The organism is Shewanella waksmanii ATCC BAA-643 (assembly GCF_000518805.1).
GTDB classification, from domain to species: domain Bacteria; phylum Pseudomonadota; class Gammaproteobacteria; order Enterobacterales; family Shewanellaceae; genus Shewanella; species Shewanella waksmanii.
The window spans coordinates 101323-158993 of sequence record NZ_JAEH01000005.1; the positions used below are offsets into that span (position 1 = coordinate 101323).

Below are 57671 nucleotides of genomic sequence, written 5' to 3' on the forward strand. Positions count from 1 at the left end.
GCAAGTGATTGGCGAGCAAAACTATTCAATGCGGGTATGGCTTGACCCTGAGAAAATGGCAGCCAAGTCAATTACGGCTAATGATATAGCCACCGCCATTAGCGTGCAAAACACCACTGTCGCAGCGGGAAAACTAGGTGAGCGACCAACGGCAGGTAACCAGGTCTTTCAGTACACAATCCAGACTCAAGGCCGGCTAGTTGAAGCGGCAGAATTTGAGTCTATTATTTTACGGGCTGAAAAAGAGGGACGTTTTGTCAAACTGAAAGATGTTGCGCGGGTTGAACTGGCTGCCGAGCAGTATGCAGCTATTGCCAGCTATGGCGACCATGAAAGCCCAATTTTGGCTGTCTATCAAGCGCCCGGCGCCAATGCACTTGAAGTCGCACAAGGCGTACGCGAAGCAATGCAGCAGCTATCACAACGCTTTCCCGACGACATGGATTATGTGGTCTCTTATGACTCGACCACCTTTATTGAAGTGTCGATGGACGAAGTGTTTGAAACCTTGTATATCGCCCTCGGTCTAGTGGTGTTAGTCACCTATTTATTCTTGCAAAGCTGGCGCGCGACTTTAATTCCAGCCCTAGCCATTCCGGTGTCACTGATCGGCACGTTCGTGGTCATGGCCGCGATGGGAATTGATATCAACACCATTTCAATGTTTGGCTTAATATTGGCAATTGGTGTGGTGGTCGATGCCGCAATTGTGGTGATAGAAAACGTAGAACGCTTGATGGAAGAGCGCCACCTTGATGCCCCAGAAGCAACCTCACTAGCAATGAAAGAGGTAACGGCGCCGCTGATTGCTTCCGCCTTAGTGCTGCTGGCGGTATTTGGCCCCGTGTCTATGGCCCCCGGTATGGTGGGTCAAATGTACCAACAGTTCGGCGTGACAATCTCAGTTTCTACGGTAATTTCAACCTTAGTCGCACTCACGCTGACACCGGCATTATGTGCGCTACTGATGCGTCATGAAGCCAAAAAGAGCCACGGCTTTTTAGCGCAGTTTAACCGTTTCATTGCCTGGGTAACCCGCGGCTATGTTAATTCGGTGAGTTTTCTAGGCCAACGTTTATTACTTAGTGGCGGACTGTTTGCCATCTTACTGCTGTGTATTTATGGCTTTAACCTCTCGTTAGCCAAAGACTTTATACCAGCAGAAGATCAAGGTTCGTTTATGGTTGATGTTAATTTACCCGAAGCCTCAGCCCTCGACCGTACTGATGACATGGTCAGTGACATGGTGAGCCAAATTACCGCAATTGATGGCGTAAAGCATGTTGTGGCAGCCAAAGGTTATAGCTTGCTAAAAGGGGCGGCATCGCCTAATTCTGGCATGATGATTGTCGTACTGGATGACTGGCAACACCGCAATAGCCAACAAAGTGAGTTTGCCATCGTTGCACAAGCGCAAGCAGCCATTGATGCAAATCCAGATGTTAGCGGCATGGCGTTTTCAATGCCCGCCATTCCAGGTTTAGGTACTGCTGGCGGCTTAACTTTGCAACTCGAAGATCTCAATGGTCGACCCGTTGAAACCATGGCTCCGGTTATTGAGCAATTTGTAGCACAGTTAAACCAATCTGATGAAGTGATGATGGCATTTACCACGTACAGTGCTAATGTTCCTCAGCTCTATTTAAATGTGGACCGAGCCAAAGCCATGGCGCTAGGTATTGATTTGGCCGAGGTCAATACCACACTTGCAGCCATGATGGGCAACATGTACGTCAATGACTTCACCAAGTTTGGTAAGAACTATCAGGTTAACCTGCAAGCCGAGCAAGACTACCGCAATAGCGAACAAGATTTGGGGCATATCTACCTTAAATCTGCGACAGGTGACATGATCAAGCTATCGAGCATCGCCGACTATCAGCCATTGGTCGGTGCAGATAGTACCGCTCGCTACAACCTGTACAACACAGCACAAATCATTGCCATACCCGCTGAAGGTTATAGCTCAGGCGATGCGATTGCCGCCATTGAAGCGCAAGCAAATCAATTACCTCAAGGCTACGCCTATGAGTGGACAGGCATGACCTATCAGGAGCTACAAGCCGGTGATGCTGCGCCGCTATTGTTTGCGCTCGCCTTGCTATTTACCTATCTATTTTTAGTCGCTCAATATGAGAGCTGGTTGATTCCATTTGCCATCATACTGTGTGTGCCCACCGCACTGCTTGGTGCCCTGGGCTACACCTTGATTGCAGGCGGTACGATGAACCTCTACACCCAGATAGGTTTAGTCCTGTTAATTGGCATGGCCAGCCGCAACGCAATCCTAATAGTCGAGTTTGCCAAAGTGCTCCGAGAAGAGCAGCAATTGACGATTATAGATGCCGCTAAACAAGCCATCGCACTGCGTTTGCGTGCCGTTTTGATGACAGCCTTCTCCTTTATCTTAGGGGTACTGCCTTTGGTTATTGCCAGTGGTGCGGGCAGTGCCAGCCGTAACGCCCTTGGTCAGGCAAGTTTTGGTGGCATGTTTGCCGCCACATTAATCGGTTGTGTATTAGTGCCAGTATTCTTCATCGCTTTGCAGCAATTAAGAGAATATCGCCCTGGAACTAACGCAATACCATCGACCGCAACTGGGCACTAAATATCAGTTTCGTTCCTCACCAGCTATCAATGTTTTGGCTGACGGCGCAGCTGGCTGGGGAACACCTTTTCAACCACGATAGTCAGCCTGCGCCCAACCTAAGTTGGGCGCACTCCTTCATACCGCGCTAACTCGTTCACTGTCAAAAACCGCCAGCTATTACAAAAACGAATAGATACTAATTTAAATCATTCGTTTTTGTTACGTATCATCAACTCGAATTTAATCCACTCCTAACCAATCGAGGTTGATATGAAAGCAAAACATCTAGCGTGTTGTATGGCATTGAGCTTGGCAACACTAACCAATTTCGCTCACGCAGACTATTGCGATGACACCTTAGGCAGTGTTGTCGGCGGCGCGCTTGAAGGTGGCCTAATGGGCACAGCTGTAGGCGCTATCGCCGATGGCAGAGAAGGCGCCAAACGCGGCGCTGCAATCGGCGGCATGGTCGGTGCCATTGACGGTTTAGTCGAAGGTGAAGTGAGACGTGAGCGCTGTAAACGTGACTTTGAAGACCTTGAAGACGCAGTTGTTGAAGGTGAGCTTGAAGATATGTACATCGAAGACGCCATTATTGACGACGCCATTCTATTTGGTGATTAGCCACCTATTTAATGTTGAGTTAGGTGGTCATCTTCCCGGGGCCACCCACAAACGAGAGCCCAAATTATGTTTAAGTCAGCCAAAAAATTTAATACCACAGCGATGAGCACACTGCTTATCGCCACATCTTTACTGTCAGCAGGTGCCAACGCTAGCTTTATGGATCAATTTAAAGATCCCGTTGATGGTCGCCTAGATGCCAGCCAATGGATCCTTAACAATGCGCACGGCTTCTTGCCGGTACCCATAGTGATCACTGAACCTGCCGTAGGTGTAGGTGGCGGTGCGGCACTGTTGTTTTTCCATGAGAATGACGAACAAAAAGCCATTCGCGAGCAAAATCCTAATGCTGTCTCAGGCATCCCCCCTAGTGTTACGGGCGTTGTCGGTGCCGCAACCAATAACGGCAGTAAAATTGCCGGCGTGTTTCATTCTGGTAATTGGTTTAACGACAATGTCAGGTATTTAGGTGGCCTATTTGGTGCCGATTTAAACTTAAAATATTATGCCGATGCCGATAGCTCCACCGCACAACAATTTGGTATTAAAGGGCTGTATTTCTTCCAAGACATTGACTTTAGACTCGCGGGAAGCAACTTCTTCCTGGGTGCTGAATACGTCAACATGAGTTCAGAAGCCAATTTTAATCTTGATTCCGGTATCCCAGAAATAGACAACTTGGCGCTCAATAGTAGCGATGCGTCGGTCGCCGTAAAACTCACCTATGACAGCACTGATAACCAGTTTGCCCCGCGTTCAGGGATTAAAGCTCGCGTTAAAGCAAACATGCACCACGAAAAAATTGGCGGCGATTTTAACTACCAAGACTACTCAGCGTTCATCAATAGCTACCATAGACTCAATAAAAAATGGGGCCTCAATTGGCGTGTAAATGCTAAATCAACAGTTGGTGAAGCACCATTTTACGCTAAACCCTACCTCGACATGCGCGGTATGGCTGCCATGCGTTATCAAGCCGACAACACCGCTTTGGGTGAAGTTGAAATCACATACGATATTGATGATCGCTGGACCATTCTGGGCTTCGCTGGCACGGGTAAAGCGGTGAACAACAATCAAAGCTTTAGTGATGCCAAATGGCAAAACGCCCAAGGTGCGGGTTTCAGATACTTAATGGCACGCCAACTCGGTTTGCGCACCGGTGTCGATATTGCTAAAGGCCCTGAAGAATGGACTGTTTACCTACAAGTCGGCGGCGCTTGGTAACGCTGCCCTTTAATCCAGTTCATAACGGAGCTCACTCAATGAAGCTATTTACTCTACTTGGCACCATTATCAATAACAGGTATCGCCAGTTATTGATACCAGTGTTGATAGCCACTTTTGTGTCAATGTGCAGCATTCCAAGCAGTGCCAAGCTGCTTGAAGCTACGCCTGACAATATAAATAACACCCAAGCCAGTGAGCTCATCAAGGATGCAGAGCAGCATTTAGATACCTTTCTTACAGATGAGCACTGGGCTGCGGTACGTAACCTCACCGGCATCGCCCGTGCCATATTCATCATTCCGCGCGGTGGACAAGTTGGTTTTGTGTTGGGGGCGCAATGGGGAAAGGGCATTTTAATGGTGCGCCATCACCATCAATGGAGTCAGCCGATCTTTGTCGAAGTAAATAGTCTGCAGCTTGGCCTTCTTGCTGGCGCCCAATCAGTCAATGGGGTTGGAGTGTTACTGAGCGATAACGCACTGCAACAAGTGATCGATGGCAATTACAAAGCCGGTGGCTCAGCCGATCTAACTCTGGGCCCTGGGATTAGCGGCAAAGCCGCTGGCGGTAGCAAAGGGGTGGAAATGTTCATGGTCTCTTCCAACAGCGGCCTCTATTTTGGCGGCAGCTTTGAAGGTATCCAGTTAAAGCTAGATGACCACTTAAATCGCTTAACCTACGGCGACAGTTTCGATGCCAGCGCATTAGCCCAATTTCACTTGCACTGCCCACAGGCACTCGCCCAATCGATGCGCGAGAAGCTCTCAAAGGTCGGTTATCAAGCGGTGTATTCATCACCTCAAGTGATTCGCAGTGAGTCATCCACTTTAGCCCATTGAGCCTACTGACTATCAAATATCAGCTATCGACAATGGGCCCGGTGCAAATGGCTCAACCTATCAAAAAGTCGAATACATACTAACTAATAGCAATCGAGTTGTTTATATATAATCGCTAACCAACAAACTCACACATCTCGCACAGATTAAAAGGTACAAACAATGAAATCTAATCAACTTAACTCAATATCATCACTGCTATTGCCTAAGCTCCCGACACAGGGGAAACGACGCTCTAAAGTAGCGAACTTTATGGTAGTAGCCTTACCAGCGCTCATGCTCAGCATTATCATGATTGGTAAAGCCAACGCTGAATTTTACTGTGCAGCAGATGATCTAGCCTGTCAGGCGCAACGCAGTGCCAATATAGAACAGGAGCTGGATAAGCGACTCGCCGCTTTCGAGGAACAACAAGCCATACTGGCAGCTAAAGCTAAAACGGAAGCTAAGTATTTAAAGCAAGCGCACAACATCTGCATCAAAAGTGCCCATGGTGAACAAACTGACAAATGCGATTAACTCCATGGTGGCGCTGCCAATGCTCCATCATTCACCCATAAAAACGGACCTTAGGTCCGTTTTTTATTGCCCAATTCGCTAGCTATTCTTTGCGTCAACAAACCGCTTTTCTTACTAGTACCTACGCCCAACATCACACTCAAGGTCAAACCTAGCGAAAAAGTCCAATCTCTAGCATTTACTCACACTTTCGCCATAACAGCCATTAGTTGAACTTTAACTGAACCGAGTCACTTGTTACCCATTAATCTATTCGAAAATCAAATAATACCTAACTCAAACAACCCGAAAAACACTGAGAAAATAGCCTCACTTAGTCAGCAGCATCATTGTTGACGAGTTAAACAACAACATAATTATTTGATGAGGACAAACACATGAAAAAGTCAGCCATTGCTATCGCAGCATTACTAGCCCTATCTACAGGAGCAGCCAATGCACAATCTAACACTGAATTGCTAAACGGTTTCACCGGCAAAATTGAAGCCGATTACACCACTCAAGAAAAGAACACTAAAGTTGAAGCGCAACTCGGTTATGACTTTAATTTTGGTGCCGTTTCTGTCATTCCATTTTTGGCAGCAGAAACTAACTACTCAGGTGAAAAAGATATCCTGACAAACAAGTATGAAGGTTTTGACCGCGGCGCATTAGGCGGTGGTTTTACAGTGCGTACTAACTTTGACAACTTCTACGCTTATGCTGAAGGTCGCGTTATGGTCAAAGACCGCATTAACTTAACTGTACCTAATGGCGAACTACCTGAACTGCCTATTCCAGAGCTACCTGAATTACCAGGCGCGGAGCTATATGGTGGCGATACTTTAGTAAAAGGCACCGTTAACCAATACCGTGTAAAGCTCGGTACCGGTTACCAATTCGATAATGGCTTTAGCGCAGGTGTTGAAGCCGCCATGGTGCGAGAGAGCTTTAAAGATCTCAAAGAAGACCAGCGCGAAATTTTCGCTGTGGCTGGCTACAATTTCACCGACAATTTAAAGCTATTTGCTAAAGTAGGTGCAGCAGATACCGGCGACCAAGCAGAGCTGTATAAAAAGAGCAAAGATGACGGTAAATGGGAAACAAAAACGGTTATCGGCGTAAGCTACGCATTCTAATGACCTAGTACACTAAAAAGCGAGCTCATTTTGAGCTCGCTTTTTTTGCAGTAACACCACTGACTCCCATTCATTCCCTCCTGCTATCTAACCCCGTTGCCAGCTCTCGATTCTCAGCTCTCGACTCACAGTTCTCGACTCACAGTTCTCGACTCACAGTTCTCGACTCACAGTTCTCGATTCACAGTTCTCTACTCTCAAACGTCTACTACCCATCTCTTCTACCACAAAGAAAATCCCAATAAAAACACGACTAAATCAACAACTTCCACCTTAACCCGTGCCAATGCACCGGTAACAATCCATTCGATTAACGAATAGTTACTAATTAAATGAATTCAATATTTACTGAGATAATAGCCTCACTTAATAAGCACTAACGCTTATTAACTTACAACCCAATTAAACTCTATGAGGAATACAGTAATGAAAAAGTCAGCCATTGCCATTGCAGCCCTATTAGCACTTTCAACTGGTGCAGCCAATGCAGATGTTATGAACGGTTTTACCGGTAAGATTGAAGCGGAATACACCACTCAAGACAAGCATGCCAATGTTGAAGCGCAGCTTGGATACGATTTTAACTTAGGCGCCGTATCGGTTGTGCCCTTTCTATCAGCAGAAACCGGCTATTCTGGCGAGAAAGATGTCATCACAGATAAAGCAGAAGGCTTTGACCGCGGCGCGATTGGCGGCGGATTAAGAGTAGAAACCAATTTCGACAACTTCTACGCCTATGCCGAAGGCCGCGCAATGGTGAAAGACCACATTAAAGTACAAGGTCCGGTTGCTGTACCAATGAAAAGCAACAGCAACACCTTACTTGAAGGGACTTTGAACGAATATCGCGTTGAGATTGGCAGCGGTTATCAATTTGACAGCGGCTTTAGCGCTGGCGTAGAAGCGGCGTTCACACGCGAAGATACCAAGTTGAAAGGCATTAACAGCATCAAAGATGATAAGCGTGAAGTCTTTGCGGTTGCTGGCTACAACTTCAACGACAACTTCTCACTTTATGCCAAAGTAGGCGCTGCAGATACAGCAGAACTAAATTCGCTTGCTAAGAGCAAGAAAGATGACGGAAAATGGGAGACCAAAACTGTCGTTGGTGTTACTTACAAGTTCTAAGCCCCCCCCCCAAGCCCAATGCGCGCAGCGCATTGGGCTTTTATCACAAAGCATTACGATTCATTGCCTAATAATTCAATTAGTATCAATTTAGTTACAATTTCTCGCCCCATACTTCGGAATATTAAAATTTCCATTTAATAATAGAGGCTTAGCAACCAAAAATACCAATGCGCACTTGAGTTCGCATCTGCAAAGCTAAAATCATCCTAGTCTTTTACGCGGCAAACCAGCTATATTAACAACATTATGAAGATCAGCCAGTTGAGCTGTCATCAGCCGCTGCCGCAAACTGTTTAAAGGACTACAAGCATGGGACAAGAAACCTCGAAAATCCTCGTTGTCGATGATGATATGAGACTGCGTTCTTTACTAGAGCGGTATCTTGTAGAACAAGGCTACCAAGTACGCAGTGCTGCCAATGCAGAGCAAATGGATAGATTGCTAGAACGCGAAAACTTTCATTTGCTGGTACTTGATTTGATGTTGCCAGGTGAAGATGGCTTATCCATATGTCGTCGATTGCGCCAAAACGATAATGCCATCCCCATTGTGATGCTGACCGCAAAAGGCGATGAAGTCGACCGGATTATCGGTTTGGAACTGGGCGCAGATGATTATCTGCCTAAACCTTTTAATCCGCGCGAGTTACTTGCGCGTATTAAAGCAGTGATGCGTCGCCAAGCACCAGAAGTGCCCGGTGCCCCCACCCAGCAAGAAGAACAAATCGAATTTGGCGAGTTTTCACTTAACCTTGCTACTCGAGAGATGTATCACGGGGATGAGTCTATCGCACTGACTAGTGGCGAATTTGCTGTGCTTAAAGTACTCGTTAGCCATCCTCGCGAGCCACTATCACGTGATAAGTTAATGAACTTGGCCCGAGGTCGAGATTATTCCGCCCTTGAACGCTCAATCGATGTACAGGTATCACGTTTACGCCGCCTAATCGAAAAAGATGCCGCCAATCCTAGGTATATTCAAACCGTATGGGGATTGGGCTATGTATTTGTGCCCGATGGTGCGGCGCGCCGATAAATATTCGGCATGAAATGGTTTAAAAAATTCTTACCCGCGAGTGCATTTAGCCAAACAGTTTTACTGATTGGCTCTTTGCTGTTGGTCAATCAGCTGGTGTCTTATCTATCAGTTGCGGTCTACTTTATTCAGCCTACCTATCAACAGATCAATCAGCTCATCGCTCGACAAGTCAACTTGCTGTTTGTTGATGGCGTGGATGTGGGACGTGAACATTTAACCATGGTCGATGCGCTCAATGCCAAAGTGCGCGACGATGCCATGGAGATCTATAACCAAAAGCAGGCCCGCGAAGCGGGAATTGAGCGAGCAACCTATTACAGCTTATTGTCTTCACAGATGTCAGAGCATTTAGGGGGGAAAGCTGAGGTACGTATTGCCCAAGGTGAGAACTTTGAAATTTGGATTAAGCCACCGCAAGCCCCCTCAATTTGGATCAAAGTACCGCTAACGGGTTTTAAAGATTTTGGCTTATCACCACTCACACTCTATTTAATGGTGATTGGTGCACTGAGTGTGGCCGGTGGATGGTGGTTTGCTCGCAAGCAAAATCGACCGTTAAAACGCTTACAAAAAGCCGCATTGTCGGTGTCACATGGTGATTACCCTGCGCCACTACCAACCGATAGTGGCTCAACAGAAATTATCGAAGTAACCCATGCGTTTAATCAGATGTCCCACAGCATGAAGCAACTCGAGCAAGACCGCGCGTTGCTAATGGCCGGGATATCCCACGACCTTCGTACTCCGCTTACTCGCATTCGTTTAGCATCTGAAATGATGGTTGAAGAGGATGAATACCTCAAAGACGGCATCGCCCATGATATTGAGGATATGGATGCGATTATTAATCAGTTTATTGCCTATATTCGCCAAGATCAGGAAAGCAATCGCGAGCCTGCACAACTTAACGATTTGATTAACGATGTTGCCGAAGCGGAAGCCAATCGCGCTGGTACGATTGAGCTTAACCTCAGCACTCTGCCCGACATCCCAATGCAGGCCATAGCAATAAAACGAGTCATTAGTAACTTGGTGGAAAATGCAGCGCGTTATGGTAATGGCTGGACGCTTATCAGCTCCACCTTAAGCGACAATAAAGTAAGCTTTAGTGTCGAAGATAATGGCCCCGGCATTAATGCCAGCGAGATTGACGAGCTGTTCCAACCTTTTACTCAGGGCGATACCGCTCGTGGCAGTGTTGGTTCTGGATTAGGCCTCGCGATTATCAAGCGTATTGTCGATCGTCATCACGGTAGTGTCACCCTGACCAACCGCCCCCAAGGTGGCTTAAAAGCCCAAGTCTGGTTACCTTTAGACTAAAATCATATAACTAGCGGCAACGAAAAACCGCAGTATTCGCGGTTTTCGCCTATACTTCGAGCTAGCCATTTCCCCCTGTAATACCTGTTTACATAAACGACCAACATGACATATTTATCTAGTACACAATGCTAATTAACAGGGCCGTGTCAGGAGCATATTGTTTATGGACGAAGTGAGATCGAAAATATTGCTGGTAGATCAAGATATAAACAGTAGAAACACCATAGGTAAATACCTATCAGAGCAAGGGGTAGAGGTGTGTTTTGCTGAAAATGCCAGCCAAATGGACCAAATGCTAGAAAGGGAAGAGTATCATCTACTGTTACTCGACATTAAATTAAACGGCGAAGATGGACTGTCAGTCTGCAAGAGGTTGCGGCAAAAAGACAACCACATCCCGATCATTATGAAATCTAAATACGGCGACGAGATTGACCGTATACTGGGACTGGAAATCGGCGCTGATGATTTCCTTCCAGACCGATGCAATGAACGAGAGATGCTAGCTCGCTTACATGCTGTGATTCGACGTAGACCTATAGACAATGGGTCTGCACACGCACCCCATGAAATTAAATTTGGCCATTTCACGCTCAATTTAGACAGCCGAAAAATGTACAAAGACGATCAAAATGTGTCGATTACCAGCAGCGAATTTGCCATTTTGCAGGTATTTGCCAACCACCCTAATACACCGCTAACCCGGGAGAAAATTGCCGCTTTCTCTAAAGGCAGTGACCATATGCCTTCAAATCGCGCCATCGATGTACAGATTTCTCGGCTTAGACGCATCATAGAGGCTGATACCTCCCATCCAGATTACATTCAAACAGTGTGGGGGCTAGGCTATGTTTTCATTCCCGATGCGACAGAGGTAATGACAGCAGAAAAAGCATGATTCGAGCGCAAGGCTAATTCAATTCACCTTCAAATCTGCTGAATATTAGTAAAACATACAGTTCTATAAAGTGGTCGAGCGAGCGTCATCATTTTGCAACATAAGTGCAATAATCTGGCGGCAAATTAATCGCTTGGCCCGCTTCAATGAGAATATCAACCCTATCATTAACAGCTTCAGCTAGCCTGCTGTTGCTTGCTGCCACCTTAGCTGCGGTGGTTATATGGAGCAGCCAGCAACGTCAGCAAATTGAGCAAGAAACTGAGCAACTGGCGCAAATTCAACAAACCTTTCTTGTCGAAATTCGTCGTGAACTGGAAAGCTATCTCAACACAGGTGATAGCACTCGCTTAGCCGCTGCAAAACAGCAACTGCAATCGATATCGGCAGAGGTTAATGACATCAATCATGCCACGGCTCAACAAGTACAAAGCCAGCTATCAACATTCATTCAAGCGTTAGATAATGAATACCTTGCCGCAGGAAAGCTCGCGGGTAACCCTCGGCAACTGTTGTCACATGCAGAATCGGAGATGCTCGATAACAATCGACGATTAGCCCAATATGCCTTTGAAGGGTTAGCAGAAAACCCAGCACTTGCCGCAAAATATTTAGTGCTCACCAACGAGCTGGGGCCGTTAGTTTATCGCCTCTCCCAGTTGACCCAAGATTACTTGATTGGCAAAGAACAAAAACTTAAACCGTTTCTAGAGCGTAACATCAACAACTTAGCCGACTGGCATGATCAATTGCGGGTACTGGGGTTAATCGGTATCTATCAAGTTGAAGAAGTTGATGAGTTTGCCTTAGGTGACGATGAAGGTGAACGTTATGAAGTAGGTGAAGCCTACCGAAGTGAATTACTCAGCCTGACTTTACGGTACGGCAAAGAAGTAGAAAATACCCATAATCTGCTGATAGAGAATCAGAACGTCCAATCAGCCATGCGCACGGCAATCGCCAACATTGAGCAATCATTACTTGCCCTTGGCCAGGTACAGAAAACCCAAAACTTGCAGCTCAAGCAAGAGTTACAAATGGCACTATATGCCATGGTTTCAATCTTAGCCGTTTTTGCTTTGGGCTATCTGTTTTTACAGCAACGCCGCGTTGTCAAACCGCTTAAGAATCTTAACCGTGCCTTTATGCAATTGAGTGAAACCAATAGCCGTGAGCGTCTGATCATTCAGCGTCGCTGCGAAACCGGTCAGATTGCTGGCCACTTCAACCAGCTGCTAGACCGTTTTGAAAGCGAAGATGAGCAACAGCGCCAACAAATCACCACGGTATCCCAATCGCTAAGCCAGCTGGTGCAACGAATTAGTATGATCAGCTCTAGCACAGAACAAACTCAACAAATTGTGGCCGTGGCCCTCGAACAAACTGAGCAAGTACGCGAATTGGCCCGCGAAGTGAACTTAAGCTCAGAGCAAGTGGAGCGCAGTGCTGAATCTACCCGTGCTGATATGCAGCGTTCACAAACCGAAGCCGAAGCGGTCTTGTCAGCCACCGAGCAAACCCAACAGGCGGTCAATAACTGCCATCAATCGCTATCGAGCCTCACGACCTCAGTCAGTGATGTCTCAAAAATCATTGATGTGATTGGCAACATTGCCGAGCAAACGAACCTATTAGCACTAAACGCCGCAATTGAAGCTGCGCGAGCCGGTGAGCAAGGCCGAGGCTTTGCGGTTGTTGCTGATGAAGTACGTAATTTGTCGCTACGTACCCAACATTCACTCAAAGAGATCATGACCATTCTCACTCAGCTGACTGAAGCCAATGGTGAGTTAGAGCTAAGTGTCCAAGGCATTGGTGCTGCATCTGAAACGCAAAAACAGCGCGCCCAAGCACTGTGGCAAGTGGCGCAAGATGTCCAAACCCAAGCCCACGAGATGACCCTAACGGCTAAGCAGGGCTCTGCCCACTCGCTGGCACAAGTGAGTCACTTAGACGATTTTGTCAGAGCCATGGCAGAGTTGAAACTGCACGCACAAGGGGCATCTAACCAAAGTGATGAGATCGCCGAAGAAGTACAGCAAAGTGTCAAGCGCATTGAAAGCAGTTTAGGTATCGAAACCGAGGCCGCGCCGGTCACCTTAGAACACGCAGCCTAAGCTCTTTATCTCGGCTGTCACCAGTTACCATAGCCACAAAAAAGGCGCCTGTAATGGCGCCTTTTTCTCTCTGCCCAGCTTACAGAGTAGCGAGCAAGGTTTCAGCTTTACTGGCCTCAAAGGTTTTCGGCGCTTCAATATTCAAAGTTGTCACCACACCATTATCGATAATCATCGCATAGCGCTGCGAACGTAAACCACCGAATCCGCCAGTATCCATTTCAAGCCCAAGTAACTGAGTAAAACTACCATCACCATCTGCGAGCATCATCAGCGCCTCAGCATTGTGTTGCTGACCCCACACTTTCATAACAAAGGCGTCGTTGACCGATACGCATGCGATAATGTCCACACCTTGCTGTTTAAATACATCGGCGCTGACCACATAACCGGGCAAATGGGCTTCTGAGCAAGTTGGCGTAAATGCGCCAGGTACAGCAAAAAGTACCACTTTTTTATTGGCAAATAGCTCATCGGTTTTGTGATTAAGCATACCTTCATCGGTAAGTTCACTGAGTACGCCGCTGGGTAATGTTTGACCTTGTTCTATCATGTTACTGAGAGCCCCCATTGATTATTCATGGTTATTATTTTGTTAAACAACCACTATCCTTGCACACAATAACTGGCTTTCGCAAATCAGCGCTAAGCGAAGCGTTATGCCATTACTCACTACCTTCACCCGCTTGTTGCAGTACAAATGGAGTTAATGGCTCGGTCTTATCAATTAACTTGGCCACTTGGGTAATGGCTGAAAGTGCCACTGCATCTTTACGATAGGATAAATACACTGGGCGATACCAAGGCTGCTGGCCATCGACTTCATATAACTGGCCAGACTCAATAAACGGCGCCGCGACTACCCTAGGCAAGTAGGCTGCGCCACCCTTTTCTAAAATGAAGTTCAAGGCAATTTGACCATTGGATGTGCGTAAGTAGGGCGGTGGCATCTTAGCGTGCCGCTCTGCATGCTCCGATGCGAATCGCGTGCCCCAATCAACATAAACATAGCCTTCACTTAAAGCACTAGATTGATCTTTCTTCGCAGAGCACACCATGACCAGCTCTAACATCGCCACCTGCTGGCTGGCAATTTCATCGGACTTCATCGGGTCAAAGCTGACACCAATATCCAAGGTACGTTCAATCTGCGCCCGCGTCATCTGATCTAAACTCAATACATCGGCGCGAAACGAATAACCCTGCAACTCTTCTGTGACCACACTCAGCCAATGCTGCAAGAAGGCATCCCAAATATTCGGCGTACCGGCAATGGTTAATTGAATGGCGTAATCTTTGGTCAACAGTAATTCAGTTTTGGCTTGCTCAAGGGTGCGTACCATATTTTGCGCATAGGGCACTAAGCGCTCGCCGGCACTGGTTAACTTAATCGCATTACGATCGCGCACAAACAAGGTGGTATCAAAAAACGATTCAAGCTGCTTTATGCGCGCACTCACCGCCGCTTGCGTGATATAGAGGTTATCTGCAGCTCGGCCAAAGTGTTTTTCTCGCACCACTTCTAGAAAGGTTCTAAAGACTTTTATATCCATAATTATTCCTTGCTAAACCTTGAACCCATCACCGTTAAAATTGACATATTGACCAAGACTATTCGGGGTCGACACGTCGCCCAAATAGCCCCTTATTTACTTCCCATAGCCACTCGGCAAACGATCGCCTTTGCAGCGGTTGCCGCCTAGCAGACTAACAAACAAGTTTTGTTGTGACGATAGAAATTTTTCGTTTTCTTTTTAAGCAGTTTAACACTAACTTTCGCCCCACGAACTACCCCATAAACGGTTTAGGATTTATCACAAAAATTTGTGACTAATATCTTTTTAATCAAAAGGATGAATAACGTGAGCAACCTTAAGTTTAGACTCAGTGCCAGCCATTTTTATGACGATGCGAATTTTCCAAGAGGATTCAATCGTTGCGGGGAGTTCACTCGAGTGCAAGCAGAGCTACTGACACTGTACGGTTTAAATATGCGCGCACTGGCTGCCGGCATGTTACTGGCAGAGAACGAAGAAGAGCAACACTTTATCAATGTAGTTAACGGCATTGAAGCCGCCAATACCTTGATTGAATTTACTTGGTTGAAATACATGAGTTTAGTCACCACACCAAAGCGATTCTTCTCTTTGTCCGGTGAGCGGAACTTAAGCAAGCAGCCCGCACTCATGCCAAGCAGTGAATATTAGCAACATTAAATTAATTGAAATTTTTGACAACACAAGGCCAACTACAATGCGTATAGCAATCCTATCAAGAGACGCAAACCTCTACTCTACTCGCCGCCTACAAGAAGCGGGCGAAGCCCGTGGGCACCAAGTAGATATTATTGATACCTTGCATTGTTATATGGACATCACTAGCAGCAACCCAACAGTGCGTTACATGGGTGAAGTATTGCCACAATATGATGCGGTGATTCCACGTATTGGATCATCTATCACCTTTTACGGCACCGCTGTCGTGCGCCAGTTTGAGATGATGGGGACCTTTTGTGTCAACGAATCTGTCGCAATCAGCCGCTCACGCGACAAGCTGCGCTCTTTGCAGCTACTGTCTCGTAAAGGTATTGGCTTGCCTAGAACAGGGTTTGCCAGCCGGCCAGATAAGATTCAAGATTTGATTAAAAACGTCGGCGGCGCGCCGTTAGTCATCAAGTTACTTGAAGGTACCCAAGGTATTGGCGTGGTACTGGCTGAAACCAATAAAGCGGCAGAAAGCGTGATTGAAGCGTTTATGGGACTAAAAGCCAATATTTTGGTGCAAGAGTTTATTGAAGAAGCCGGCGGCGCTGATATTCGCTGCTTGGTGGTAGGCGATAAAGTCGTCGCGGCGATGAAACGCCAAGCCGCTGAAGGCGAGTTCCGTTCTAACCTTCACCGTGGTGGCAGTGCTCAGTTAGTGCGCTTAACCAAAGAGGAGCGCGCAACGGCAGTCAATGCTGCAAAAGCGATGGGGCTAAATTTATGTGGCGTGGACATTTTGCAGTCTAACAATGGTCCTGTGGTGATGGAGGTGAACTCCTCACCGGGTCTTGAAGGCATTGAAATGGCCACCAATAAAGATGTGGCTGACTTGGTGTTTCAGTTCATTGAAAAACATGCCAAGCCCAATGCCAATAAAACGCGAGGCAAAGGCTAATGCCAAACATTTTGACCATCGGCGGGGTGAATATTGCCCCCGGGCAACAGTTGCAACTGCAATTGCCGGTTTCAAGACTGTATACCGACACCCAAATGTCGCTGCCGGTGCATGTGATCCGGGCTAAAAAGCCCGGTCCAACGGTGTTTGTTAGCGCGGCTGTACACGGAGATGAGCTCAATGGTATTGAGATCACTCGCCGCTTAATTGCGCAAAATCTCAAGCTCAGCCGTGGCAGCTTGATTATTGTGCCTATGGTGAATGTGTATGGTGTGCTCAACCAAAGCCGATATATGCCCGATAGACGCGATTTGAACCGCTGCTTTCCAGGCAGCGCCAAAGGCACACCGGCTGGACGTTTAGCGCATATTTTCTTAAATGAAATCGTTAAACACTGTGACTATGGCATTGATTTACATACCGGTGCGATTCATCGCTCAAACTTGCCGCAAATTCGCGCTAATTTGAAAGATGAGCAAACCTTAGCACTTGCCGAAGCTTTTGGCGTGCCGGTGCTGTTGAACGCTAACTTGCGCGATGGCTCACTGCGCGAATCTGCGGTCAATAATGGCGCACGAATCTTGCTTTATGAAGCCGGAGAAGCGCTACGCTTTGATGAACTGTCGATTCAAACCGGCATTAAAGGCGTATTGAATGTGTTATCGACTTTGACCATGATTCGAAAGCGCAGCAGTAAACGGAAAATTGCGCCGTTTGTGGCTTATCGCAGTGACTGGACCCGCGCCGGTGCCAGCGGTTTTGTGCACGACTTTGTCGAGCTGGGCCAACAAGTGGAAAAAGGGGCGGTATTATCCCAGATAAACAGTCCGTTAGGCCGAGTGATTGCCGAGGTGGTTTCCCATCGCGCTGGCATTATTATTGGCAAACAGAACATACCATTAGTGCAAGAAGGCGATGCCATGTTCCATATCGCCTACTTTGGTGATGCCGACGATGAAGTCGCCGAGCATATTGAAACTATGCAAGAGCAAGTACAACCCGTGAGTGCAGCCATGCCGATGCTTTAAGTGGCATATGGCATGATTTACCGCATACACAGTGAGATAGAGAAATGACCAGCAACAGAATGATCATTGGTAACTTAGAAACCTGTCACCTACCTGACTTAGGGATTCACGACCTTCATGTCAGAGTAGATACCGGCGCAAAAACTTCGGCACTGCATGTCGACAACTTACGCCAGCTAAAGGTCAATGGTAAGCCGTATGTCGAGTTTGATTTGCACCCAGATGTGTACAACCTTGAACAAACGGTGCGTTGCCAAGCGCAGTTGCATGACTCTAGACGTATTAAGTCATCTAACGGTGAGGTTGAGCAACGCTGCGTGATTCAAACCACGATTCAGCTGGGCGAACAAAAATGGCTAATTGAAGTGACGCTGAGCAATCGCAAAGATATGAGCTATTTAATGCTACTTGGCAGACAAGCCATGGGTGAACGAGTATATGTTGACCCAGCAGCAACATATTTAGTCAGTGGCGATAGCGAATAACCCCACGCGCGCTATCTAGATATTACCCCCGATAGCGCATTGCTTACCAACAGCTAGCTTTTCATTGCCGCTTTGACATAAACATCAAAGCGGTTTTTCTTGGTTGCGATAATGGTGCTCGGCTTTACACCGTCGAGATCGTCTGCATAATCTGGGCGTTTCACGACCACTCGTTTACTGGCTAGTGCCATTGCCGGGGTCAATAGCCCATCGGCATCAAGATCGGCGCCAACCAGTGACTGAAATACCCGCATCTCTTTTTTCACTTGCGCTGATTTTTCTCTATGCGGATACATAGGATCGAGGTAAACCACATCCACATCGCCACCGGTTTGCGCACCTGCATCGGTTAAGGCTTCTAAACTTGAACCATGAAAAAGCTGCATACGCTCACGCATCCAATCACCAATTTCGGCATCTTCGTAAGCACGGCGTAATCCATCTTCAAGCAATGCTGCCACCACAGGATTGCGCTCAACCATAGTGACATAACAGCCCAGTGAAGCTAGTACAAATGCGTCTCGGCCTAGCCCTGCGGTGCCGTCAACGACCGTTGGCGTCACACCTTGTTTTAGCCCAACCGCTTTTGCAATAGCTTGGCCACGACCGCCACCAAACTTACGGCGATGGGCCACCGCACCACTGACAAAATCGACGCTAATGCCTTTTAGTTTTGGCTCGTCTCGTTTGTTTAAAATCAATTGGTCCTGTTCAAAAACCAGCTCAAAGGCCGCATCGGCATCAAAGACCAAGTTCCAGCGGGCACAAATCGCCTCCAATGAAGGATAGTGACGATTGAAGAAAATCCCAGTAGTAACAGCAGAAATAGCTTGGCTCACGATTAGTTATCTTTGGTTGGCAAGTGAGGCCCTATTATGCCAAAAGCCTCAGCCCTTGAATATAAAATGGCTACCACCAGCATGTTTAATTTACCTCAGTGCTGATTGGCCCTATAATTTGCCTGATTAAGCACCCCAGCCCCCTACTACTTTGGAAATCCCATGTTAAGTTATCGCCATGGCTACCACGCAGGCAATTACGCCGACGTACTCAAGCACACTATGTTGTTGCAAGTTCTACAGTTATTGCACAAGAAAAATAAGCCGTTGGTTTATGTCGATACCCATGCGGGCGCGGGGGGTTATTCGCTCAACGACGAATTTGCCCAAAAAACCGGTGAGTATATTGAAGGTGTTGGCAAAATCTGGACTAACAATAATTTACCCCCAGCACTGCAGCAGTATGTTGATGATATAAAGCACTTCAATGACGGCAAGGCTGAGCTTGATTTATACCCAGGTTCACCCGCTTTTGTGGATATGAACCTGCGTGAAAAAGATCGCATGGTACTGCACGAGTTACACAGCAGTGATCATCTTACTTTAGCTGAACAGTTCGCGGGTGATAGGCAAATTAAAGTCATTAAAGGGGATGGTCTAAAAGGACTCATGGCTGCCGTACCGCCTATCGAGCGCCGAGGGGTGGTATTGATCGATCCAAGCTACGAGATTAAGACCGATTACATCGATGTGGCCAAAGCGGTAATGAAAGCCCACAAGCGCTTTGCGACTGGGGTCTATATGATTTGGTATCCCGTGGTCGATCGTGCACAAACCGAAGCCATGTTCGAGCTATTAAAAAACAGTGGTATAAAAAAACAATTGCGTATTGAGCAAGCGATTCGCGCCGACAGTAATGAGTTTGGCATGACTGCCGCGGGCTTATGGGTGATTAACCCACCTTGGCAGCTTGATGATATTGCCACACAAACCTTGAATTACCTCGACCCTATCTTAAATAAAGGTGACGGCCATATTCGCGTTGATTGGGAAGTGGGCGAGTAACCTTTTTGACTTTGATTAAGGTGCCCATTGCAGAGGCATCTTAATCAAATGCTTCACACACCGTACCTTGGTGGAAAGCCATTTGCCATTGGCCGGCATTGAGTTTCCAGATTGAGCTACGCAGTGAATAGCGCGGTGCAAATTCATTGGGCTTGTGCATCTTTGCCCGGTACAGCAGTTGCGCTACCCCTTCAGCAAGCATGCGCACTTCAAAATCACTGGTATGAAATTTGGGGCAGCTTTCTTGAGGCAGGCGACTTAATACCACTTGTTTACCGAAGCGCTGCCCTGATGCGCCAAACTCAATAAACTCATCATGAATCAATTGTCCCAGCTCAGCCACCGACGCTCTTACTTCGGCTTTAAGTAAATAGAGTTCTAATTCAATTAATTGCCGCTTTAATCCCGCTTCCACTGTGATGTCCCCCTACGCTACTTGCTTCAGTTAACTTAGCACGCTTTTACACTTATGCCTGCAATTGTTGTCGCTTAGCGATTTGTTCGATCTCAGCGTAGAGCCACTCCATGACTGGCCCAAATGCTTGGTCACGTCGATTTACCACCCCAATTTCCACTAACAAAGGATCCGGAATGAATTCTGTGGCGAGTGATACCACCCCGGCATACCAGTGCGAAGTCGCCACATGGTCGGGCACCAAAGCCCAGCCAACGCCGTGGCTGACTAAAGCGGTAATGTAATAGTAGCTGTCGACATACCAATGGTTTGCCGCCAGGGCTTTGGGTTGTGTATCACCAACGCGATCACGAATAACCAACTGCCGATACTGGCTTAAATCCTTGATGGTCGGTACCGCAATCGCAGCTAATGGATGGTCCTTGGCCACAATCAAGTGATGGCGGAATTGACCGATTGACATAAATTCCAGACTATCTTGCAGCGGCTTAACATGAAACAAAATGCCTAAATCAGCCCGCCCTTCATCGACCCACTGGGCAATGTCATCTTGAGTACCATTAAAAATCGATAAACGCAGCAACGGAAATCGGCTGGCTAAACGGGCAAATACCTGCTCAAACGCATTTAGCGGCACAGCTTCATCAATCACCACATTCAAGGCAACCTCTTCTCCGCTAGTGACCGTCAGTGCCCGCGATTGCAAACGCTGACACTGAGCTAAAACCGCTTGCGCTTCGGCAAACATTTCTCGGCCATTGGCAGTCAACTCAGGACTTTGCCACTGCGATCAAACAGCGTCACCCCAAGGTCAATCTCCAGATTGGCAACAGCAGTACTGACCCTCGACTGCGCTTTACCCAGTTTGCGTGCAGCAGCAGAGAATGACCCCTCGGTCACAGTGGTTACAAAAGCATCTAACTGTGCGATTGACCAATTCATATCGACTCCTAATATCCGCTTTTCGGATAGTAACTAACTTTATCTCCTACTAACAAAGAGAGTAACCTATCCGCTCAAACATTGGCTAGAGCAAACCATGAGCACAACCACAGTAGTATCAGACCCGACTTCTCCACTAGAACAGCACAATATTAGCCGTGTTTTTTGGCGTTATGCCATCCCGTCTATTGCTGCGATGTTGGTCAATGGTGTGTATCAAATTGCCGATGGCATTTTTATCGGCCATTACATAGGGTCTGTTGGTTTAGCTGCTATCGGAATGGCTTGGCCAGTGATTTATGTCATTGCCGGGTTGGGTTTAATGATTGGCATGGGCTCGGGTAGCTTAATTTCTATTGCACGGGGCGCTCGCTCCTCCGGTCAGCAAGCTAGCCAGATTTTATGGCATGCTTTAGCGCTAATGCTCACCATGGGCGTACTAGGCGCCGGTTTTCTGTTGCTGTTTGCCAATGATTTAGTACTGCTACAAGGTGCGGATAGCGCTACATTGGCCATGGCCCAAGCGTACATTTTTCCGTTCATCTGGGGGGCGCCGATAACCATTTTGGCTGCCGCAATGCCAATACTTATTCGGAACGATGAGCAACCAAAACTTGCCACAATACTTATGATTGTGGGCGCCAGCTTAAACATTGTGCTCGACTACGTGTTAATTGGCGTCTACGGATTAGGGCTGCAAGGGGCTGCAGTTGCGACCATTATTGCCCAATCATGTGTCTGCCTGCTTGGACTTGGCTACTTTACTCTGCGATCTACTGCGCTATTGCCACTGCAACAAGCCCAATTTAGCTATAAACTGCTGGGACAAATCAGTTTACTAGGCTCCTCTAGTTTGGTGATGTATTTGTATACCAGCTTTGTATTTGCTCTGCACAACCGATTATTTATGGAGTATGGCGGCACCATAACGGTCGGCGCATTTGCCATCGTAGGTTACTTAATGGCCTTGTACTATTTGATTGCCGAGGGCATAGGAGAAGGGGTACAACCGCCGGCGAGCTATTTTTATGGCGCTAATATGCAGGCCAAAATTAGACAGCTGATGACGCTGGCCACTAAAGTGGTGATTGGTGTGGGCATTGGCTGGATGCTCCTGCTCAATGGTATGCCGGAAATCATGATAGGCCTATTCAACAGCGACGATGCCACATTGGTTGCCGAGGCGAAAACCGGCATACGCCTGCATTTATTTGCGATGTTTTTAGATGGCTTTATTGTGCTAGCTACCATGTACTTTATGGCCGTAAACCAAGGCAGCAAAGCATTAGCAATATCAGTCGCCAACATGCTAATTCAATTGCCATTTTTATTTTTATTGCCACAATACCTGGGCCTAACAGGCGTGTGGTTGGCACTCCCCATTTCAACGGTGCTACTTAGCTGTGTAGTTATGCCATTGGTGTGGCGTGACTTGCACCGCAATCAATCCGTGATCAATAAGGTGCAAGCTTGCACTCAGGCACACTAACCTTGGTCACGATAACGGCTCAGTAAAATTTGCACGCGCTTTACATAAGCTTGAGTTTCTGGATAGGGCGGAATGCCTTGATACTGGCTCACTGTAGTTGGGCCAGCATTGTATGCCGCGCAAGCCAGCTCGATGTCACCGTCAAAGCGTTGCAGCATTTTGGCTAAATAACGGCTGCCACTATCAATATTTTGTTGCGGGTGAAAAGCATTGGTTACCCCTAATGACTTGGCCGTATCAGGCATTAACTGCATCAGTCCCATCGCCCCTGCGCGGGACAATGCATAAACATTAAACGCTGATTCGGCGTGGATCACGGCGCGAATGAGCGCCGGCTCTAAGTCATACTCTTTCGCTGCAGCCTGGATCAGCTCGCTGTAATCATGATCTTTTAGCGGCATATTCTGCCAGTCGATATCAGAGTCCAGATCGCAAGCGAAACAGTCGTAAAGCAGTACCCGATAAGTTGACTGACTCGGCGCATGGTCGGCAAACATCACTACGCCATTGTCTTGGGTATACTGGTAAACCTTAACCTGATTGTCGTCGAGGCTAGCATCGACACTGGCATTGTTAAGTATGCCTTGCTGAGAGTATTTGGCTTTGTAATGCGGTTTATCATTGGCACACACCCACCAAGGCGCTGCGATGCAGATAAAAGCTATCACACAATAATGCGGCCAATATTTCACTATAATCCCGTGTATTGATCGAGTTTCAGTACTTCAATCATAGCAAACAGCTGCTTCATCTCGCGGTTTATTTGACTAAATTCATATTCAAAGGTGGCGCCTTGAAATATCGAGCCCAGCTCAAAGCGGTTTTTGTTACACGCTAACATGATCAATAACTTGTCTTCATAAAACGCACATTGGATCTTGCCACTAAAACAGTCAGCCAGTTGCAATAAGCGCTCCATAAAAACTACGGTGAGAAGATAGCGTGCCTCTATTTGGTCAGAAGAGAACACATCAAATTGCTGTTCAAACCGAGGGTCTTCGAGCTTAACCCGTGACAAACGCTTGAAAGAAGCTGATAAGAAATTAATTAAGCCCCCACGACTCTTTACCACCACAGTATGACCACTGAATGCTTTGTTACTGCTAAGTTGCACCATCACACCATTAAACACGGTTTGTTTTTCAGTGCGCTTATCGCGTTTGACATCAATAGTCAGATGCAGTTCGTTGATGGCGATTTCGACGCCTTTGTGAGTGCCCTGTACATAGTCATCAAAATCGGCGTCATCGTAATTAGGAAGCAACTTTGATCGCTTTAGGGCACTTAAGCTCATGGAGTGACTTTGGCTATAAATAAAATCGTGACCAAAGTATCGAAAAATTTTGGGGAAAATAGTGGTTTTAACCGCAAGCCGGAACTGGCTAACAGGCCGAGAACACCACCATATAAAGGGTAGCAATATCGCGATATAGACCAAGAACATCATGTCACTCCACTGCCGTGTGGCAAATAAAGTGATGGCGACGGCCAACATCGCGTACATGCCAATACTGGCATAGATTCTTTGTCGAAGTGATTTGAGGCAAGCAACTCGACGGTTTTCAAATTGGCGCGTATGGGGAGCTATTTCTTGTTGATAGTATTGGGTTAACGCCGCAATTTCATCGCTTTCACCACTGAGTTTGCCCGTTTCTCGTTGTGCCTTAATTGGCGCACCAAACAAAAAGCTAAACAGGTTCATACCGCGACAATCCTTGTTTCAATATCTTAACTTACGACTGACTTTAGCTGTTGGTGGTTACTTTAAATAATCACTGGCATCAACACTTTGTTTTGCTGCGTCATCAGCCTGATAAAACGGCATCACCTTCACACTAGCCATTGCGGCAATAATCGAACCTGGAAATATCTCCACGGCATTGTTGAGTTCAGTAACCGCTGCATTATAAAAACGTCTTGCAGCGGAGATATGCGCTTCAACCTCATTGTAGGTTTGCATGGCTTGCAACATGGTATTGTCTGACTTTAACTCAGGGTAATTCTCAACATTAACCATCAGTTGTGCCATTTTCTGATTAAGTTGCTCAGCAGCGGCTAAGTGTTGACTAATCGCTTGCGGATCTTGTTGGTCGTACCCCCCTGCCACTTGCGTGCGCAGCGCAGTAATTTCGGTGAGTAGGCTCTGTTCATGGTCCATGAACTTTTGGGCGATTTTAAGAATATTAGGCACTAGGTTGGCGCGCTTTTTTAGCTGCACATCAATGCCTGACAAGGCTTCCCTGGTGGTATTGCGCTTCTTGATCAGACTCACATACCAAAGGTAAGCCACAATTGCGACCAGCGCCAAAGCTAACAGTAACCCTTCCATCATACGTCCTTATTATTGTTTTAACGGCACATTACACTCGCTATAACCCCCTAACATTACCTATTTTGTCTAACAATTCCAGCTATTTATACAATATTAGTCAAAATTATTGTTGGTTACTAAATACGCCTTTTTCACTCTCAATGGCCATAAAAAGCCTTTAAGGTAAAGATTGACACATCAATTCTAAGGCTACAGGGGTAATCGTTACTCAACTGGCTATAACAACAAATATTCTTAATCCCTTGTACGCCAATGTTTCAGCAAAACCTTGTTTTATATCGATTATTTATTACTTTATGCAGTGACGATTTTTAATCACCATGACAGATACCTCGGCTTGATTGAGTGGCTATGCCGCCAAAGCTTCATTAAAAGCCCGCAATAATGAGATCTTGATCGCACTAATCGGCAATTTAGCCTTTTTCAAGTTTAGTTTCAGTTAGCCTTAAGTAAGCACAGCCTATAATTACGCCATCCTTTTAAAGGAAGCTTGTGAATATTCCCGTTTAGCCTCTTATTGCATAAGAGGCTTTTTTTTGTCCCAATTTCAGCAGCCAAACCTGCCTTGTTACCGCTCGATATTTGTTCAGCTTAGGTACAGACATAAACACGTATTATTAACTCAACCAAGCGAGACCACCATGGTTAACCCCAACATGGCGTGCGGTGAAATGTTCAACCCCAAACATCCCTTCGGAACCCATTGCGGTTCCTTTTTTTTGCCCAAATTTCATTAATCTCATCTACGGCAATACAAGTTTTCACTGCACAAATTTGATTCAGCTTAGGTACAGATATTATGGCGTAATATTAACTCAACCAAGCGAGGCTACCATGCTCAATCCCAACATGGCGCAAGGTTAAAAGTTCAATCCAAATATCCCTTCGGAACCCATTGCGGTTCCTTTTTTTTGCTTAAATTTCATGAGCTTTACCTGGATAAAGGAAAAATTAATAACTGCAAACTTGGTTCAGCTTAGGTACAGACATTAAAGCGTAATATCAACTTAACCAAGCGAGACCACCATGATCAATCCCAACATGGCGCAAGGTTAAAAGTTCAATCCCAAATACCCTTTCGGAACCCTTAGCGGTTCCTTTTTTTTGGCTCAAATTCGACATTACCTGGGCCGGAATATTCAATTGCAGCGCCGACTTGCCGATCTCACTGTGGATCCTTTTTTTTTGTCCTTTATAATGCTCCCTCTGCTGTTAATAACAGCAATATCGACCAGTTTTTAAGTTTCAATTAAAACTTCTACGCCACTATGGCCGGTCTACTCGAAATTACCGAGTATTTTCGCCGAAAAAAACGATATTTAGGGTACAGAAGATACCCACAAAATTTGAAGGATATGGTATGAGTGCAAACAAGTGTGACAGCGGCTCCCCGCCAAACACCAAACCTGAACAGATCGCCCAGAGTGGTGCATTTGTACGTTTTCTTAATGTTGTAGAACGATTGGGTAACCTGTTACCACATCCCATTACGCTATTTGCCATGTTCTGTCTTGCGGTTATCGCAATCAGTGGCATCGCCGGTTATTTTGAACTCACCGTTATCGATCCCCGACCCGAAGGTGCCTCTGGCCGCAGTGCCGACGGTATGATTCATGTCGTCAGCCTGATGAATGCCGAAGGTTTGCGGATGATCGTATCAAACCTGGTCACTAACTTTACCGGGTTCACACCACTAGGTACGGTATTGGTCGCTTTACTAGGTGTCGGTATTGCTGAACGTTCTGGTTTACTTTCAGCGGCTATGCGTACACTGGTTATGGGCGCTTCAAAACGCTTAGTAACCTTAACTATTGTGTTTGCTGGTATCGTGTCTAACACCGCTTCAGAGCTTGGCTATGTAGTACTCATCCCGATGGCTGCGATGATCTTCCACTCATTAGGCCGACACCCGCTAGCGGGTCTAGCAGCGGCATTTGCCGGGGTATCGGGGGGCTATAGTGCTAACCTATTATTAGGCACAGTAGACCCATTGTTATCGGGGATTACTGAAGCTGCCGCACAAATGATTGACCCTGATTATCTCGTCGGTCCTGAGGTAAACTGGTATTTCATGTTTGTCTCTACGTTCTTAATCACCACATTAGGCGCCATCGTTACTGAGAAGATTGTTGAACCTAAACTAGGTAAATACGACGCCTCTGAAGCATCAATTAATCTTGATGAGCAAAAAATGGATGGTGTGACCGCACAAGAAAAACGTGGCCTGAAAGCCGCTGGTCTATCAATTCTATTGTTAGGTGGTGTGCTGGCTCTAACCATTATTCCAGAAGGTGCTCCGCTACGTAACCCAGACACGGGCTTAGTTGCAGGCTCGCCATTCCTTAAAGGGATTGTGGCCTTCATCTTTATCTGTTTTGCCATTCCAGGCCTAGTCTACGGTAAAGTCGTCGGTACCATGAAAAAGGATAAAGATGTCATCGATGCCATGTCTCACAGCATGAGTACCATGGGCATGTACATCGTACTGGTATTCTTTGCCTCACAATTTGTCGCGTTCTTCAAATGGACTAACCTAGGTGCCGTATTGGCGGTAACCGGTGCAGACGCACTCAATGCCATCGGCCTAACCGGTCCATTGGTGTTTGTACTGTTCATTATGATGTGTGGCTTTATCAACTTAATGCTAGGTAGTGCCTCGGCGCAGTGGGCGGTGACAGCCCCCATCTTTGTACCTATGTTGATGCTAGTGGGTTATGCGCCTGAGACCATTCAAGCAGCCTATCGTATTGGTGATTCAGTAACTAACCTTATTACCCCCATGATGAGTTACTTTGGTTTGATTCTCGCGGTTGCATCGCAATATAAGAAGAATTTGGGCATAGGAACGTTAGTGGCAACCATGTTGCCGTATTCTATTGTGTTCTTTATTGGCTGGACCTGCTTCTTCTTCCTGTGGGTATTTGTATTTGGCTTGCCAGTTGGACCCGGCGCGGCAACTTACTACACGCCGTAGATATCCTCTTTAGAATTCACCCTAAAAGGCATCATATTTGATGCCTTTTTTATTATCTAGCACGCTTGCGTAGCTGCACTAAAGCGACTGCACTGATTGAGCTAATCCCGATAAACAGTGGGTCAATCAACCAGCCTGTGCCTTCAGAGAAGTCCCCTATAGGAATGCCCAGCGAGAGCGGTGCTCCCAACATCATTGCACTACTGCCTCCAATCGCGCGCACACTGAGCAATGCAGCCCAAAGTAAGCTTAAACCGAGGCCGAAACGTGGACGGCGCCACAACAACCAAACAGTCACCATGGGCAGCAAGGTATAGACCAATAGATAAACCGTTAGGCCGCTAGTTACCGTCGCCTTGCCAAGATAAAGCACTGTTACCGCAACGGCCAACAAAGCCATGGCAGATAACAGCATACTCAGCAGGAAAATTATGCGCGTGGGCTTGGTTAATTGCACAGTGACATCTGTCCTTGTAACTAAAACAGCTTTTGAGGCGATAGCATGAGTATGCAAGCAGTAAGGTGACAATTGCAATAATACCAATCAGTATAAGAAATTGATCTACTCAGCGCGCTTTGGGCAAACTAATTCAAGGAGAATGATTGAAACAATGGTTGTTCCCTTGTGAAATTATTCAACGCAGAAGTAGGCAGCCTAAAACGCGCCAGAATGGCGAGTTTTAGCGGTTCTGATGCTGTGTTAACGAGTTTAACCGTAGAACAACTATGCTCTTCACTCGTTGCCTTACCTCAGAACCGCTAAATTCTCGCTGAGTGACTAAATGTTTATACTGATTGGTATAAGCTAGTCACGTCAGGCACAAAAAAGCCCAGCTTAGCTGGGCTTTTTCTATCGAGTTAACACGGCTTAGTCAGTGCTAGTCGAGCGAGCTTGTTTTGCCGCTTTGGCTGCTTGACGTTCGCGCTTACTAAATATCCGCTCTACCACAACAAAGAAGATTGGGATAAAGAAAATACCTAAGAAGGTCGAGCTCATCATACCGCCAAGTACACCCGTACCAATTGCGTTTTGGCTACCAGAACCTACACCCGAGCTAATGGCTAACGGTACAACACCGAGACCGAAAGCTAGTGAGGTCATGATAATAGGACGTAAACGTACTCGAACCGCGTGCAAGGTTGCATCAACCAAAGTCGCGCCTTTTTCATAGTATTCTTTAGCAAATTCTACAATCAAAATCGCGTTCTTAGTTGCCAGACCCACGGTAGCTAGCAAGCTCACTTGGAAGAATACGTCGTTAGGTAACCCGCGGGCATTCATCGCTATCAATGAACCAATAATCCCTAATGGCACTACCAGTACGACCGCAAAAGGCACAGACCAGCTTTCATAAAGAGCCGCAAGTACTAAGAACACCACTATAATCGACAGTGCATATAGCAATGGTGCTTGGTTACCTGATAAACGTTCTTCATAAGATAGCCCGTTCCACTCAACACCAAATCCTGGTGGTAGCTGTTGCACCATAGCTTCAATGTCAGCCATGGCTGCACCGGTACTATAACCTTGGACTGTACCGCCTTGAATGTTCACCGCCGGTAAGCCGTTAAAACGTTCTAGACGAGGTGAACCAAACTCCCACGACCCTGTAGCAAAGGCTGAGAATGCCACCATTTCGCCTTGTGCATTACGCACATACCAAGTGTCTAAGTCTTCTGGCTGCATACGATATTGCGCTTCACCTTGAACGTAAACCTTCTTAACACGGCCACGGTCGATGAAATCGTTAACATAGCTGCCACCCCAAGCGGTACCAATGACGCTGTTTACTGCATCAATGTCCACACTGAGGGCACGCAATTTGGCGTGATCGACATGAATTTGATACATAGGTGCATCTTCTTGGCCATTAGGTCGCACGCCAACTAAGTTGGGGTTTTGCGACGCCATACCAAGCAACATGTTACGGGCTTCAATCAGCTTTTCATGGCCTTGACCACTACGGTCCTGCAGATACAAATCGAAACCGTTAGCGGTACCAAGTTCAATCACTGCTGGCGGAACGAAAGCAAATACAAAGGCTTCTTTCATCTGCATGAACATGCCCATGGCACGCCCAGCAACAGACTGAACATCTTGGCCTTCGCCTTTACGCTCCGACCAATCCTTTAAGCCAACGAATGCGATACCCATGTTTTGACCGCTACCCGCGAAACTAAAGCCTGAAACACTGAAGACCGACTTAACATTGTCGCCTTCTTGGTTCAGATAAAAGTCAGTGACTTTTTCCATCACTTCTTTGGTGCTTTCTTGGGTTGAGTTCACTGGCAAAATCGCCTGAGTAAACAAGATACCTTGGTCTTCGTCTGGCAAGAATGCCGTAGGCATACGCATAAACACCCAGGCAACGGCAACTGAAATTGCCAAGTACACCAACATCACTCGACCCGTACGCTTGATCATCTTAGCGACATTCGCTTCATAGCGAGCAGTTAAGTTGTCAAAACTACGGTTAAACCAGCCAAAGAAGCCGGTTTTAGCATGACTGGCACCCTTTTTAATCGGCTTAAGCATGGTGGCACACAGCGCAGGTGTCAGAATAATCGCAACCATCACTGACAATGCCATTGCGGTCACAATCGTCACCGAGAACTGACGATAAATCACCCCGGTTGACCCTGACATAAATGCCATAGGAACAAACACGGCAGACAAGGTTAAACCAATACCCACCAATGCCCCAGTGATCTGATCCATGGATTGCTTGGTCGCCTCGATAGGGCTCAATCCCTCTTCTTGCATGACCCGCTCAACGTTCTCCACCACTACGATGGCATCATCAACTAACAGACCGATGGCCAGAACCATAGCGAACATGGTCAAAGTGTTGATTGAGAAACCTAGCGCTGACAGCACGGCAAATGTACCGAGCAATACCACAGGAATCGCAATAGTTGGAATCAAGGTGGCGCGGAAGTTCTGCAAGAATAAGAACATGATCAAGAAAACCAATACCACGGCTTCTAGTAAGGTATGGACAACACCTTCAATCGAGTTCTCAACAAATGGCGTAGTATCGTAGGGATAAACCACTTCCATCCCTTCAGGGAAGAAAGGCTTTAACTCTTCAATCTTTTCTCGTACTAAACCTGCGGTTGCCAAAGCGTTGGCGCCAGTAGCAAGCTGAATACCAATACCCGCCGCTGGCAGACCGTTGTAGTATGACTCAACATCATAACTTTCAGCACCTAGCTCAACACGAGCCACATCTTCTAAGAATACCTTAGCGCCTGATGGATCAGACTTAATGATAATCTTTTGGAACTCTTCGGCTGTCGTGAGACGACTTTGGGCAGATACAGTCGCATTAAGCTCTTGGCCTGCAACCGATGGCGCACCACCTAATTGACCAGCAGAAACCTGCGCATTCTGTTCTTGAATTGAGCCGATGATATCTTGTGTAGTGAGGTTGTATTGAGTCAATTTCATTGGGTCAACCCATATACGCATCGCGTATTGAGCACCAAACAATTGAATCGAGCCCACACCAGCCACACGGCTTAGCGGTTCTTGAACGTTTGAACCTACATAGTCAGAAATATCATTCTTTTCTAACGAGCCATCTTGCGATACAAAACCCAGTACCATCAAGAAACCCGCACCCGACTTAGAAACGTTTACCCCTTGGGCTTGCACTTCTCGCGGTAGCAAAGGCATGGCTAATTGCAGTTTATTCTGCACTTGAACCTGGGCAATATCAGGATCGGCTTCAGCGTTAAACGTTAGGGTAATTTGCGCATTACCAAAACTATCACTGGTGGAAGAGATATAACGTAGATGGTCTAAACCTGTCATACGTTGCTCGATCACCTGAGTAACCGTATCTTCCATGGTTTTAGCCGATGCACCAGGGTACACCGCCTGAATAACCACCGAAGGTGGTGCAATACTAGGGTATTGCGAAACCGGTAATTTGGAAATCGATAGCACACCCGCTAACATCACCAAAATGGCGATCACCCAAGCAAAAATAGGGCGATCGATGAAAAAACGTGCCATAACTTAACCCTATTTCTGTTGCGAAGTTTCTGACTTATTCATATCAACTTCTTTAGCCGATACTGGCGCGCCAGGACGAATTTTTTGTAAGCCTTCCACGATCAGTTTATCGCCAGTTGCAAGACCATCAACCACTCGCCACTGGTTATCAATCACTTCAGCCGTGGTGATAATGCGTGATTCCACTTTATTGTCAGCGTTAACCAACATGGCGACTGCCTGACCTTTGGTGTTACGGGTAATCGCACGCTGAGGCACCATAATCGCTTGAGGATCGGTACCGGCATTTAATACCGCACGCACATACATACCAGGCAATAACACGCCTTCTGGATTAGGGAATTCTGCGCGCAATGTCACTGAACCGGTGTTTTCATCCACACTCACTTCAGAGAACTGCAAAGAACCGATGTGATCGTAATGCGTACCATCTTCCAAAATCAGCGATACATCAGCATTCTCAGCCGCCAGCAACGAACCTTGCTTCAATTTTGCCTTTAGGCGTAACAACTGAGCACTCGACTGAGCGATATCAATGTTAATTGGGTCAAGTTGTTGAATTTTAGCTAGCGTGTCAGCTTGATTGGCTGTCACCAATGCACCTGCTGTCACTGATGATTTACCAATACGACCGGAAATTGGTGCGTTTACATCGGTGTATACCAAGTTGATTTTGGCAGTATGAATCGCAGCTTTAGCCACAACGACATTCGCCTGGGCTTCTTTATACAGCGCGTCAGCTTCATCAAAATCTTGCTGACTAATGGCGTCGGTTTTAATCAATTCTTTAAAGCGTAAAGCTTTTGCTTTAGCTGATACTAACGAGGCTTCAGCACGAGCAAGGTCTGCTTCAGCACTTTTCAGCGCAGCTTCATAAGTGGCTGAGTCAATCTTGTACAAAGACTGGCCTTCTTCAACCACGCCACCTTCTACAAAGGTACGCGCAGTGATGATGCCGGTCGCTTGTGGTCGAACTTCAGCTTCTAAAAACGCTTTACTACGACCAGGAAGCTCTATTTCAATGGCTTGCGATTGTGCGCTGATGGTTAATACTCCCACCTCGACACTATTCGGCCCTTGCTGTGCTTGACCTTGCCCTTGTTCATCCTTCTGCCCACAAGCAGTCATCCATAACGCCACACTGATTATCGAGGCAATTTTAACTATTTGCCGCATGAGCACTCCTGATCTTTACTTATCATTAACCAACCCACCTGAAACGTAGATAATTTATCCAGTTCAAGTGGATTAAAAACATAATATATATGGGTAATATTTGAACGTGCTGTTATCTCACAAGTTACCGAAACCAACAAGCAAAACAGGCGAGTTAAATTGTAAGTTTGTGCAAATAAATGGGATAAATCATGATGTTATGTTAACCGTCGGTTAACTAATGATCAGTGCTACAGTGAAAGTTACACGCTTGTAAACAACTGCTAATCTTGCCACTCGCAACCCTTTACTGAATGTCACACTTTCCGCTGCAAACTTAATTTTAACATCAGGTCATCAACACGCTGCGCTCACTGCCCATGCTGTACCCGTATTCGGGTCACCTATCACTAGACTGCACTTTGCAATCCAATCAACATATTACGCTACATTAGCATTAATATAGTTGATTAGGATGAATTTATTGTCACAACTATGATAAAAGTTGGCAATTTGTTGCGATAAAAGTGTAATTATCTTTTACGGCTAGCAATCGACTCTTCAGAGATAAGATATGGCCACTATAAACGGTTGTCACCCACGCTGAGCGCCAAAATTCGACTGATGTCATTGAAGCTTCGATTTGACTGTTGCTGCCAATGGTTAAACGTTTGCTGGACTTGCTGCAGTCCTCGTTTAGAAGTAAACCCAGCATCAACCAACTTATGAGCCTTGAAATAGGCTTGGATATCTTGGGTAAGTAAGAAGGTATCTTTACCCACTGCTCGCAGAAAATAAGGGCCAGTATTGCCGCCAAGTCGCTGGCCTTTGCGCTTTAAGGTTTGCCAAAGCCCAACCATATCCTCCTGCGGCCATTGCGATAAAAAGTTGCCGAAGCTGCCATGCTCGATAGCAAGTTCATGCACCATCAACGCATTGTCATAGATGGCTTGCGTCTTTTTAAAGTGGCGGATTAATTTTACATCTTCTGCACGCTGTTGAATCTGATCTGGCGACAACATCAACACTTTGTGGGGTTCAAAATTGAAAAAAGCTTGCTGATACGCTGACCACTTATTGTCGACAACCCGCCATACAAATCCACTTTGAAATACCTTTTTGCTCATCTGCGACAACAGCTCAGCATCAGATAACTCAGCCAAAGCCAAAGGCGTTTGCCATTGTGCTAATAGTAACTGTAATTGCTCCTCGCCCCCTTTACGCTCACAAGCACGCTGGTAGATAGTTGCAAAAGATTCGGCGGTCATATTAGATGGCCCTCAATTAAAAATTAGTCAGCCCATTATAAAAGTGTTACCCGGTTTAACTAGCGGTTTTTGCTTCGCCAACCATTAAATTTGAGTAATTAATAAACAAGTAATATAGTTAATCTGTTAGTTCTGATAACCAATTGAGGTATCACATGGACGCGGGGCAACTGTATCGCATGCTGGTTTTTGCCAGTGTGGTAAAACATGGTTCTTTAACTGCGGCAGCGGATAGTCTGGCAATTAGCCGCTCAATGGTCAGCCAACACCTAAAACGCTTAGAGCAGCGATGTGGGACGAGTCTGTTACACCGCACCACTCGCAAGATTAGCCTAACAACCGAAGGCCAAGCTTTCTATTTCTATTGCGCCGAGCTACTGCACTTAGCAAACCAAGCTGATAGCGCCCTTATTCCCGCAGATGACCAGCTAAGGGGCAGTATTAAACTCACCGCTCCGGTGGCCTTTGGCGAGCGCTGCTTAATTCCAATTCTCACTGATTTTCATCGACAGTACCCGCATCTACACCTCAACTTGCAACTTGACGACAATCAACGAGACCTGATTGAACATAAGATTGATTTGGCTATTTCGGCACAACCACTTACCGATACTCGCCTCACCAGTGTCAAAATTGCCCAGTATGACGAGTACATTGTTGCCAGTCCCAAATACACCGCGGAGCAAGGCACTCCTTTGCACCCCGATAGTTTAGGCGAACACCGCTGGGTACTGCATAGCGGCAATCAATTACCCATCAAGTTGCAGCTAGATAATAGCGACAAAGAGCGCTTCGGCGTGGCCATCACTCCCTTTGCCTGCTGCAATACGCTAAACGGGACGATGGAACTGGTTATTAGTGGTGTCGGCATAGGCATGCTAGAAGAGCACCTCGTCAGTGATTCATTAGCTAGCGGTGAGCTAGTGCGACTATTGCCAGATTATCATCTTGGTAATAAAGGCTTTTTTGCATCACATCCATATCAAGATCAGCTGCCGCCAAGAGTCGCTGCATTACTCAATTTGCTGCAGCAACAGTTTGCCAATCCACAAGAATAAAATTGACTACTTTTCTCTGCAATAGGCCGACTTTGGGGCTAAAATTAAGACTCTAGTTAAACAAAGGAGGCAGTTAAGATGGAGCTATTTTACCATCCCTTGTCTCGCTACAGCCAAAAGGTATTGCTGGCTTTATATGAAAAGCAGGCCAATTTTTATGCCCGCATTGTACATTTAGACGACCCTTTATCTCGGCAACAATTTCTAACCTTAAGCCCTTTAGGTAAATTGCCTCTGCTACAAACTGCTGAAGGCACGCATATACACGAAGCCAGCATTATTATTGAATACTTAGATCAGCAACTAAACCAAGGCACACAACTTATCAGTTTACAGCCACAGCAAGCGTTAGAGATCAGACGCTTCGATCGCCTGGTTGATCATGATTTTAATGACATACTCTATCAAATAGAATGTGCAAAGCAGGCTACATTGGATGAAATTAAGCTACTCAGTCTGAATAAACGTTTGGCCCTGTTGCTTGATCAGCTTGATAGTCAATTGAGCCAACAACATTGGCTTTGTGGTGACCGGTTTAGTTTGGCAGATTGCGGGCTGATTCCTTGCTTAGTAGAAGCAAAGCACCATGTAAAACTCTACCAATACCAAGAAATTAACCGCTACTTACATCAAGCTATGGCCCGCGGCGCTTTTACCCAGGTATTTGACGAAGTCAGTGTGGCTAAAGACAAAGCCTCAGCGGGATATCGACCGATCCGCTAATGGCTTTGTGTAGTGCTAAACTAGATATTGCGCTCTTTTTTCAATTGCAAAAATGCAATCCACTTTTGCACTTCAGGCGGCAGTTCTGGCTCGGGGCCAGTAAAACCGGCCTCTTTAACAATATGACTAATAGGCACTTGCTTACCTTTACACACAAATACCCCACGAACATGGACAATGCAATGCAGGCCTTTTGCACTGACAAAACGCTGCTCAATGTAAAAGTACTTCTCGTCCCAACCCACCAGCTTAGATTCAATTTCAAACTTAACAAAGGGCTTAATATCGCGAATGTAAGTAAACTCTGCCGCATTAACGATCGGAAACCACTTCAAAGCTAAAAAGCGCTTGAGCAGTCCCATTTCAGCTAACATATAGGTCCGCGCTAAATCCATCAGCGCCGGATAACGCGAATTAGTCATGTGCAAGTTGATATCACAATCGAGCGGTAGCGCGCGAAAATCGATATGACTCGTCCCCAAGAAATCGATTTTTTTACAATGACGTACCCGCCAAACCATTAACCATATCAACCTAAAATAGAGATTCATTTACCACTTTCCCTTGTTTGTAAGGCCGAAAAGGCTATCAGAGGTCTTACCAGATCACAAGTCACAAAAAATCATTACAGTAGGTGACCCGTCGCGCAATAAAAAAGGGAAAGCTTTCGCTTTCCCTTTTAAATAGTACCGCCATAATTACTGCTCTATTCCGCTGTGTCGCAGTAGCGCATCAATTTTTGGCTCGCAGCCACGGAAACGTTTAAACAGCACCATAGGTGACTCACTGCCGCCCATCTCAAGAATGTTTTCTAGGAAACTGCGGCCCGTTTCACGGTTGAAAATACCCTCTTCTTCAAACCGTGAGAACGCATCGGCAGATAATACTTCAGCCCACTTATAGCTGTAGTATCCCGCGGCATAACCACCAGCAAAAATATGGGCAAAGCTGTGTTGAAAGCGATTAAAGTCTGCAGCTTTTACCACTGCCACTTGCTGTCTAACTTCATCAAGCTTTTGCTGCACATTGGCGCCCTTATCGGCATCAAACTCGTGATGCAGGCGAAAATCGAATAGTGAAAACTCCAATTGACGTAACATCATCATGCCTGACTGGAAGTTCTTTGCCGCCAGCATCTTATCTAACAGGGCTTTAGGAAGTGGTTCACCGGTTTCAAAATGGCCAGATATCTCTGCCAACGCTTGCTCTTCGTAACACCAATTCTCAAGGAACTGACTAGGTAACTCGACTGCATCCCAAGGCACACCATTAATGCCAGAGACACCACCCACATCAATCTTGGTCAACATATGGTGGATACCATGACCAAATTCATGGAACAACGTCGTGACTTCATCATGGGTAAATAGCGCTGGCTTACCATCAACCGGCGCATTGAAATTACAGGTGAGATAAGCCACAGGCTTTTGCAAACCATTGGCAGTCAAACGTCGTGCGCGGCAATCATCCATCCATGCGCCACCGCGCTTACCTTCTCTGGCGTATAGATCGAGGAAAAAGCTGCCACGATGGCAATCTTCTGCATCGAAAATGTCGAAAAAGCGCACATCTTTATGCCACGTATCAACACCTTGTCGCTCTTCTATCCGCAAACCAAATAGCTGCGATACGGTATAAAACAATCCAGACAACACCCTATCTTCAGGGAAATACGGGCGTAAGGTTTCCTGTGAAATCTCATATTTATGCTGCTTGAGCTTTTCGGCATAGTAACTCAAATCCCAAGGGGCTAGCTCAGTTACGCTAAAATGCTCAAGCGCAAATGCAGTTAACGTGGTTAACTCGTTTTGCGCTTGAGTTTTAGACTGCGACGCCAGTCCATTGAGGAACTCAATCACTTGTTCTGGGCTTTCAGCCATCTTGGTTGCCAATGATTTGTCGGCAAAGCTGTCGAAACCAAGTAGCTGAGCCAGCTGATGGCGTAACGCGACGATTTCATCCATAAGTGGACTGTTATCAAATTCACCGGCATTTGGGCCTTGATCAGAAGCTCTGGTCACAAACGCGCGATAACATTCTTCACGCAGCTCGCGGTTATCACTGTAGGTCATCACCGGTAGGTATGAAGGAATGTCTAAGGTAAACAGCCAGCCTTGTTGCTCTTTAGCGCTTGCCATGGCTTTAGCGGCTGCAATCGCAGACTCTGGTAATCCTGCTAACTGCGCTTCATCGGTCACTAATTTTTGCCATGCATGGGTGGCATCAAGCAATTGATTTGAAAAACCACTGGTTAGCTCAGATAAACGTTTAACCAGTTTTCCATATTCTTGTTTACCCTCATCATCCAATCCAATACCTGTAAGCTCAAAATCGCGTAAACTTTGGCTAATCACCTGCTGCTGAGCTTGGCTCAATGCGGCAAACTGCTCAGATTGATGGATCTGCTTATAAGCTTGATATAAACCTTGGTGTTGGCCGACATAGGTGCCGTATTCAGATAATAGCGGTAAGCAGGCATCATGTGCTGCGCGCCACTCATCGGTACTGAGCACCGAATTCATGTGGGAAATAGGCGACCAAATCTGGCTCAACTGGTCATCAACTTGTTCTAGCGGCGCAATGAGGTTATCCCAGGTGAATCCACTATCATTACTTAATAGTTGATCAATTTTTTGCCGACAATCAGCTATCCCCTGTTCTACTGCGGCTTGGATATGCTCAGGTTTAATTTCAGAAAAAAGTGGCAACTCGGTACCGCGTAGCAAAGGGTTACTCATGTCTTGGCCTCAAAATCATTGTGTTAATTGATGAGATATGGGCGCACGCGGCTAGATTCAAGTTAAATCTGCCACTAACAACAATCTAGCGCACGTCTAACAGCCTATTGCATAAAAAACCTTGATCATGCTCAAGAAAATAATTTACACATAATTTACATTTGAGGTATTGATAAGTTGTTCGCAAATACAACCCATTATCATTTACAGTCGCGAATAGCGCTTTAAGATGACAGTGAATCTTTCGCCAATCACCTAAATTAGAGTCTTTCTATGTCTAGACTATTTAATGCCACCTTAGCCACTGCGCTCATGCTCACCGGTACTCAGGCTTACGCCCAAACCACTAGTGCCAATGTGGACGATGCCCACAGCAAAAATCTCATTGCCCACAACGACAGCCAAGATGTGCAAATACTGCTCGATCTTGGTTGGGACTCAAAATATATTTCAGAAGGGCGTAACAACCTTGAAAATGGGGGCATCTACTGGGGAACGGCCGCTATTCAGTATGACAATATCAATCTGTACGCTACGGTGGGGCGCGGTGATACAGACAACTACACTGAGTGGAACTTTGGTATTGAATATGGTTTTGATATTGGTGACAGCATTGAAGCCACTGTGGGCTATCAGCGGATTGAGATTTATGCAGATGAACGTGAATTCGACAATGAGATATTTGCAGACCTCGCTTATACCGGCATCAGCTGGCTTACCCCCTCCGTTGCATACACCTATTCTACCGAAGCCGGTGGCTACTTTGTTGAAGCCAGCTTACACAGTAGCTGGGAGCTAACACAGCGCCTAACCGTGACACCCTATGTCACTCAAGCATTCGATTTTCAATACGCCACAGAAGATCATAACGGCCCCAATCACTTTCAACTGGGAGTAGAAGCTGAATTTGCCCTTAGTGAACAAATCATGCTTTCAGGTCACATCAGCCACACCATCGCGCAAGACGACATCAAGCGTGAAATGGGCCAAGAAGTGAATAACCTTGATGAAACTTATGCTGGTATTCACCTGAGCTTTACCTTCTAAGCCTGTGAGTCAACTCAACTAAGCCTAAGCGTTTGAGTTAAACTCAGGCAACACTTTGCCAATGGGACAATCGTTGACTACATTTACTAGCTATTAAAGCGAAGGAACGCTTTCAATTGTGCACAAGGAATGGCCTATGTCAGTCAACCTACGTCCCTATTGGTGTTGGGGCAGTTTCTGTCTGTTAGTTTGGATAACGCTCAGTCAAGTAAGCGCCAATGAAACGCAATCACATCTGCCGTTGGGCAGTGTGCTCGATAGTCACGGCAACCCCATTGCCATGCCAGAAAAAGCCGACGTGGCATTACAATACACGCCTACGGTAAGCAGCCAATCTCAACAAGTTCAATCCCGCCCCTCGACTAAACATTCAAAAGCCGATCGCCGCTTGAACAAACGCCGCCCAAACGTAGCCGATAACCCCAGTTGTCGCTGGCTCGATAAACGTATGCAAGGATTAGAAAAACAACTAAACAGTCAAAGACGCCAGCAATTTAGTCATCATGCTGAGGAGCTCGCCGTGCGTCAGCAAGAGTGGCAATGTTTGCAGTGTGGCGGCATGGGACCAAAACCGAGTGACCATAGCCGCTGCCAATATCGACGCTAACTTGCAATACAAAAGTCAATAAACGGGTCTTAGCTATATCGAAAGCTGGTTTGCAAATTTAAATGCCCCTACAATGACCAGCATCTGCATCAATGCAAAACTTTGGAGAAAGATATGGCTCAGCATTTTGACTACATCTGTTTAGGCGCCGGCAGCGGTGGCATCGCATCAGGTAATCGCGCGGCAATGCGTGGCGCTAAGGTGCTAGTGATTGAAGCAAAACACGTAGGTGGAACCTGTGTCAATGTGGGCTGTGTTCCGAAAAAAGTCATGTGGTATGGTGCCCATGTCGCTGAAGCAATGCACCTTTACGCTAAAGATTACGGTTTTGATGTTTCAGTCAATAAGTTTGATTGGAACGCGTTGGTCGATAATCGTGAAGCCTATATCGGTCGTATTCATGAAGCCTATGGCCGTGGTTTTGCCAGCAACAATGTTACCGTCATCAATGGCTACGGCCGCTTTGTTGATGGCAACACCATTGAAGTCAATGGTGAACATTACCAAGCCGACCACATTCTCATCGCCACAGGCGGCGCACCGACTATTCCTGATATTCCTGGCGCTGAATACGGTATCGATTCTGACGGTTTCTTCGCTCTGCGTGAACAACCCAAACGCGTTGCTGTTGTAGGCGCGGGCTATATCGCTGTCGAACTTGCAGGTGTGTTACACGCATTAGGCAGTGAAACCCATTTGTTAGTGCGTAAGCATGCACCTCTGCGTAACTTTGACCCTATGCTCACCGAAGCATTAACGGATGCAATGGCGACTGACGGCCCGACTTTACATACCCACAGTATTCCAAAATCAGTCAGCAAGAATGCCGATGACAGCTTGACGCTGACATTAGAAAATGGCGAGAGCATCACCGTTGATACCCTTATTTGGGCCATTGGTCGCTCACCCGCAACCGGAAACATTGGCTTAGAAAATACCGATGTTCAGCTCAATACTAAAGGTTATGTGGTCACTGACGAGCAACAAAATACGACCGCTAAAGGTATTTATTGTGTGGGTGACATTATGGAAGGTGGCGTAGAGTTGACGCCCGTTGCGGTTAAAGCCGGCCGTTTACTCTCGGAGCGCCTGTTTGGCAACATGCCAGATGCGAAGATGGATTACAGCGTGATCCCAACAGTAGTATTTAGCCATCCAGCAATTGGTACTATGGGCTTAACCGAGCCAGAAGCCATCGCCCAATATGGTGAAGATAATATCAAGGTATATACCTCTGGTTTCACCTCAATGTACACCGCCATTACTGCCCACCGCCAAGCATGCAAAATGAAGCTAATTTGCGCCGGTGACAATGAAGTGGTTGTCGGTATCCACGGTATCGGCTTTGGCATGGATGAGATCCTGCAAGGATTTGGTGTCGCAATGAAAATGGGCGCCACCAAAGCCGATTTTGATGCAGTTGTTGCTATTCACCCCACTGGCGCAGAAGAGTTTGTTACTATGTAGATCTTTTTCTGGAAAACTAAACTGTAGTTTTTGATACTCTGGAAAAACTGTATTACCCTCATTAAATATCTCACGTTTAATGAGGGTAAATTTTATGGCGTACGTTGTTGTTTCATCTTCAATTAGTGTTCCACGTATACACCCCAAGTCCTCATTAAATAAACCCATTGAACTCGATGGCTTCCCTACCTTCTACAATGCAAACCATCAATATCTGCTTCCAGTAAACCTATGGTTCAACTACCTAGTTAATATCCGAAGATCTAAGAACCTGAACTCAGCAGTCAGAGCAATAAAGCGATATTGGTCATTTCTAGAGGAACATGATTTAGAGTGGGATGCCTTTCCTCCAAGTAAGTTTCTTAGGCCGACTTACCGCTTTAGGAATGATGACTTGTTAGCTAAAGCTAGAAGTGGCGATATACAATTCTCAACTGCATCTCTATACATGCTGCATGTTATTAAGTTCTATGAATGGTGCATATCAAACAGAATGTTGCTCATTGACGAAAGATCTAAACCTTTTGAGTATGAGCTAATCCATGTTCGTAACAGAGGAATGATGAACCACTTAAACCCCCATTATGTGGTTACTAGTACAGACTTGCGCATAAAAGTTCCTAAGAAAAGTGAAATTCAATCCCTTAACCCATTAACTAAAGTTGAAGTTGAATTGTATGCCCAGGAGCTTTCCACATTTGGCATTGAGTTTATCATCCAGCAACTTCTACAAATCCATTCAGGCCTACGGATAGAGGAAGCATGCACTGTTCCTCTTTCATTGGCTTTAGAAGCATACAGCCAGAATACAAATATCGAAGTAACTATTGGCCCAAGCAATGGTGTAAAAACCAAGTATGAAAAAGAACGCAAAGTTGAACTATCAAGTAGGCTAGCAGCAATGATGAACTCATATGCCAACTCGATACGTAGGCAAAAAAGGCTTAAGGGAAAACAAAGTCCATACCTCCTTGTAACCAAAAATGGAACGCCATTTTCATCTAACAATGTCCATCAGTCTTTTCGTAGGTTACAACTAAAAATTCAAAACCAAAACAATATTTTGTTCAAGCATAAGCCCCATGATCTCAGAGCAACATATTGCACATACAGACTAGCATCATTGCTAGAGCATGGACTTCAAAAAGATGCTGTCACTCAAATGATGGCATGGATGGGACATAACAATGAAGCCACCATGTGGAAGTATGTAGATTTCCTCGAACGAGATAAAAACATCCAAAAAGCTGTCAGTTTGCTAGATCAAATATTGGAAGAGGCTGTATATGAGTGAGCGAGCGCCAATAGAGGGAATAGTGATGAAGTTAAAGGTTGGTATAGCCAAATATCAATATTTTGACTTCAACCGCTATCGATACTTTAACGTTCCAATTAAGTCGGCCCTAGCTAAAGCTCACTTTGCCAATAGAGATGAAATCGTTATACGTTGGTTTAGGGTACTAAACAATAGCCATGATCAGTCCGACAATACAAAACATGGTTACGTTAACGACGTGGCTAAGTATGTTCGTTTTGCTGATCTACATAAACTTCAGCTCGAATCTAAAGAGACCGCATCACGATGGGAACAAAATCTCATTGAGAAAGTTAGATTAGGGGCCATGCATGTAAATACTGCCCGAAAGCTCAATAGCTCAATTAAGTGCTTATTCAAACTACTGGATCTACCGGTAAAAAAATGGTTTTCATCACGCGGCCTATTTCGAAGTGAAGTAAACCCAACGGAAGGATATTCAGATAAGGAACTTAAAACGCTTCTCAGGTTACTCCACCCATTATTTCGCCAACTTCATCGCCAAATAATGGAAGCCCCAGAAGTACACATAAATGCGCAGCCAAGAGAGCATACCGCTATAGTCAATCTCCAAGGAAAAAAGATTGAAGTTGCTGGCGCCCTAACGAAGTGCTTTGGACTTGGATATTTTCTCATGTCTTACTATACATGGGGAAATATGACGACTTTACTTAAAATGAAAAAATTTAATGAAGAGAACCTAAGTAAAGGGCTTGTTTATTCTCAAAGTGTTTTTAAATCAAGAGCAAACAAATATGTCACTATATCCATTGGTGATAATAACACGCAGCATATACCTAAGCACGCCCTATTATTTATAGAGAAATTGTTGCAGTTAAGCAGAGTAGTCAATTCAAACGACGATCATCTATTTTTCCAAGTGAGCAGAGGTAAAACTGCTCCGGTAGAACCATCTCATTTGCGTTCTGTTACCAATTGGCTGTTAGAGTGTTTTAACCCTCTAGATGAAAGAAACCAGCCATTACGCCCATTAGCTAAAAGGTTTAGAGCATCTGGCAGCGCACGTTATCTTGATATCACTGGCGATACTGTTGGAACAGCCTTCTTGATGGGGAATACCCCCCCAAACCTTAAGTCGTCACTATACCAAAGGCAGTCAGATTGATAACAAGAAGCAATTACAAGCTGCCGCTCACACTATGGAAGCAATGGTAAAATGCTCAGATTTGTCTGAGTCCAAAGAGTATGCAAAAAAGCAGCTTGATGTCGAAGTACTCCCTCATGAAGCATTTTTACAGAAATACTCTCGAGTTCACAACAAGCCTCAAAAAACGGTAATTGGTTCCGGTTGTAAAAAGCCACTTGGCGCAGAAGCTGATATCTATCGTAAAAAAATGAATTTCAGCCCTAAAACACTAAATGTAGATCATCTAGCTTGCTCTGATATTCTCAAATGTTTTAGTTGTTCAAACCAAGTCATCATAGAAGAAGTAGAGGATATTTGGTGCTTACTTAGCTTTAAAGAAGCAATCAATGAATCAATCCGCGACCATATCAATAGCACTCAATTCGTCAGGAACTTCAAAGATCTAATAGATAAAATAGACTTCGCTATATTTTCAGTAGCTCCTGCAGTAAGACGCAAAGCGACAAGAAAACTAAAACAAGAAGGCCGCCATCCCATCTGGCCAGAGAATATCAATTACTTGTTCTAAGGAGATAAATGAGAGTTTTATTAAACCTACCAGGTGAAGTGTTAAAAGAAAATTTAGATGGCTTTAATAATATTATCGCTCTCTATAAGAATGACGATGCTCGCGGTCTTGCATCCATACCTGTAACGAAAGATCACACTGGCGCCAACAAGAGTTATTTTGCCGATGATGAATGGGATATGGTTGCATATGTAGATAAAAAAATAACAAATAAAAATAAATTATTCTTTTCAGAAATCAATTCGGAAAAACTTGTAAATGAGTTCAAGCTTATTTGCTTCACATGGATGTATACACCCGCAGCACAACGCAGAACAACACCGTTAAAGCCAACATCATTAATTGCACTTCATAGCAAGTTAACTCAGGTCTATAAATTTCTAGACAAAATGAAGTGGGATAGCATAGCGGTTTTATCACACCCAGTCTCATTTTATGAGTTTTGTAATTATATTGAAGAGCAAAAATATAGTCTTGGCAATGCTGAACATATTTTTTCAATATTAAATCGAGTGGAGTTATCCCACGAATATTTACCCATTCAATTGATCATACCAACAGAGCAAAGTGGTGTTGAGCTAGCAAAAGAGTACTGTTGTCCTCAAAAAAATAAAGCTGATCAGTTCTATGCTATCCCAGCAGGACTAATGGAAAAAATATACGGTAAGACAATCGAATATGTTGAAGAGTTTCACCCTCACAAGGAGCTTCTTTGTGAATTGGCTACAGAGCTTCGGAAAAACTATGAATTAGGCAAGCAGTATGTCAACAAGAAGATTGACTCAGGTACTTGGAATTGGATAGACAGAAGCTCGCCGAATTACAGAATTGAAGTGAGCAAACATCAGCCTCAACGATATCAAGCAATTATAGAGTCTTTCCTCACTGGAACAGCATTAGAGAAGTACATCATGACAGGTATTGGTAGCTTCACAGCTTGGCTAGTGAGAATACAAACAGCTTGTTATATTGTTTGTGCAGCCTTCACTGGCATGCGTAAGAGTGAACTTTATGGACTTCATAGTGACAGCTTCATTAAACGCGAGTTTAATAATAAAACAATTTATAGCGTACAGTCATACCAACATAAAATGACGCAAAGTAGAGGTCAAAAAACCGAATGGGTAACCTCACCTATTACTAAAAAGGCAATCGAATTAGCGGAAGCACTCACTCGAGACATGAGAAACCAGTTACTTTGCAGTGACAGCCCTATGAAAAACCAAGAAGCCAGCTGCCTTTGGTTAACTCAATCACGCAAGAAAAAATTACCAAATATCAGATTTGAGGGTCATCTCCGCTCTCATTTTAATGCTTTAGCCCTAGAAGCAGGAGCTATCATTGATGAGCATTCTCTTGAAGAATTTAAACTCATCAACCCCAACCGTAATCCTTTGAACGCGGATAGAAGAATTCGTCTCGGGAAAATATGGCCCTTAACAACCCATCAATTTCGTCGAACTTTTGCAGTATTTGTTAGACGTCATAATCTGTGTTCCGTAGTCGCAGTAAAAGACCAATTCAAGCACTTAGATATACCAACTACAGACTGGTACGGAGAAGGTAGTTCTGCAGCACACCTTCAAGGGATTGAATCAGACCATGATCTTAAAAGCCTAATACTAAATGTGGCCAATGAGATAACCACCGATAATTTTTATAAATGGTATAACTCTAGCGAAGTACTTTATGGGAAAAGAGGCCTAGAAATTTTAAAGGAGCGAGCGAGTATCCCAAAAGATTTAAAATCTTGGGAGCAAATTAACGAACATGTAAAAGCTGGTAGGTTAAATTTAGTGGGAACGCTTCACTCATATTGCCTTGCTGGCTATGATTGCAGAATGGATAAGGTCACTTCCCCTGCAAACTGCTTTAAGTGTGAAAACCAGTTAATTGACAAAGATAAAGCTCAAAGCTGGATCGAAAGACACAAATGGGCCACTGATCAAGTACTCTATTTGGACAGTGTTGGCAGCTTAACATCTTCAATGTTTAGCCATTACATCACTCAAATTAGGGCCGCTGAAAAGGTAATGCACTTCTTTAAAATCCCTCATGATAAATTTGACCCAAAAGGTACGAACTATGAGTAAATCACAAGTCACTCTTATAAACCTTGAAGAAGCCTTAGACCGTATCTTAACTAGGCAAACTCGAATAATTCCCTCAACTCAAAAACTATCGGTAAAGGCTGTCGAAGAAGAAGCAGGGCTTGGTAATGGTTCAGCTTACTACTACAAAGATTTCGTTAAAAAAGTTAAGGATTGCGCGGTAAAAAACTCGCCTAAAGCTAATGCTCAAAATGCGTACGAAGAAAAAATAGCCAATTTGCGTGAACGATTAAACAATGAAACTCGGCTCAAAGAAAAGTACCGAAACCAGGTGGGTGAATTGAAAACACAGCTAGCAAATATGGCAAGTCAACATAATGAGCTAGCTCTCACCATTCAGCAATACCAGTATCAAGTTGCAGAGTTAGAGACAAGCAACACCCTATCAATGAAACGTTCATAGGTACCTTCCCAGGAATACTACCGCAGACGATAAAGATTTAGCTTTGTGCAAGAACAAGTTTGGTGAAATAATCATTTCCCCCTCAAACAAGTATTTTTTAACTTTAAATATGAAATCAAGCAGTAAAAAACAACAAGTTATCAATATCAAATTATTCATAGCTATAGCTATCTTGGCTGTTGTAATGCCAATCGGCTTATATATTGATAACTTTGGTGTTGGGTATTGGTCGAACCATACACATTGGGCTGAGTTAGGGTCATTTTTTGGCGGTATATTAACCCCTATTCTTACTTTTATTTCAATAATTTTGATTTTACTTCAACTAAGAACAATGAATAAAGGTCTTCAAGTTGAGAGGGATTATCGAAGAAATGCTGATGGAAATAGTGAAATTGATTACTTTCTTGCACTCACAAAAAGTAAACTGGTAACTGACAAGGGCTTAATCAAACTTTCTTGTATCAATTGTGATGATGAAAATGCTCGTCTTACTCCATCACAAAGCGATTTAGCTCAACTTTGGAACTGTATTTATATAGCGCTAATGTCACTTGACAAAGATGGAGATTACGGCCCACAACACCAAAAAGCTACTATAAAGATCTCTGCAGTCTTAGGTCGAGAGACATGTGCTGCTTTAGATTCCTATTTGAGAATTGCTAGTGGAAACCGTAGAGGTGGAAACTTCCACTTTTAAGATATTATCAGAGGGGGCGGTATAAATGTTACGAGCAATGGCTCTAGGAAGCAAAGAGGCTGAATCACGTTAGAACATAGAGTCTAACTAATCTAAAATGAATCGGCTAACTACTTAAGGCTTGCCTCATTCACATCAACCAATTAATGTAGCTTTCTGGCTCATATGTTTGGATTATTAATAGGTGTTTATGGACGAACCAAATATTAACACGATACGAAAAAACTTGGGGGTGGAAGAACATATCCCATTCTTTGGTTACTTGATTTATCGAGCAGATTCAGATGAATTTTTAGCAAAATTCGACATTTCACCCGAACGTGTTCTTAAGGGATGGCATAAACTCCCTGACCAAGCCAAACCATTTAAAAAAGTACTCGAAGCCAATCGGGTGTGCCAACAACTTGAGCTAGACCCAAATATCTGCGAAATAGTAATTGGGTTCGATTTGGGCAAACAAATCGCAGTGGGACCATTGGATAACGATATAGTAAGTGAGAATTAAAAATGTACTTCTTGATTACTATGCACACAAAACCTAGATTCTACGATCATACATGCCAGCAAATTCTTCCAGAATTAGACTACATTGAGTCGCTTACTAAGACGTTTATTCATAACGGTGAAATTCGTACAGTAAAATTATCATCCACAAACTTCATGAGTAGTGAGAATGATTGGATGGTTGCTTGCCCAAGGAAAGCAATTGAACAGTTACGAGAGCTAGGTATACATCCTTTCAAAACAAAAAATGAGGCTCGAGAGTTTGCAAAGCTCAAGCAGCTAGACTCATTTCGATATTTAAAAATTTAAGGTAGCAACTCCCTTACGTCACAACCTAAAACTTCAGCCAACTGATAAGCCTTTTCGAGCGTGATATTGACCTCCCCGCGCTCTATTCGACCTGCATAGCTGCGATCAATCTCAGCTAAAAGTGCCAATTTATCTTGAGATATTCCCAACTCCTTGCGTTTGTTCCGTAAATTTAGGCCAAATTGGATTGCTAAGTCTTTCATTTTTCATCTCGTTAAAGATAAAGACTATCCAAAGTTGCGGCTTACAAAGCCACGGATTATAATCCGCATTTAGTTTGTATTGTTTTCCTACTCCTTAGAGCTAGTGATTAACACCTTGTGAGAAAGTCATGCCGAAAGTTTCAATCAAAATATGCACTACGTTGCATACTATTCTCCAGGACGAGAACTTTAATAATTTCCAAGTAGTGCAGTTACGCGATAGATTTTTGGCTGCCTCGACTAACAAGCAGAGTGTTAGCGAAGCATATAAATTTATCTATAGGCAGGTCAGTAGACTCGTTAAAAAAGGAGTCTTAAAAAAGAATAAGAGTGAGGACTCAAAAAAAGCAACATATCAAAAGGCGCAGCAATTCTATCAAACCAACTTCGTCATAAATGAGCGTACTGACGATGACCGGCACCCAGAAAAATTGCTAGATAATACTGAACAAGCTGCTGTCCAGCAGTTAAAAGAACGCCTTAAGCAATCAGAAGTCGATCTGCTTACAAGCATTGGCGAGTCGGAAGAATACATGCGGCTATACAAATACTTCCCAGAGATGAAGGAACACCTTGAGTCGCAGTACATGCTAGCTCGAGAAAATAGCTCAAAACTACTTGGGCAAATCAAAGCTATCAAATCAGTACTCTCGCACCAACAGAAGTAACTCTAATGCAATTAAGACAATGGCAATCAGAGTGCGTCAATCGCGCTCTAGAGCACTTTCATGCCAATCAAAGACACTTCCTATGTTTAGCTACTCCAGGGGCAGGTAAGACGATTATGGCGGCAGAGGTAGCAGCGGAATTATTCGAGCAAGATCTTATTGATTTTGTATTGTGCTTTTCTCCTTCAGTAAACATCTCGCAAGGTATTCAAAAAACATTTTCACACCGGCTGGAATGCCGCTTTGATGGTGTAATTGGTTCAGTAGGCTGTTCATATACCTATCAAGGTATGCTCTCTTTCAAAGAAGACTTCTGGCAGCTACTAAAAAGAAATCGAGTATTGGTAATCTTTGATGAGATCCATCATTGCTCTGGTAGTACTCTTGAAGATGCCAACGCTTGGGGAGAGGAGATCTTACTCAACATACAAGATCAAGCGCAATATACCTTAGCGTTAACAGGTACACCTTGGCGCTCAGATCAAGCTCCGATTGTTTTATCTCACTATCTAGACCCAGATAACAAAATTCAATGTGACTATATTTACGGTTTAAAAGAAGCCGTGAGGGATGGTGTTTGCCGGAACCCAAAAATAGTATTAATTGATAACGAAGAACTATCAGTTACAAACCAAGATCATGAGATCCAAACTTTTAGTAGTTTTGATGACTTATTTAAAGGGTCATCAATTTCATACCAATCGGTCATCAAAAATGATATAGCAATCCATCATATTTTAAACCTAGCAATAGATAAGCTAACAAGTATCAGACTGCTAAATCCTGATGCTGCTGGGCTAGTCGTCGCATCTTCAATTGAACATGCTGTCTATATTTTAAAAATACTCAATGATACGTTCCAACAAACAGCTACAATTGTCACTTATCAGGAAGTTACCCCATCGGACAAAATCAACAAATTTAGGCATGACAATACACAGTGGATAGTTAGTGTGGGAATGATCAGTGAAGGTACTGATATTCCAAGGTTACAGGTTTGCTGCCATCTCAGTAGAGTGAAAACTGAATTGTACTTTAGGCAAATCTTGGGGCGTATTTTGCGAACCACTAGAGCTTTAGATCAACAAGCTTGGCTCTTCACTTTTGCAGAACCCAAACTTGCCAAATTTGCACATAGAATTGAGCTTGAACTTCCTGATAGCGGTGTTGTGATTAGGAAGTCTAAACCTAGCAATCACCCCGTTCTTAAAGCTTCTATCTATGATAAAAGAGCAAACCTGCTTCCAAATAAATCATATAGTTTTGCGCTAAGTCTTAGAGACATGTTCGATAAAAAACAGGCAAATTCACTCCCAACTCAAACCATTGAAGATGTTCATTTTCCCAGTTCAACCAACCAATCAATGGAGATCTTAGGAAGGTTCAGAGAGAAGGTTGTTTCTACTTTTGATTCACCATTTTAAAGCTATACAACTAGAATATGGTGTCACCATAAAACTAAAAAGAAGCTCTTTGAGAATGCTCAATGTTTTACCTTCTAAGAAGAGTAAGCTCGACTCACTAACAAGCTTTCAGCCAAAACTGGTTAGAGCCTAAGTTTTAACTAAGACACATGTTTGTTATAAAGTTATAGACCAAATTAAGATGCTAGAGCTCGCTTCTCACTTATACGCCTGATTTACCAGCCTTTTTAAGGCTTTCTTCGTTATATTTATTTGCCAAAGATACTAAATCAAATGTCGAATATCTTTCTTTCGTTTTGACAGGATAAGTTGAGTAAACATAATCAACAAAGTCATTAAAATACATAGATTTAGTCTTGTTAACTACTGCATTCAAAATCTCTTTCTCACGCTTTTTTAAATCAATATCTTCAACATCACCTTTGTAAGAAATCACATATTTTGATGTCCCATACATAGTATTTTGATGCTCAATTTTAAATCCATGTGCACTATGTGCTGCATCAACAACATCATCAACATATGGCCCGTAATGGTTAAAAACCCACTTAATACTTGTTAATTGCTTTCCATCTAGTAATGCAGAAAACCAATCCGCCAAATACACCATTTTAGTCAATCTGGCTTTGGTTATTTCTGACTTATGAGGGTACTCCAAACATAGAAAAGCAATAATTCGTTGCAGCTTTTTCATTCTTCAGCCTCCATCATTTGAAAAAATTCATCTTCAACAGAGATGGTTTTACCTTCTCTCTTAATATTAACTTCCTTGTCAAATAATAAACTGTCTCGAACAAATTTAGATAATTGCCCTTGATGGTCTTTGCAATAAGAATCTATGTTCTTACTAAGTTCATTATCAAGAAAATCAGTTTCTGTTCCTTCAAAAACAATAACGCCAATATGAATATCAGCATCAATAATGGCTTTAGCGTAATACCTACAACTTTTCATAGTTAAAGAGTGAATTTTTTCTTGTTCATAACCATATGCGTCTGAAAGGTAGCTGACATAATCATCCTTAGTTGAATGTGGACAATTACTCTCGACATGATGCTCATGCTCCCACGCTCTACTTATAACCCCCTGATTAAGAGGGAATTTCTGCCTATGAACTTTGGAGTAGGTAGGATTCTTAGAGTATCTTTCTAAAAGATAAAACTCTTCAGCATGTTCATAATAAATGGTTACCCTAGAGTTACTATCAAGTCCTAAAAATTTTGACATCCCTTTCAGCCACGTTTGTACAAGTTCACCATGAAGCCCAATTATTCTTGACTGGCGCTCCTGTAACTCCTCTTGATTTGAATTCAAAGCACTTTTAGTATCATTTAACTCTTCATTTTCAGTCTGCAACTCAACCATCTGTTGCTTTTGACGATCTTGGTCTTTGTATGTTCCCGTCGCCCCCAATAAAAATAGAGCCCCACCAGATATCAAGGCTGTGTTGGGGTTATATATAATTAGCCAAGCACACGAGAAAAAACCCGAAGCGGCCCCCCAATCGGTGGAAAAAGTGTAACTACCAGCAAATGCGCTACCGACCGTTAACAACACAGTTCCTATAGCCGCACACAAAATGAATAAACCTTTCCCAACTCCATCGCCAAGCTCTTTGAAAAAGTCAGAGCTTCCACTAAAACCAAATTTTTTGAACAAAGATAGGCTCCTTTTACATGTTCAAATATACAGTACCAGAGCTCGAGTATTGAAACCATACTCACGAACTAAAACGTTTGTATGGCACAAACCGTATTCAGCTACAGCCTCAATAACACTCTTAAATACTTGAAAATTAGTCATATGTCATTGATCAAAACGCGAATGCATAGTTTCTGCGGCTATTATCTAAATATAGTAAAACATAATCAATTGATTTTACTTATCTCAATGGAAAAGCAAGTAAAAAATTGAGATTAAAACTTTCGAGATAATACTAGGGGTCGATACCCAGTTTCTAGATGGACAACTGATATTAGAGAATCCATGAGCCAACGCAACCTCGTCATTTGAGGACCCTATGCACAGTGTTCAACGGTATATGAACACACTAAATATTGAATAGAAACGTCATAAATCACTATGCACGGCGCTTCCTTTTAACTAACGTTAAATTATTGAATAATTCATTTTGCAACAAGTGTTTAGCAGTGATACATTAATGAACTTAGTATCCGAAATCGTTATTACATTGCAGTTAGATAACCTGATAACGGCGTGCTTAGCTTACAAGTGAAGGAACGACTGTGGATGATCTAAAAGAAAAGATAATAAAAGCTACTAAGGACGGTACTTTTTTCGAGCTCATCGGCGAAGAATACTACCAAGACCATAAAAACGATAAACTGCTTCCTAGTATTTTATCCAAATTACATAACGAAGGAATCTTCGATTTAGTTCAGATTTTTAGAAGTTTAGAAAACTCTCAAGAAAGGCATGACTTTTTCTCTGTTCGGCAGATATTCGGAGATATATTACCAAAAATTAATGCGCCAGTTAAAAGTGTAGCGGACAGTGTGAAACACTTAACTCTTGAAGCGGGGATAGACGGAGCAGCCTATTGGATTTTAGGACCATTTCAAGAATTTTGTAAAAAAGACTCTAAACGTCCTAAACAACTATTAGATATTTCATTAACTGATATTGACGAGAATTTTGACCACTTATCTGTAGCCCTTATATCTGGAGCTCAGTTAAATGAATCACTTTATGCAAAAAAAGCTATCGATTTGGTAACTCACAGCAATGAATTAGTGAGGCAGCGTGCAACTTTCGCTTTGGGACGCATTCAGTATATTGACCAAATTTTAGCAAAGGATGCAGTGCTAACAATAAAACAAGCATCAAAGAACAATAGCTCAGACTTGCTCTTAGCAACATCAATGAATGCTCTGTTTTCCTTAGTACTTCAAGAACCATCGCTAGAGTGCCATTTTGTCGAAGTTCTGGAAGATCAAAAAGATTTTTTTGGTGAACGATATGTGCATACTTCAGCAGAAATTTTGTTTCGGGAAGGAGGTAAAATCACCGAGGGGGTTGAGTCTTATTTACTTGATATTTGTTGTCATACCAAGCCTGAGAACAAAGACACAATTGATAAAATTGATTATGCATTAGCGCGACTAGTTAAAAGTGGGAAGTTTGATACTTGCGTAAGCTTTTTAGAAAAGTTTTTTTCGAAAAGCAGTTATGAAGCACCAGTGAAACATTTTGACAGCTTTATTAGAGAGATCCATCAACATAAAGAAACCTACCTTTCATCACTGGTAACTAGGTGGCTGCTATCTAAAAACGTTAAATTAGGGAAGTATTGCACCCACTTACTTAAAGGCTCAGATGAAGGAATTTGTTTAAGCTTTGACAAAACGTACTTAACTAACCAAGAAAAAGGTGTTTATTTATTTCTCGCAAGAAAAGCGTGTGGTTGGTTTTTTGTGCAACCAAAAACGGCAATAAGTTTGATCGAATCACTATTAGATGATGCCCCGGATGAAGAATTAAAAGACATTCAGCATCTAGTATTCAACCCTTTGCTCATCAGTTATCCAGGTAGTATCTATAAACACCTAGAAGGACTAAGGATCTCAAAAAATGCAAAAGCCTTAAGATTAGCAGAAGATGTATTAGTCCAGTTTGGTTCTTATCAAAAAGCTTTAAAAGCTGCATCAGGTATTCATGAATTAAGGCCGAGTGAACAAGATAGACATACTTATTGGAAACACCATCAAAGGATTATGGATGCATCGATGAAGCAAGCAAGGAGCAAGTCAATTTTCTCTTCATTATTTTTCGGAAATGAGTCAGTTCTGTTGTATGGCAATAAATTCATACATTACATTCATCATGGTGATGAAAAAAACCGACAAGAAATTCCGCTTCAAGAACTAAGTCATTCTGTCGAAATAGCCTCAATGCATAACTTAGACCCACATAGCCTTGAAAACATGATACGCCAATTCAGAGTAGAGGGGTGTCATTCATGAAATTAGTTATTAGACAATATCTAGCGTCACTTAAGGAACGCGGTGAACTAGATGCGTTATTGCCAGACTTGCTATCTCAAATAGGGTGCGAAGTGTTTCTCAAACCTGGTATTGGAAGCAGGCAATACGGTGTTGACGTCGGCGCTTACGGGAAGCTCTCAGAAGACTCAGAAAATAAAGTTTACCTGTTTTCAGTCAAGTCCGGGGACTTAAATAGAAAAGATTGGAGCAGCGGTAATCCACAGGACCTAAGGCCATCGATAGAAGAAATAATCGACGTGTTTATACCAACAAGAATACCCGTTGAGTACAAATCTGAACCCATTGAAATATGTTTGTGTTTTGGTGGTGAAGTAAAAGAAGAAGTTAGAGCTAATGTTAGTGGTTTTTTGGAAAAACATAAATCTAATGAATTAAGCTTTTCTGAGTGGAATGGTGATCGCTTAGCTGCGCTTATAGAGAAGCACTTATTAAAAGAAGAATTATTACCTGAAAACTGTCGAGGCTTACTAAGAAAGTCATTAGCGATGATTGATGAACCAGACATTTCATTTAAACATTTTAGTCAACTCGCTTATCGCCTTACGAACACTGAGGGGAAAAAACCTAAACAAACTTTAACTGCTATTCGCCAACTCTACCTATGTCTTTGGATTTTGTATTCGTGGTGTCGAGACGAAGACAACCTAGAAAGTATATTTTTATCTACAGAGCTTTCGCTGCTGAATGCTTGGGAAGCTGCAAAATTTGCATTTGATAAAAAGAACAAACTTGCAATAGCGACGCTGGAAACATTGAATTCAATTCAGATATTAAATATGAAAGTTTCAAAGAGTTACTTAGAGGAAAAAATCATTCCTCATGCTGGTAATTTATATGCATTATCACATGCAGTGAAGCCTTCCTGTGCCGTTGATGTAAATCTGAAACTTTTTGATGTTCTTGGCCGATTAGCTTTAGGAGGTTGCTGGGCCTATTGGTATTTGGCCCAAACAAACGAAGAGGATACACACACTCTCGAATATTTCTCAAATATCGTCTCTAAATACCAAGAATCAATAAAAAAGCTAATTGTTAATAATCCCGCTTTGTTTACCCCATACAAAGACGAACAAGCAATAGATCTTGTTATAGCGATGTGGTTTTTATCTTTAAATGTGAAGCATTGGAGCGATATTCATGCATGGTTAGTGAACATAACCCAGAATATCTATCAGATGCTTGAGCTACATGACAACTACCCCACAACAATTCAAACTTATGCAGAATTGATTGAGCATCCAGTTGAAAAAAATGAAGAATACAGAAAAAGCGTAACAAAAGGCTCAATATTATACCCTTATATCTCAGCTTTTTCTGCCGTTATGGGGTTTCAGGAACCATATGAAACAGTAAAAAAAATAAAAGAAAAGTTCTTGCCTCACTGTAATTTTCAAGTTTTCTTTTTCGATGAAGAGTCAGAAAAGCATTTTTACCGATTCGATAAAATGCACGGAGCAACATTGTCTGATGTGTGTGTCACTGAGCCACCGAAAGAATTAATTAAACAACTTAATGATGAATGCCAGCAATCCGACAAAGTATATGAGCTTAGTGCGTTTAAATATTCACTTTGGCCAATAATCTTAATGGGGTGTCGGCACTACCGATTACCAGTGCCAATGCACTTTATTCTTGACCTCTATAAGCATACTCAAAATTCTGAGGAAGTTAGCACAGTGGACTCAACAGTGAGCGTGGCTGAATAAACGGATGGTTCTAAGTATATACGGCCAATACAATCGACTGATTCAAGGTGTTTTTTTCTATTTAAGGGTAAGGTTCATGGACTATTCAAACGTACCGCTGGCCCCCATAGCTACGGTGGTTGCAGCATTAATTACAGCACTTATTGCCTTTGTAAATCTTACTCTCAGTAAGGAACAAAAAACTTCAGAGTTCAGGCAAGCGTGGATAGATGGAATGCGAGCTGATTTAGCTATCTTTTTTTCATCTGCACGCGCTCTTTGTCGGGTTATGCAAGAAGCAAGAAGTCCGAATAGCTCAGATGATGACGTTCAGTGCTTTAGGTTCAGTAAAGACCAAGTTAGTAAAATGCGATTTGATGGTGCTGAAGCGCTGTATCGTATTAAGCTAAGACTAAACACTAGTGAAACTGAACATGTTGAATTGAACCGTTTACTTAATACAGCAACA

52 protein-coding genes and 1 pseudogene (2 of these 53 only partly in view) are annotated in these 57671 nt (G+C 44.1%); 36 read left to right on the plus strand and 17 right to left on the minus strand.

Annotation, left to right across the window (positions count from 1 at the left end; all coding sequences use genetic code 11):
• The 11 genes from L865_RS23010 to L865_RS0103255 all read left to right on the plus strand — a co-directional run.
• Positions 1-2608, plus strand: the 3' portion of a protein-coding gene (locus tag L865_RS23010) for an efflux RND transporter permease subunit (RefSeq protein WP_051484416.1). The gene continues 524 nt to the left of window position 1, outside the view; only the last 2608 of its 3132 coding nucleotides appear in the window; its start codon lies off the left edge, out of view; it ends in the stop codon at positions 2606-2608.
• Between the two features lie 252 nt (positions 2609-2860).
• Positions 2861-3214, plus strand: a complete 354-nt coding sequence (locus L865_RS24475) for a hypothetical protein (RefSeq protein WP_157577413.1) — start codon at positions 2861-2863, stop codon at positions 3212-3214.
• Positions 3215-3280: 66 nt separating this feature from the next.
• Positions 3281-4441: a BamA/TamA family outer membrane protein gene (locus L865_RS0103215; RefSeq protein WP_245608380.1), complete on the plus strand. Its 1161-nt coding sequence runs from the start codon at positions 3281-3283 to the stop codon at positions 4439-4441.
• 38 nt (positions 4442-4479) lie between these two features.
• The gene (locus L865_RS0103220) at positions 4480-5283 is read left to right on the plus strand and encodes a lipid-binding SYLF domain-containing protein (protein WP_028771912.1); all 804 of its coding nucleotides are present in this window, start codon (positions 4480-4482) and stop codon (positions 5281-5283) included.
• Positions 5284-5445: 162 nt separating this feature from the next.
• Positions 5446-5802, plus strand: coding sequence for a hypothetical protein (locus L865_RS0103225; protein ID WP_028771913.1), 357 nt, complete (start codon positions 5446-5448; stop codon positions 5800-5802).
• 377 nt (positions 5803-6179) lie between these two features.
• A complete protein-coding gene (locus L865_RS0103230; RefSeq protein WP_028771914.1) occupies positions 6180-6920 on the plus strand; it encodes a hypothetical protein in 741 nt (246 codons plus the stop codon).
• A gap of 426 nt (positions 6921-7346) precedes the next feature.
• A complete protein-coding gene (locus L865_RS0103235) occupies positions 7347-8048 on the plus strand; it encodes an outer membrane protein (protein ID WP_028771915.1) in 702 nt (233 codons plus the stop codon).
• Between the two features lie 312 nt (positions 8049-8360).
• The gene (gene ompR, locus L865_RS0103240; protein ID WP_028771916.1) at positions 8361-9086 is read left to right on the plus strand and encodes an osmolarity response regulator transcription factor OmpR; all 726 of its coding nucleotides are present in this window, start codon (positions 8361-8363) and stop codon (positions 9084-9086) included.
• 9 nt (positions 9087-9095) lie between these two features.
• Positions 9096-10409 (plus strand): two-component system sensor histidine kinase EnvZ, encoded by a 1314-nt coding sequence (gene envZ, locus L865_RS0103245; protein ID WP_028771917.1) that lies wholly within the window; start codon positions 9096-9098, stop codon positions 10407-10409.
• Positions 10410-10575: 166 nt separating this feature from the next.
• The gene (locus L865_RS0103250; protein WP_028771918.1) at positions 10576-11310 is read left to right on the plus strand and encodes a response regulator; all 735 of its coding nucleotides are present in this window, start codon (positions 10576-10578) and stop codon (positions 11308-11310) included.
• Between the two features lie 146 nt (positions 11311-11456).
• Entirely contained in the window at positions 11457-13427 is a 1971-nt protein-coding gene (locus tag L865_RS0103255; protein ID WP_028771919.1) for a methyl-accepting chemotaxis protein, read from the plus strand.
• Positions 13428-13506: 79 nt separating this feature from the next.
• Here the strand turns inward: L865_RS0103255 and L865_RS0103260 are convergent, their stop codons facing one another.
• On the minus strand, positions 13507-13980 hold the full coding sequence (locus L865_RS0103260) for a peroxiredoxin (RefSeq protein WP_028771920.1): 474 nt from the start codon (positions 13978-13980) through the stop codon (positions 13507-13509).
• Between the two features lie 112 nt (positions 13981-14092).
• Positions 14093-14980 (minus strand): LysR family transcriptional regulator, encoded by an 888-nt coding sequence (locus tag L865_RS0103265; RefSeq protein ID WP_028771921.1) that lies wholly within the window; start codon positions 14978-14980, stop codon positions 14093-14095.
• 309 nt (positions 14981-15289) lie between these two features.
• On the opposite strand from L865_RS0103265, the gene L865_RS23015 reads away from it, so the two are divergent.
• The 4 genes from L865_RS23015 to L865_RS0103285 are packed head-to-tail and all read left to right on the plus strand — an operon-like array spanning position 15290 to position 18099.
• A complete protein-coding gene (locus L865_RS23015; protein ID WP_051484418.1) occupies positions 15290-15634 on the plus strand; it encodes a MaoP family protein in 345 nt (114 codons plus the stop codon).
• Positions 15635-15680: 46 nt separating this feature from the next.
• Positions 15681-16586: a 30S ribosomal protein S6--L-glutamate ligase gene (rimK, locus tag L865_RS0103275; protein WP_028771922.1), complete on the plus strand. Its 906-nt coding sequence runs from the start codon at positions 15681-15683 to the stop codon at positions 16584-16586.
• A complete protein-coding gene (locus L865_RS0103280) occupies positions 16586-17614 on the plus strand; it encodes a succinylglutamate desuccinylase/aspartoacylase family protein (protein WP_028771923.1) in 1029 nt (342 codons plus the stop codon). The genes rimK and L865_RS0103280 overlap by 1 nt, the downstream gene beginning before the upstream one ends.
• Before the next feature lie 44 nt (positions 17615-17658).
• Positions 17659-18099 carry an ATP-dependent zinc protease family protein gene (locus tag L865_RS0103285; RefSeq protein ID WP_028771924.1) on the plus strand — a complete coding sequence of 147 codons (441 nt, stop codon included), beginning with the start codon at positions 17659-17661 and terminating at the stop codon, positions 18097-18099.
• A 53-nt stretch (positions 18100-18152) separates the two neighbouring features.
• Here the strand turns inward: L865_RS0103285 and L865_RS0103290 are convergent, their stop codons facing one another.
• A complete protein-coding gene (locus tag L865_RS0103290; protein ID WP_037470487.1) occupies positions 18153-18926 on the minus strand; it encodes a class I SAM-dependent methyltransferase in 774 nt (257 codons plus the stop codon).
• Between the two features lie 174 nt (positions 18927-19100).
• Here L865_RS0103290 and L865_RS0103295 point away from each other — a divergent pair, with 174 nt between their 5' ends.
• The gene (locus L865_RS0103295) at positions 19101-19943 is read left to right on the plus strand and encodes a 23S rRNA (adenine(2030)-N(6))-methyltransferase RlmJ (protein ID WP_028771926.1); all 843 of its coding nucleotides are present in this window, start codon (positions 19101-19103) and stop codon (positions 19941-19943) included.
• 40 nt (positions 19944-19983) lie between these two features.
• Here L865_RS0103295 and L865_RS0103300 read toward each other — a convergent pair whose 3' ends face one another.
• Both L865_RS0103300 and L865_RS23020 read right to left on the minus strand, forming a co-directional pair.
• Positions 19984-20358, minus strand: coding sequence for a nuclear transport factor 2 family protein (locus tag L865_RS0103300; RefSeq protein ID WP_028771927.1), 375 nt, complete (start codon positions 20356-20358; stop codon positions 19984-19986).
• Between the two features lie 52 nt (positions 20359-20410).
• A pseudogene (locus L865_RS23020) lies at positions 20411-21300 on the minus strand (LysR family transcriptional regulator).
• Positions 21301-21397: 97 nt separating this feature from the next.
• Here L865_RS23020 and L865_RS0103310 point away from each other — a divergent pair.
• The gene (locus L865_RS0103310) at positions 21398-22789 is read left to right on the plus strand and encodes an MATE family efflux transporter (protein WP_028771928.1); all 1392 of its coding nucleotides are present in this window, start codon (positions 21398-21400) and stop codon (positions 22787-22789) included.
• On the opposite strand, the gene L865_RS0103315 is transcribed toward L865_RS0103310, so the two are convergent.
• Genes L865_RS0103315 through L865_RS0103325 form a run of 3 tightly spaced genes read right to left on the minus strand, consistent with a single transcriptional unit; the run spans position 22786 to position 25118 of the window.
• Positions 22786-23439, minus strand: coding sequence for a lytic transglycosylase domain-containing protein (locus L865_RS0103315; protein WP_425423601.1), 654 nt, complete (start codon positions 23437-23439; stop codon positions 22786-22788). The two genes, L865_RS0103310 and L865_RS0103315, sit on opposite strands and share 4 nt — an antisense overlap.
• Before the next feature lie 41 nt (positions 23440-23480).
• On the minus strand, positions 23481-24491 hold the full coding sequence (locus L865_RS0103320) for a DUF3137 domain-containing protein (RefSeq protein WP_028771930.1): 1011 nt from the start codon (positions 24489-24491) through the stop codon (positions 23481-23483).
• 57 nt (positions 24492-24548) lie between these two features.
• Positions 24549-25118, minus strand: a complete 570-nt coding sequence (locus L865_RS0103325) for a LemA family protein (RefSeq protein WP_028771931.1) — start codon at positions 25116-25118, stop codon at positions 24549-24551.
• Between the two features lie 1363 nt (positions 25119-26481).
• Between L865_RS0103325 and L865_RS0103335 the strand changes: the two genes are divergently transcribed.
• The gene (locus tag L865_RS0103335) at positions 26482-28095 is read left to right on the plus strand and encodes an AbgT family transporter (protein WP_028771932.1); all 1614 of its coding nucleotides are present in this window, start codon (positions 26482-26484) and stop codon (positions 28093-28095) included.
• 52 nt (positions 28096-28147) lie between these two features.
• On the opposite strand, the gene L865_RS0103340 is transcribed toward L865_RS0103335, so the two are convergent.
• A complete protein-coding gene (locus L865_RS0103340; protein ID WP_028771933.1) occupies positions 28148-28552 on the minus strand; it encodes a hypothetical protein in 405 nt (134 codons plus the stop codon).
• 168 nt (positions 28553-28720) lie between these two features.
• Between L865_RS0103340 and L865_RS25390 the strand changes: the two genes are divergently transcribed.
• Positions 28721-28858 (plus strand): hypothetical protein, encoded by a 138-nt coding sequence (locus tag L865_RS25390; RefSeq protein ID WP_157577415.1) that lies wholly within the window; start codon positions 28721-28723, stop codon positions 28856-28858.
• 105 nt (positions 28859-28963) lie between these two features.
• Here the strand turns inward: L865_RS25390 and L865_RS0103345 are convergent, their stop codons facing one another.
• From L865_RS0103345 to L865_RS0103355, 3 genes are all read right to left on the minus strand, one after another.
• A complete protein-coding gene (locus tag L865_RS0103345) occupies positions 28964-32116 on the minus strand; it encodes an efflux RND transporter permease subunit (protein ID WP_028771934.1) in 3153 nt (1050 codons plus the stop codon).
• A gap of 9 nt (positions 32117-32125) precedes the next feature.
• Entirely contained in the window at positions 32126-33292 is a 1167-nt protein-coding gene (locus tag L865_RS0103350; protein ID WP_028771935.1) for an efflux RND transporter periplasmic adaptor subunit, read from the minus strand.
• A 560-nt stretch (positions 33293-33852) separates the two neighbouring features.
• Complete coding sequence (locus tag L865_RS0103355; RefSeq protein WP_028771936.1) at positions 33853-34539, minus strand: DNA-3-methyladenine glycosylase I; 687 nt, start codon at positions 34537-34539, stop codon at positions 33853-33855.
• 155 nt (positions 34540-34694) lie between these two features.
• Between L865_RS0103355 and L865_RS0103360 the strand changes: the two genes are divergently transcribed.
• Both L865_RS0103360 and L865_RS0103365 read left to right on the plus strand, forming a co-directional pair.
• Positions 34695-35597 (plus strand): LysR family transcriptional regulator, encoded by a 903-nt coding sequence (locus tag L865_RS0103360; RefSeq protein ID WP_028771937.1) that lies wholly within the window; start codon positions 34695-34697, stop codon positions 35595-35597.
• A gap of 78 nt (positions 35598-35675) precedes the next feature.
• A complete protein-coding gene (locus L865_RS0103365) occupies positions 35676-36320 on the plus strand; it encodes a glutathione S-transferase family protein (protein ID WP_028771938.1) in 645 nt (214 codons plus the stop codon).
• A 20-nt stretch (positions 36321-36340) separates the two neighbouring features.
• On the opposite strand, the gene L865_RS0103370 is transcribed toward L865_RS0103365, so the two are convergent.
• Positions 36341-36871 (minus strand): thioesterase family protein, encoded by a 531-nt coding sequence (locus L865_RS0103370; RefSeq protein ID WP_028771939.1) that lies wholly within the window; start codon positions 36869-36871, stop codon positions 36341-36343.
• 147 nt (positions 36872-37018) lie between these two features.
• Positions 37019-39058, minus strand: a complete 2040-nt coding sequence (gene prlC / locus L865_RS0103375; protein ID WP_028771940.1) for an oligopeptidase A — start codon at positions 39056-39058, stop codon at positions 37019-37021.
• Positions 39059-39331: 273 nt separating this feature from the next.
• Here prlC and L865_RS0103380 point away from each other — a divergent pair, with 273 nt between their 5' ends.
• The 10 genes from L865_RS0103380 to L865_RS23030 all read left to right on the plus strand — a co-directional run bounded on the left by L865_RS0103380 (position 39332) and on the right by L865_RS23030 (position 48889).
• Positions 39332-40105: a hypothetical protein gene (locus tag L865_RS0103380; protein ID WP_028771941.1), complete on the plus strand. Its 774-nt coding sequence runs from the start codon at positions 39332-39334 to the stop codon at positions 40103-40105.
• Positions 40106-40241: 136 nt separating this feature from the next.
• On the plus strand, positions 40242-40712 hold the full coding sequence (locus L865_RS0103385) for a hypothetical protein (RefSeq protein ID WP_028771942.1): 471 nt from the start codon (positions 40242-40244) through the stop codon (positions 40710-40712).
• Positions 40713-40826: 114 nt separating this feature from the next.
• Positions 40827-42179, plus strand: coding sequence for a glutathione-disulfide reductase (gene gorA, locus L865_RS0103390; RefSeq protein WP_028771943.1), 1353 nt, complete (start codon positions 40827-40829; stop codon positions 42177-42179).
• 94 nt (positions 42180-42273) lie between these two features.
• Positions 42274-43473 carry a site-specific integrase gene (locus L865_RS0103395; protein WP_028771944.1) on the plus strand — a complete coding sequence of 400 codons (1200 nt, stop codon included), beginning with the start codon at positions 42274-42276 and terminating at the stop codon, positions 43471-43473.
• Between the two features lie 25 nt (positions 43474-43498).
• Positions 43499-44620 (plus strand): hypothetical protein, encoded by a 1122-nt coding sequence (locus tag L865_RS23025; RefSeq protein ID WP_245608381.1) that lies wholly within the window; start codon positions 43499-43501, stop codon positions 44618-44620.
• 34 nt (positions 44621-44654) lie between these two features.
• On the plus strand, positions 44655-45170 hold the full coding sequence (locus L865_RS25840; RefSeq protein ID WP_245608382.1) for a hypothetical protein: 516 nt from the start codon (positions 44655-44657) through the stop codon (positions 45168-45170).
• A gap of 8 nt (positions 45171-45178) precedes the next feature.
• A complete protein-coding gene (locus tag L865_RS0103405; protein WP_028771945.1) occupies positions 45179-47263 on the plus strand; it encodes an integrase in 2085 nt (694 codons plus the stop codon).
• Positions 47256-47684 (plus strand): hypothetical protein, encoded by a 429-nt coding sequence (locus tag L865_RS0103410; protein ID WP_028771946.1) that lies wholly within the window; start codon positions 47256-47258, stop codon positions 47682-47684. The genes L865_RS0103405 and L865_RS0103410 overlap by 8 nt, the downstream gene beginning before the upstream one ends.
• Positions 47685-47793: 109 nt before the next feature.
• The gene (locus tag L865_RS0103415) at positions 47794-48384 is read left to right on the plus strand and encodes a hypothetical protein (protein ID WP_157577417.1); all 591 of its coding nucleotides are present in this window, start codon (positions 47794-47796) and stop codon (positions 48382-48384) included.
• A 190-nt stretch (positions 48385-48574) separates the two neighbouring features.
• A complete protein-coding gene (locus L865_RS23030; protein ID WP_051484420.1) occupies positions 48575-48889 on the plus strand; it encodes a hypothetical protein in 315 nt (104 codons plus the stop codon).
• A 304-nt stretch (positions 48890-49193) separates the two neighbouring features.
• Here L865_RS23030 and L865_RS0103430 read toward each other — a convergent pair whose 3' ends face one another.
• Entirely contained in the window at positions 49194-49400 is a 207-nt protein-coding gene (locus L865_RS0103430) for a helix-turn-helix domain-containing protein (protein WP_028771949.1), read from the minus strand.
• Between the two features lie 128 nt (positions 49401-49528).
• On the opposite strand from L865_RS0103430, the gene L865_RS0103435 reads away from it, so the two are divergent.
• Together L865_RS0103435 and L865_RS0103440 are read left to right on the plus strand one after the other, a co-directional pair.
• A complete protein-coding gene (locus L865_RS0103435; RefSeq protein WP_028771950.1) occupies positions 49529-50068 on the plus strand; it encodes a hypothetical protein in 540 nt (179 codons plus the stop codon).
• A 5-nt stretch (positions 50069-50073) separates the two neighbouring features.
• A complete protein-coding gene (locus L865_RS0103440; RefSeq protein ID WP_028771951.1) occupies positions 50074-51492 on the plus strand; it encodes a DEAD/DEAH box helicase in 1419 nt (472 codons plus the stop codon).
• A gap of 202 nt (positions 51493-51694) precedes the next feature.
• Here the strand turns inward: L865_RS0103440 and L865_RS0103445 are convergent, their stop codons facing one another.
• A complete protein-coding gene (locus tag L865_RS0103445) occupies positions 51695-52186 on the minus strand; it encodes a Panacea domain-containing protein (protein ID WP_028771952.1) in 492 nt (163 codons plus the stop codon).
• Positions 52183-53151 carry a hypothetical protein gene (locus L865_RS0103450; RefSeq protein WP_028771953.1) on the minus strand — a complete coding sequence of 323 codons (969 nt, stop codon included), beginning with the start codon at positions 53149-53151 and terminating at the stop codon, positions 52183-52185. Before L865_RS0103450 ends, L865_RS0103445 begins: the two co-directional genes overlap by 4 nt.
• A 587-nt stretch (positions 53152-53738) precedes the next feature.
• On the opposite strand from L865_RS0103450, the gene L865_RS0103455 reads away from it, so the two are divergent.
• The 3 genes from L865_RS0103455 to L865_RS23035 form a co-directional block, all read left to right on the plus strand.
• Positions 53739-55475, plus strand: a complete 1737-nt coding sequence (locus tag L865_RS0103455; RefSeq protein WP_028771954.1) for a hypothetical protein — start codon at positions 53739-53741, stop codon at positions 55473-55475.
• Positions 55472-57223 (plus strand): hypothetical protein, encoded by a 1752-nt coding sequence (locus tag L865_RS0103460; protein WP_028771955.1) that lies wholly within the window; start codon positions 55472-55474, stop codon positions 57221-57223. Before L865_RS0103455 ends, L865_RS0103460 begins: the two co-directional genes overlap by 4 nt.
• A gap of 76 nt (positions 57224-57299) precedes the next feature.
• Positions 57300-57671, plus strand: the 5' portion of a protein-coding gene (locus L865_RS23035) for a hypothetical protein (protein WP_051484421.1). 267 nt of this gene lie beyond the right edge of the window; 372 of the gene's 639 nt are visible here — the first part of the coding sequence; its start codon is at positions 57300-57302; its stop codon lies beyond the right edge, outside the window.

Coding starts and splice junctions, on each gene's coding strand:
- L865_RS0103350 (WP_028771935.1), bottom strand. CDS start 33,292: ATGCGGCAAATAGTTAAAATTGCCTCGATAATCAGTGTGGCGTTATGG.
- L865_RS0103220 (WP_028771912.1), top strand. CDS start 4,480: ATGAAGCTATTTACTCTACTTGGCACCATTATCAATAACAGGTATCGC.
- L865_RS24475 (WP_157577413.1), top strand. CDS start 2,861: ATGAAAGCAAAACATCTAGCGTGTTGTATGGCATTGAGCTTGGCAACA.
- L865_RS0103235 (WP_028771915.1), top strand. CDS start 7,347: ATGAAAAAGTCAGCCATTGCCATTGCAGCCCTATTAGCACTTTCAACT.
- ompR (WP_028771916.1), top strand. CDS start 8,361: ATGGGACAAGAAACCTCGAAAATCCTCGTTGTCGATGATGATATGAGA.
- L865_RS0103435 (WP_028771950.1), top strand. CDS start 49,529: ATGCCGAAAGTTTCAATCAAAATATGCACTACGTTGCATACTATTCTC.
- L865_RS0103380 (WP_028771941.1), top strand. CDS start 39,332: ATGTCTAGACTATTTAATGCCACCTTAGCCACTGCGCTCATGCTCACC.
- L865_RS0103365 (WP_028771938.1), top strand. CDS start 35,676: ATGGAGCTATTTTACCATCCCTTGTCTCGCTACAGCCAAAAGGTATTG.
- L865_RS0103445 (WP_028771952.1), bottom strand. CDS start 52,186: ATGAAAAAGCTGCAACGAATTATTGCTTTTCTATGTTTGGAGTACCCT.
- L865_RS0103355 (WP_028771936.1), bottom strand. CDS start 34,539: ATGACCGCCGAATCTTTTGCAACTATCTACCAGCGTGCTTGTGAGCGT.
- gorA (WP_028771943.1), top strand. CDS start 40,827: ATGGCTCAGCATTTTGACTACATCTGTTTAGGCGCCGGCAGCGGTGGC.
- L865_RS0103360 (WP_028771937.1), top strand. CDS start 34,695: ATGGACGCGGGGCAACTGTATCGCATGCTGGTTTTTGCCAGTGTGGTA.
- L865_RS0103335 (WP_028771932.1), top strand. CDS start 26,482: ATGAGTGCAAACAAGTGTGACAGCGGCTCCCCGCCAAACACCAAACCT.
- L865_RS0103215 (WP_245608380.1), top strand. CDS start 3,281: ATGTTTAAGTCAGCCAAAAAATTTAATACCACAGCGATGAGCACACTG.
- L865_RS0103280 (WP_028771923.1), top strand. CDS start 16,586: ATGCCAAACATTTTGACCATCGGCGGGGTGAATATTGCCCCCGGGCAA.
- envZ (WP_028771917.1), top strand. CDS start 9,096: ATGAAATGGTTTAAAAAATTCTTACCCGCGAGTGCATTTAGCCAAACA.
- L865_RS23030 (WP_051484420.1), top strand. CDS start 48,575: ATGGACGAACCAAATATTAACACGATACGAAAAAACTTGGGGGTGGAA.
- L865_RS0103260 (WP_028771920.1), bottom strand. CDS start 13,980: ATGATAGAACAAGGTCAAACATTACCCAGCGGCGTACTCAGTGAACTT.
- L865_RS0103225 (WP_028771913.1), top strand. CDS start 5,446: ATGAAATCTAATCAACTTAACTCAATATCATCACTGCTATTGCCTAAG.
- L865_RS0103285 (WP_028771924.1), top strand. CDS start 17,659: ATGACCAGCAACAGAATGATCATTGGTAACTTAGAAACCTGTCACCTA.
- L865_RS0103325 (WP_028771931.1), bottom strand. CDS start 25,118: ATGGAAGGGTTACTGTTAGCTTTGGCGCTGGTCGCAATTGTGGCTTAC.
- L865_RS0103345 (WP_028771934.1), bottom strand. CDS start 32,116: ATGGCACGTTTTTTCATCGATCGCCCTATTTTTGCTTGGGTGATCGCC.
- L865_RS0103255 (WP_028771919.1), top strand. CDS start 11,457: ATGAGAATATCAACCCTATCATTAACAGCTTCAGCTAGCCTGCTGTTG.
- L865_RS0103415 (WP_157577417.1), top strand. CDS start 47,794: ATGAAATCAAGCAGTAAAAAACAACAAGTTATCAATATCAAATTATTC.
- L865_RS0103250 (WP_028771918.1), top strand. CDS start 10,576: ATGGACGAAGTGAGATCGAAAATATTGCTGGTAGATCAAGATATAAAC.
- L865_RS0103410 (WP_028771946.1), top strand. CDS start 47,256: ATGAGTAAATCACAAGTCACTCTTATAAACCTTGAAGAAGCCTTAGAC.
- L865_RS0103320 (WP_028771930.1), bottom strand. CDS start 24,491: ATGAACCTGTTTAGCTTTTTGTTTGGTGCGCCAATTAAGGCACAACGA.
- prlC (WP_028771940.1), bottom strand. CDS start 39,058: ATGAGTAACCCTTTGCTACGCGGTACCGAGTTGCCACTTTTTTCTGAA.
- L865_RS25840 (WP_245608382.1), top strand. CDS start 44,655: ATGGAAGCAATGGTAAAATGCTCAGATTTGTCTGAGTCCAAAGAGTAT.
- L865_RS0103405 (WP_028771945.1), top strand. CDS start 45,179: ATGAGAGTTTTATTAAACCTACCAGGTGAAGTGTTAAAAGAAAATTTA.
- L865_RS0103230 (WP_028771914.1), top strand. CDS start 6,180: ATGAAAAAGTCAGCCATTGCTATCGCAGCATTACTAGCCCTATCTACA.
- L865_RS0103265 (WP_028771921.1), bottom strand. CDS start 14,980: ATGGATATAAAAGTCTTTAGAACCTTTCTAGAAGTGGTGCGAGAAAAA.
- rimK (WP_028771922.1), top strand. CDS start 15,681: ATGCGTATAGCAATCCTATCAAGAGACGCAAACCTCTACTCTACTCGC.
- L865_RS0103395 (WP_028771944.1), top strand. CDS start 42,274: ATGGCGTACGTTGTTGTTTCATCTTCAATTAGTGTTCCACGTATACAC.
- L865_RS0103460 (WP_028771955.1), top strand. CDS start 55,472: ATGAAATTAGTTATTAGACAATATCTAGCGTCACTTAAGGAACGCGGT.
- L865_RS23025 (WP_245608381.1), top strand. CDS start 43,499: ATGAAGTTAAAGGTTGGTATAGCCAAATATCAATATTTTGACTTCAAC.
- L865_RS0103370 (WP_028771939.1), bottom strand. CDS start 36,871: ATGAATCTCTATTTTAGGTTGATATGGTTAATGGTTTGGCGGGTACGT.
- L865_RS0103310 (WP_028771928.1), top strand. CDS start 21,398: ATGAGCACAACCACAGTAGTATCAGACCCGACTTCTCCACTAGAACAG.
- L865_RS0103430 (WP_028771949.1), bottom strand. CDS start 49,400: ATGAAAGACTTAGCAATCCAATTTGGCCTAAATTTACGGAACAAACGC.
- L865_RS0103385 (WP_028771942.1), top strand. CDS start 40,242: ATGTCAGTCAACCTACGTCCCTATTGGTGTTGGGGCAGTTTCTGTCTG.
- L865_RS0103295 (WP_028771926.1), top strand. CDS start 19,101: ATGTTAAGTTATCGCCATGGCTACCACGCAGGCAATTACGCCGACGTA.
- L865_RS0103440 (WP_028771951.1), top strand. CDS start 50,074: ATGCAATTAAGACAATGGCAATCAGAGTGCGTCAATCGCGCTCTAGAG.